This window comes from Fulverythrobacter fulvus, assembly GCF_037154085.1.
Taxonomy (GTDB): domain Bacteria; phylum Pseudomonadota; class Alphaproteobacteria; order Sphingomonadales; family Sphingomonadaceae; genus Andeanibacterium; species Andeanibacterium fulvum.
The window spans coordinates 461374-518108 of record NZ_JBANRM010000001.1 but is presented as its reverse complement, the minus strand read 5'-3'; the positions used below and the strand labels follow the sequence as shown (position 1 = coordinate 518108).

The following is a 56735-nucleotide window of genomic DNA, read 5'->3' as shown; positions in this document are numbered from 1 at the left end:
GCGAGGATGCCGTCTCGCTCGCCACGGGCGACGGTGCGAACGATATCCCCATGTTGGAAGCTGCGACTTATGGCGTGGCCTATCGCGCCAAGCCCAAGGCTCGCGCGGCCGCGAATGGCTGGATCGACCGGGGCGACCTTACCGCGATCCTCAACCTGCTGGGCATTCCGGAAAGCGAGTGGGTAAGCTAAACCCGCCCGTATGGGTGAACAAAGACTAAGCGGATGGCGGAGAATTCCTCATCCGCGATACATGCTCTTCCTGTTGCTGCTTGCGCTCGCCGCGGGTCCCTTCTTTGCCACATTGCGTGCGGGTGAGGCAGTAGCGGCGACTTTCGACGTCGCGGTTTTCGGCTTCGTCCTCACCTGCATTCCGCTGTGGCATGACGGCGCACCGCGTCAGATCAGATTGCAGGCCCAGCGCGACGATGCCGGGCAGGGACTGCTCCTGCTGCTTACCTCGCTCGTCACGGCCGCGGTGTTCACCGCGTTGGCGACGCTGAAGCTTGAATCCGACCATCTGGGGGCTGGCGGCGTCATACTGGTCGTGCTCACGCTGGTGGCAAGCTGGAGCTTCGCCAATTTGATCTACGCCTTCCATTATGCGCGTCTCTATTACTCGCAGGCCGGGGGCGGCGATCACAAGGGGCTTGACTTCCCGGGGGACGCCGAGCCGGCCTTTGCGGATTTCGTGAACTTCGCCTTTGTCATCGGAATGACCTGTCAGACCGCCGATATCGCCATCCGCTCCAGTCGCATGCGCAAGATCGCCACCTTTCACGGCCTGTTCGCCTTTGCGTTCAATCTGGGCATTCTGGCGCTATGCGTGAACGTCCTGGCGTCTCTGGGCGGCGGCGGATATTGACATCAATGTAAGTAGTGCTCATTCTTGTGGAATGAACGCTGCGGTACATTCGCCTGAATTCGACTCTGAATTCGATGACGCCGGGCCTTTCCGCGCGGAGGCGTTCGCTGCGCCTGCCGAGCTTCCGCTGTTCGATCCGCGCCGCCCGAAAGTGCGCTATCGCCCGCTCAAGGCGTGGCACCATTTCCGCAGGCTGGTGAAGAACAAGGAAGATACGTCCGAGGTCTTTCGTATTTTCGAAGCCTTGCCCTGGAAAGGCATGCCGGCTGCCGCACGGAAGTTTCTCGGCAGCGGGCAGGGCAGGGCAGTGATGGCTGTCGAACCCTCGCTAGTCGATCTGCTGGACGATCACGCAGCCTTGCGCCGAATGCCCAAGGGCAGTCTTGCGCATGCCTATTGCGACTTCATGGAAAGCGAAGGGCTGTCCGCGCAGGGGCTGGTCGATGAATTCGATCGCTTCATGGCCGACCGGCCGGATTATCGCGACCGGTTCACTCTCTATCTCAACCGTGTGCGTGACACGCATGACCTGCTGCATGTCCTCACAGGCTACGGCCGGGACGCGCTGGGCGAGCAGTGCGTGCTGGCCTTTTCCTATAGCCAGCAGCCCGCGCCCGCCCATCTGCTGATCGCCTATGCCGGTGCGCGTGAAATCGCGAAGCGGGCGCCTCAGGCACCGGTCTATCGCGCGGTGCGAGAAGCGCAAAGACTGGGCAAAGCCTGTCCGCGCGTGGCTGAGCTCTCAGTGCGGGACTGGCTGCCTGTGCAATTGGAAGAAGCGCGCGCTATGCTGAACATCACGCCGCCGCATTACTACCGCGAGTGCCATCGCATCTGGCGAAACGAAGGGATCGACCCCTATCAGGTGCTTAAGCCGCAGGCCGCCTGAATAGCTGCCCGCGGCTTTGCGCCGGAATGGCTGTCAGCCTTCCATCCAGTCCTTGAAGAAGCTCTCGTTGGCTGTGCGCAGCGCGTCGAGCGCAACGCCCGCCACGCCGGTGCCGCCCACGGTGCCGAGCCGCTGGGCGCCGGGGATTTCCACACCGGCAGGCGCGGTCACGACATAACGGCCCTGATCCTCGCCAAAGGCCTTGGCGGCATCGAGTTCCACATCAAGCTGGGCGCCAAAGCCTCCCGCCAGCGCCATTTCCGCGATCGCGACCAGCAGGCCGCCATCCGAAATGTCGTGGACGGCGGTAACGGCCTGAGCCTTGACCAGCGCGCGCACTTCCTCGCCATGCTTGCGCTCGGCAGCGAGATCGACCGGCGGGGGAGCGCCGGCTTCGCGGCCGTGCATCTCGCGCAGCCACAGCGACTGGCCGAGATGACCGGTCTCGCCGCCGATCAGCCAGATCGCGTCGCCTTCCTTCTTGAAGGCGATCGTGGCCATTTTCGAATAATCGTCCAGCAGGCCGACGCCGCCAATGGCCGGGGTCGGCAGGATGGCGCTGCCACCGCCAGTGGCCTTGGATTCGTTGTAAAGCGAGACGTTGCCGCTCACGATCGGGAAGTCGAGCGCGCGGCAGGCATCGCCCATGCCTTCGAGGCAGCCGGTGAACTGCGCCATGATTTCCGGGCGTTCCGGGTTAGCGAAATTGAGGCAGTTGGTGACGGCCAGCGGAGTACCGCCCACCGCGCTGATATTGCGATAGGCTTCGGCAATCGCCTGCTTGCCGCCTTCATAAGGATCGGCATAGCAATAGCGCGGCGTGCAATCGGTGCTGATCGCCAGTGCCTTCTTGGTGCCGTGCACGCGCACAACTGCCGCGTCGCCGCCCGAAAGCTGCAAGGTATCGCCGCCGACCTGGCTGTCATATTGCTGCCAGATCCATGCGCGCGAGGCGAGATCGGCGCTGCCCATCAGCTTGAGGAGGTCCGCGCCCAGATCGGTCGAAGCAGGCAGATCGCCCACTTCGCCGCGCTTGGCCCAGGCCTGATATTCTTCGCGGCTGAGGGAGGGGCGGTCATATTCCGGAGCATCGTCGGCCAGCGGGCCGAGCGGGATGTCGCACACCACTTCGCCGTTGAATTCCAGCACCATGTGGCCGGTATCGGTCACTTCGCCGATCACGGCGAAATCGAGTTCCCACTTGCGGAAGATGGCTTCGGCCATGGGTTCCTTGCCGGGCTTCAAGACCATGAGCATGCGCTCCTGGCTTTCGCTCAGCATCATTTCATAAGGCGTCATGCCCTCTTCACGGCAAGGCACCTTGTTCATGTTCAGCCGGATACCCGCGCCACCCTTGCTCGCCATTTCCACCGAGGAGGAAGTGAGGCCGGCAGCCCCCATGTCCTGAATGGCGACGATGGCGTCGGTCGCCATCAGTTCAAGGCAGGCCTCGATCAGCAGCTTTTCGGTGAAGGGATCGCCGACCTGCACGGTGGGGCGCTTCTCTTCCGAATTCTCCCCGAAATCGGCGCTCGCCATGGTCGCGCCATGGATGCCGTCGCGCCCGGTCTTCGAGCCGACATAGACGATGGGGTTACCAAGGCCGGTGGCAGCGGAATAGAAGATCTTGTCCGTATCGGCCACGCCCACCGTCATCGCATTGACGAGGATATTGCCATCATAGGCCGGGTGGAAATTGGTTTCGCCGCCAACAGTGGGCACGCCCACGCAATTGCCGTAGCCGCCGATCCCCGCAACCACGCCGGAGACGAGGTGCTTCATCTTGGGATGATCGGGGCGGCCGAAGCGCAGCGCATTCATGTTCGCCACCGGGCGGGCGCCCATGGTGAACACGTCGCGCAGAATGCCGCCAACGCCCGTGGCTGCGCCCTGATAGGGTTCGATATAGCTGGGGTGGTTGTGGCTCTCCATCTTGAAGATGGCGGCCTGGCCCTTGCCGTCCGGCCCTTCGCCGATATCGATCACGCCGGCATTCTCGCCGGGGCCGCAGATCACCCACGGGGCCTGCGTCGGCAGCTTCTTCAGGTGAAGGCGCGAGGATTTATAGGAGCAATGCTCCGACCACATGACCGAGAAGATGCCAAGCTCCACCAGATTGGGCTCGCGGCCCAGCCGGTCGAGGATGATGGCATATTCGTCTTTGCTCAGGCCGTGTTCGGCCACGATTTCGGGAGTGATCTGGGACATGGAGCCGCCCTTAGCGCCGCCCATCGCGCTGCGCCAGCCCTTCAAGCCACTTGGCGCGCTTGACCGTGCGGCTTGTCCCCGTCATTGCTCGGCCAACATGGCGGAAAGCTCAGACACTATCGCGGGAATGACCTTCGAAGACGCGCTGCGCGCGCTGGAAGAGGTCGTGAGGAAGCTCGAAAGCGGCGAAGTGCCGCTCGACGAATCGATCACGCTCTATGAGCGGGGGGAGGCGTTGCGGATGCATTGCCAGGCCCGGCTCGATGCGGCGCAGGCCCGGATCGAGAAGATCGTAGCCGGGCCGGACGGCATGCCATCGGGCACCGTGCCGCTCGATCCCGACGGGGGCGCCTGAGCCATGGCGATTACCGGCGTGTCGGACAGCGTGCTCGCGCGCGGGCTTGAGCGGATCGCTATCGATATCGACAGGGCGTTCGATGAATTGCTGCCGTTGCCTGAAGACGCGCGGCGGCGTCTGGTGGAAGCGATGCGCTACGCCACGATCGGGGGTGGCAAGCGCCTGCGCCCGCTGCTGGTGGCGGCAACCGCTGACCTTTACGGAGTGGACCGGGCACAGGCCGTGCGAGCCGGGGCCGCGATAGAGGCGATCCATGTCTATTCGCTGATCCACGACGATCTGCCCTGCATGGACAATGACGATCTGCGCCATGGCAAGCCGACTGTCCACAAGGCGTTCGACGATGCGACAGCAGTGCTGGCCGGAGATTCGCTCCACGCGCTCGCTTTCGAAATTCTGTCCGATCCGCGCATGAGCGGCGATCCCTTCATGCGGGCCGAACTGGTGGTCACGCTCGCGCGGGCCAGCGGACATGACGGGATGGCAGGCGGCCAGATGATGGACATGGCGGCCGAGACAGAGACGTTCGACCTCCACACGATTACCCGGCTGCAGCAGCTCAAGACCGGCGCCCTTCTGGGGGCGGCCGTGGAAATGGGCGCGATTCTCGGCCGGGTGCCGCATGAGGGCAGGGCGCATCTACGCAACTATGCACGCGATATCGGCCTTGCCTTCCAGATTGTGGACGATCTGCTCGACCACGAAGGAGATCCTGAAAAGGCCGGCAAGGCGCTACGCAAGGACGACGCACAGGGCAAGCAGACCTTCGTCTCGCTGCTCGGCCCGGAACGTGCGCGCGATCAGGCCCATGCGCTGGTCGATCAGGCCATCGGTCACCTCGCCGCGCACGGCAAGGAAGCGGATCTGCTGCGCGCCATCGCGCGGTTCATTGTCGAGAGGGACCGTTGAATGGCCCAGCGCATAGGCATCTATCCGGGTACGTTTGACCCGATCACGCTGGGTCATACCGATATCATCCGGCGCGGGGCCAAGCTGGTCGACCGGCTGATTATCGGCGTAACTACCAATCTGGCGAAAGACCCGATGTTCTCACCCGATGAGCGCATGGCGATGGTCCGGCGTGAGGTCGAGGCACTGGGGCTGGGCAATGTCGAGGTGGTGGGTTTCAATGCACTGCTGATGAAATTCGCGGAAAGTCAGAATGCTGCCGTCATCATTCGCGGCCTGCGCGCCGTGGCGGACTTTGAATATGAGTTCCAGATGGCCGGCATGAACCAGCAGCTCAATCCGAATATCGAGACGCTGTTCCTGATGGCCGATGTCAGCCTGCAACCCATCGCTTCGCGCCTCGTGAAGGAAATCGCCCTGTTTGGCGGCGATATTTCGCGCTTCGTCAGCCCGGCAGTTTGTGCCGAGGTTGTCGCCCGCGTGGAGGAACTGGGCCGGAGGGGTGACTTTTGACCCAATTGAGTGCAGGCACCATCGTTCATTGAACCGACAGTCCTTCGCCGCTACACCGCGCGGGAAGAGAGTGCTCCGAGAGAACAGTAAGCTTCCATGATCAAACGCCTGACTGCCGCGGCGCTCGCCATCGCCCTTGCCGGTACGCCATCCTTCGTTGCGGCTGAAGAAGCTGCCGCCGAGGCCGCACCGGCTCCGCGCCTGTTTATGCCGGTGAACTACAACCCGCAGGAAGATCTGGAGAATATTCTCTATCTCGACCTGTCGAACGGCAAGCGCGTCACTATCCGCCTGATGCCCAGCTGGGCGCCCGAACATATCGAGCGGATCAAGACGCTGACCCGTCAGGGCTTTTATGACGGGATCATCTTCCACCGCGTGATCGATGGCTTCATGGCGCAGACGGGCGATCCGACCGGCACAGGCCAGGGCGGGTCGGAACTGCCGGACCTGAAGCAGGAATTCAATCCGATGCCGCATGTGCGCGGCACCGTTTCCATGGCGCGTGCGCAGGGCGAGGACAGCGCCAACAGCCAGTTCTTCATCGTATTCTATCCGCGCCTGGGTCTGGACCGGAAATACACCAATTTCGGCCGCGTGATCGGCGGTATGGATGCAGTGGATGCGATCCAGCGTGGCGAGCCGCCCGCGAATCCCACCCGGATCGTGCAGGCTTCCATCGGGTCGGACAATAAGGCCCCGCCCGTTATCGCTCCGCCCGCGCAGGAGGTGATGATCACGGCCGATATGCTGAATGCGGCCTCGTCTGCTGCGTCGGACTCGCCAGAGGGCCAGTAAGGCGCTTCCAACCCGGCAAGACAGGCTCTAGACGCGCGCCATGCGTGTTGACCTGTTCGATTTCGAGCTTCCGCCCGAACTGATTGCCTTGCGTCCGGCGCGGCCGCGCGATTCCGCGCGTCTGCTGTTGGCGAAGGGCGACGCCCCGCTGGAGGATCGGATCGTCTCCGATCTGCCGGGCCTGCTGCGCGCGGGCGACGTGCTGGTGTTCAACGATACGCGCGTCATTCCCGCCCAGCTCGAAGGGCGGCGCGGCGAGGCGAAGATTGGCGCGACGCTGCACAAGCGCCTGGACCTGCGGCGATGGCAGGCCTTCATCCGCAACGCCAAGCGGCTGATACAGGGCGATGTGATCGAATTCGCCAACGGCGTGACCGCGCTGGCGGAAGAGCGGCACGATGATGGCAGCTGGACCCTGCATTTCACAGGCGAGGAACCGGTGGAGGTCCTTCTCGAACGGGCCGGCCAGATGCCGCTGCCCCCCTATATCGCCGGCAAGCGCCCCACGGATGAGGCGGACCGGCAGGATTACCAGACGATGTTCGCCGAAAAGGACGGTGCGGTCGCCGCGCCAACGGCGGCTTTGCACTTCACACCCGGCCTGATCGCCGCACTCGACGAAAAGGGTGTGAAGCGCGAGACACTGACCCTCCATGTCGGCGCGGGCACTTTCCTGCCAGTGAAGGCCGACGATACGGACGAGCATCGCATGCATGCCGAATGGGGCAGGATCGATGCGGAAACCGCCGACCGTCTCAACGCCGCGCGCGCAGCGGGCGGGCGGATCATCGCCGTCGGCACCACGTCGCTGCGCGTGCTGGAAAGCGCTGCGGGGGATAACGATGTCATCCGTCCGTTCGAAGGCGATACGGCGATCTTCATCACGCCGGGCTATCGCTTCAAGGCGATCGACGGGCTGATGACCAATTTCCACCTGCCGAAATCGACCCTGTTCATGCTGGTCAGCGCGCTGATGGGGCTCGAGAAGATGCAGGCGGTCTATGCTCACGCGATTGCACATGGCTATCGCTTCTACAGCTATGGGGATTCCAGCCTGTTGCTGCCGAAAGGCTAGGGCAGCGACGCCTCAGGCAACGCGGCGGGTGACGGGCACCTCGGGTTTCGCTTCGTGTTCGCGCAGGTCGAGCGGAGTGCTCCCGGCAGAGCCCTGGCCATGCCTGCGCAGCATTTCGGTCGCCTTGCCGCGGCTGATCGGGCGGGAAAAGATGTAACCCTGTGCATCGGCACAGCCCATTTCGGTAAGCAGGTCGATCTGCTCGGGCGTTTCGACCCCTTCGGCAACCGCCGCAATTCCCAGGTCGCGGGCAATCTGGAGGATGCCCCTGACGATGGCCGAACTGGGATGGCCGGGCGAGAGCTTGCGCACGAAGGACTGGTCGACCTTGAGAATGTCGATCGGCACGGTCAGCAGATGCGTCAATGCGGCAAAGCCAGTGCCGAAATCGTCCAGGGCAACCTTGATCCCGCGCATCCTCAGATCGCGAATGCCCGAGGCGACCACCTGGTCGCGCTGACCGAGATAGGCGTCTTCCGTAACTTCGATCGTCAGGTGATCGAAGGGAATGCCATGCTCGCCGAAGGATCTGTCGATCTTCTCATGGAGATTGCCGAAATAGAAATCGGCCGAGGTCACGTTCACCCCGACATGGCGGACGGGCAGGGCAAGGTCGAGCCAGGTGCGGATATCCTGTGCCACCAGCGTGAGCACACGCGTGGTCAGTTCCGCCGAAACGCGGGCATCGGCGAAGGCTTCCTGAAAGAGCGAGGCAGGCAGCACGCGGCCCGATGCGTTTTTCATGCAGCTCAGTGCCTCGAAACCCACGATCTCCCGTGTGGCAAGGCTGACGATGGGCTGATAGCGCACGTCGATCCGGTTATCGCCCAGCGCGTTGATAACATCGCGCACCGCGTCGCGGCGATAGGCCATGCGCGTGCCGATCCCCGGCCAGTAGCGCACGAAGCCGCCGCGCATGGTGTCCTTGGCGTGGTAGAGCGCGAAGTCAGCATTGCGCCGTACCGTGCCGGGCATCACGTCAGTGGGCGCGAGTACGGCCCCGCCGATCGTGGCGCGCGGCAGGAAAGTGTGGTTGTCGTGCTGGACGGGGGCGGAAATGGCCGTCAGCAGCGTCTCGGCCGTCCGGTAGAGGTCCTGCAGGAAATGCTGCCCCTGGATGATGACAGTGAATTCATCGCCGCCGGTGCGGAACACCTTGTCCGGCACCATGGCCTCGGCAATGCGCTGCCCCGCCGCACGCAGCAGGGCATCGCCCACATCGTGGCCGAAGGTGTCGTTGGTGACCTTGAGATTGTCGATATCGACGATGAATAGCCCCCAGGAGCCGGGCAGTTCGCAGCGCAACTGAGTCAGCGCCTCGTCGAAGGCGGCACGGTTTGGCAGGCCGGTTAGCCCATCGATAGTTGCCCTGCGCTCGCGGTCGAGGATGCGCTGCTGGCGGGCAAGCGCGAGGCCGCACAGTTCGGCGCAGATTTCCATCACGTGTTGTTCGGCCCGGTTGGGCGTGTGCTTGTCCTCAAAATAGACCGCCAAGGCGCCGATGGCCTTACCGGCTTCATCCCGCACAGGCATGGAACTGCAGGCGTGCAGGCCGATCGGCAGGGCGAGCTGCCTGAAGCTTGCCCATTTGGGGTCGGTCTCGATATCGTGCACGCAGGTGAAGCGGTTATGATACATCGCGCTGCCGCAGGAGCCCACGTCAGGGCCGATCAGCAAACCGTCGAGTGCGTTGATATAGGCATCGGGGATGTTGGGGCCGGAAAGCGGATGGATCATGCCCGCCGGGTCGACCGAAACGATGGAGCAGCGGCCTGATACGAAGAAGTCCTCGGCACCGGTGCAGAGCCGATCCAGTATCTCCTTGAGCGGGCTGCCTTTGGCAATCTGCTCGAGAATAGTGTTCCTGAACTTTAGCAAGCACCGATCCCAAGCAGCACCCTTCAGTCGGGCGTGCATAATAATTCTACAGACAATTAAAATTTGCATTAACGGCCAGTCAGTCAATGCAAATTTCGGCTCAGCGGGCGCGCGTTTCACCGTAATTCGAATGGTTATTGCGGATGGCCGTCTGCCCGGCATCGGGTGGAGGTTGCGACTGCGTTGCATTCTTTCCGCCGGGTGCTTGCAATGCGGGCGCAAGACGCCAATCTCCCGCGGGTGACTGATACGATTCTCGACATTCAGGGCCTTTCAAAGACCTATAAGGGTGGGCTCAAGGCGCTGGACGGCGTCGATCTTCAGATCCGCAGGGGCGAGATTTTCGCGCTTCTGGGGCCCAACGGCGCGGGCAAGACCACACTGATCGGCTCGGTCTGCGGGCTCGTGCGGCCCACCGGCGGCACCATTACTGCTTTTGGCACCGATCTGTTGCGCAACTGGCGTGCGGCCCGGGCGCGTATCGGGCTGGTGCCGCAGGAACTGGCGACCGACATGTTCGAGAAGGTCAGCCGCTCGGTTGCCTTTTCGCGCGGGCTGTTCGGCATGGCGCCCAATCCGGACCGGATCGAGGAAGTGCTGCGCTCGCTCAGCCTGTGGGACAAGCGCGATGCGCAGATCCGCGCGCTGTCGGGCGGGATGAAGCGCCGGGTGCTGATCGCCAAGGCGCTCGCCCACGATCCCGACCTGCTGTTTCTCGACGAGCCCACGGCCGGCGTCGATGTCGAACTGCGCCGCGACATGTGGAAACAGATCGGCGCCCTGCGCGAACGGGGCACGACCATCATCCTCACCACCCACTATATCGAGGAGGCCGAGGAAATGGCTGACCGGGTGGGCGTCATCAACAAGGGGCGCATCCTGCTGGTGGAGGACAAGTCCACCCTGATGGCACGCATGGGCCGTACCGAAGCGGTATTCAGCCTGGACGAGCCGCTGGCGGAGATTCCCTCGGCACTGGTCGGTTTCCCGCTGCACCTTTCCGAAGATCGCAAGGCAGTGATCTATCGTGGGGGTGACGGCACCGGGGAAGGCAAGCGCGAAGTGGCCGACCTTACCCGTGCGCTGGTGGCGCAGGGGATCGTCTATACTGCGCTCGATATCCATGAATCCTCGCTGGAGGACATTTTCGTCGATCTGGTGGATCGCAAGCCGGAAGGGATTGCATAATGAGCGCGCATCAGGGCAGCGCCCCCATCCTCAACTGGCGCGGGGCCTGGGCGATCTTCAACAATGAATTGATGCGCGCCTTCCGCACCTGGATTGGCTCGATCTTTTCGCCCGTGCTGACAACTTCGCTCTATTTCATCGTCTTCGGCGCCGCGATCGGATCGCAGATCAACGAGGTGAACGGGGTATCCTATGGCGCGTTCATCGTGCCGGGCCTGCTGATGCTCACACTGTTGAGCGAGAGCACCAACAACGCCAGCTTCGGCATCTACATGCCGCGTTTCACCGGTGCGATCTACGAACTGCTGTCCGCGCCGGTCGGCTTCGTCGAAACGCTGATCGGCTTCGTCGGCGCTGCGGCAGTCAAGTCGCTCATCCTGGCGACGATCATCCTCGTCACTGCGACAGTGTTTGTGGATTACCAGATCGCCCATCCGGTCTTCGCGCTGGGCTATATCCTGCTGATTTCCGCTTCCTTCTCGCTCTTCGGGTTCATCCTTGGCATCTGGGCGGACGGGTGGGAGCGGCTGCAGATCGTGCCGGTACTGTTCCTCACCCCGCTGACCTTCCTGGGCGGGACCTTCTATTCGATCGATATGCTCGGCGAGCCGTGGCGCACCATCGCTCTGGTCAATCCGATCGTCTATCTGGTGAACGGCCTGCGCTGGACCTTTACGGGCCAGTCGGATGTGGGAATCTGGCTCTCGTTGAGCATGACGATGGCGTTCCTCGCAATTTGCATAGGAACCATCGCAATCATCTATCGCACCGGGTGGCGCCTGCGAGATTGACCGGTTATGTCTCTAATATCGTGAGACATCCGGCCCGAATCCTTTGCGTGCTTGCGGCACCCTGCGCCATGATGGCTGCCCCCGCCATGGCGGAATTGCCGCAGCCGGTGCGCGAGATGGTGGAGGCTGCCATTGCCACGGGCGATCCGGCCAAGGTGAAGACCGTGGTGGAGATCGCCAAGGCGACCAATCCTGGCGACACGGCCCAGCTCGAGGCCATGGAGGCTTCCTTTGCCGCTAAGCAACAGGAACTGGCCAAGGCCTCCGCGGCCAAGGAAGAGGCTAGGCTTCGCTCGGCCGGATTGCTTCAGAACTGGTCGGGCAGCGGGGAAGTGGGGGCATCCTTTGCTTCGGGCAACAGCGATAATGCCGGTGCGTCCCTTGGTGTCGAACTCAAGCGCAAGGGGATCGACTGGAGCCATCGGCTGCGCGCGACGTTGGATTACCAACGCTCCAATGGAGCCACTACGCGGGAACGGTATTTCCTCTCTTATGAGCCGCGCTACCAGATCGACGATGGCCTGTTCGCCTATGGCCTCGCCCAATATGAGCAGGACCGGTTCCAGGGCTTTGCGGGCCGTTACGCCGCATCCGGCGGGCTCGGCTACACCGTGCTGAATGGGAACGGCATTACCCTTGCCACCAAGCTCGGCCCGGCCTTCCGCCGTACCGACTATCTCGACGGCAGTGGCGAAAGCCGCCTGGCCGTGCTGGCGGGTATGAATTTCGACTGGAAGATTACTGACCGGCTGAAGTTGACGCAGGATACCAATATGGTGGCGGAGACGGGCAGCGAAGCGACGGTGATTGTCGATTCAGCCAATACCAGCGTCAATCTCGTCACCGGGCTCGAGGCGAAGATCAGCAGGCGCCTTTCGACGCGCCTGTCTTTCGATCTCGATTATAACAGCAATCCGCCACAGGATTCCGTCAGCACGGACACGCTTTCGCGCTTCACACTGCTCTACGGTTTCTGACTCCTACCGGCAGGGAAATCACTTTCCTACACGTATAAGGATGGTGTTTATCCTGCGCGATGAAACGCCCCGCCTTCGCCTCGTCTCCTACATCTGAAGCTTGCGCCCCTTCGGTCGGCCGCGACGTGCCGGGCTTGCACGAAAACCCGAAACGGAAGGTGACACTTCGGCCAGCGCGCGGCTCCGAAAAGCGGCGCGAATTCGCGCCTCGCAAGCATGACACGCCATACACGAAACAGGGCATTTTCCTGCCCGAAAGGGTGACACATCGGCCCCGCCATTGCGGGCCCGGACCATCCACGCGGCCTCACCCTCTCGACTCCGGGCGAGGGCGGCGGCAAGGGGGATCGATGACCCGTTTTTCTTTCACTATCGATGCGATCGACGGCAAGGCGCGCACCGGCCGGATCGACATGCTGCGCGGCGAAATCCGCACCCCGGCCTTCATGCCAGTGGGCACGGCTGCCACCGTCAAGGCCATGAAGCCAGAGGATGTGCGCAAGACCGGCGCGGATATCATCCTGGGCAATACCTATCACCTGATGCTGCGCCCCTCCGCCGAGCGCGTTGCCAAGCTGGGCGGGCTGCACAAGTTCATGAACTGGCATCGCCCGATCCTGACCGACAGTGGCGGCTATCAGGTGATGAGCCTTTCGGACCTGCGCAAGATCACCGAGGAAGGCGTTAGCTTTCGTAGCCATCTTGACGGTTCGAAGCACATGCTCACTCCCGAACGCTCGATGGAGATCCAGCGCCTGCTCGGGTCCGACATCGTGATGGCCTTCGACGAATGCCCTCGGGCCGATCAGCCCCGCGACGTGATCGCCCGCAGCATGGAAATGTCGATGCGCTGGGCGAAGCGCAGCCGGGATGGGTTCGACAGCGGCGAGGAACACGCTGCCCGATCGGCCTTGTTCGGCATCCAGCAGGGCGCGCTGGACGAGGGCCTGCGCCGCCACAGTGCCGAGGCATTGGCGGAGATCGGCTTCGACGGTTATGCCATCGGCGGCCTTGCAGTGGGCGAAGGGCAGGAGGCGATGTTCGCCACGCTCGATTTCGCACCGGGCCAGCTTCCGGCAGACCGTCCGCGCTATCTCATGGGTGTCGGCAAGCCTGACGATCTGGTCGGTGCGGTGGAGCGCGGCGTGGATATGTTCGATTGCGTGTTGCCCACCCGCTCCGGCCGCAACGGGCAGGCCTTCACCTGGACCGGCCCGCTCAACCTGCGCAACGCCAAATATGCCGAGGATACCGGTCCGCTGGACGAGCGTTGCACTTGCCCCACTTGCGCCACCTATAGCCGCGCCTATCTCCACCACCTGATCAAGGCAGGCGAGATTCTGGGCGCCATGCTGATGACGGAGCACAACCTCTCTTTCTACCAGCAGTTGATGCAGGCGATGCGCGATGCGATCGGGCAGGGGCGCTTTGCAGCCTTCGCCGCCGATTTCCGGCGCGACTACCTGCGCTGAGCAGTTCTGGACGAAGCACTCGCCGGTTGCGGGCGGATGCGCTAAGGGCGCGGCATGGCGGAACGATTTGAGCGGCACAAGCAACCCTGGACCTCGGAAGAGATCCAGAAACTGCACACTCTGGCCAAGAAGGGCATGGCGCTGAAGGCCATCGCCAAGGCGCTGACCCGCAGCGAGGAATCGGTGAAGGCCCGCGCCAAGGCCGATGGACTGAACATCGCGAAAAAGCACTGATGCTGCGCCTTTCCGGACTGACCCTGCCGCTCGATCACGAGCCTGAGGCTCTGCCTGCGGCCATCTGCGATCGCCTTGGTGTCGCGCGCGAGGATTTGCGCGAATTCACTATCTTTCGCCGCGGCAACGATGCGCGGCGGCGTAACGCCATCCTGCTGGTCTACACCGTCGATGTGGCCCTCGCGGACGAGGGCGAGGTGCTGGAACGCCTGGCAGGCGACAAGGATGTCCGCCCGACGCCGGACATGACCTATCGCCCGCCCGTCACTGCCCCGGAAGGCTGGTCGGGCAAGAGGCCTGTCGTCATCGGCGCCGGGCCTTGCGGGCTGTTTGCGGGCCTGATCCTCGCGCAGATGGGGTTCCGCCCGATCATCCTCGACCGCGGCAAAGTTGTGCGCCAGCGGACCAAGGACACATGGGGCCTGTGGCGGCGTTCAGAATTCAACCCGGATTCCAACGTCCAGTTCGGGGAAGGGGGCGCTGGCACCTTCTCGGATGGCAAGCTCTATTGCCGGGTCAAGGACCCGCGCTTTCTCGGCCGCAAGGTGCTGGAGGAATTCGTCCGCGCCGGCGCGCCTGACGACATTTTGTGGGAAGCGCACCCGCATATCGGCACCTTCCGCCTTGTCACCATGGTGGAGAGCATCCGTCGCACCATCGAGGAACTGGGCGGCGAATATCGCTGGCAGACGCGGGTGGACGATATTGAGCTGGATCGCCTGCCTGACGGGCGCAGGCAGTTGCGGGGCCTGTATCTCCAGGACGGCAGCTTCCTTGAGGCTGACCATGTCGTCTTTGCCATTGGCCACAGCGCTCGGCCGACCTTCGAGATGCTCCACCGCCAGGGCGTTCATATGGAGGCCAAGCCCTTCTCGATCGGCGTCCGGATCGAACATCCGCAGAGCTGGATCGACCGGGCACGTTACGGCAATTGCGCAGGCCATCCCGATCTTGGCGCAGCGGCTTACAGCCTGGTGCATCATTGTTCCAATGGCCGCTCGGTCTACAGCTTCTGCATGTGCCCCGGAGGCCGCGTCGTTGCCGCCACGTCGGAGGAAGGGCGCGTGGTGACCAATGGCATGAGCCAATATTCACGCGCCGAATTCAATGCCAATTCCGGCCTTGTCGTCGGCATCGACCCGGAACGCGATTATCCGGGTGGGCCATTGGCGGGGATCGAGTTCCAGCGCCAATGGGAATCGCTGGCTTTCGTAGCAGGTGGTTCGACCTACGCCGCCCCGGGGCAGAAGGTGGGGGATTTCCTCGCCGGACGGCCTTCGACCGAGCTCGGACAAGTGCAGCCCTCCTACAAGCCGGGCGTGACCATGACCGACCTGTCCCAATGTCTGCCGGCCTTTGCCATCGAGGCAATGCGCGAGGCACTGCCGGTCTTTGGCCGCCAGATTGCCCGCTATGACGATCCGGACGTGGTGATGACCGGTGTGGAAACACGCACGTCTTCCCCCTTGCGGATAACACGCGGCAAGGATTTTCAGAGCCTCAACACCGAGCGTCTGTTCCCGGCGGGCGAGGGGGCAGGCTATGCCGGAGGTATTCTCTCCGCCGCGATCGACGGGATCAAGGTGGCAGAGGCAGTGGCACGCAGCATCGTCGCACGTTGACGCCAGCCGCGGATGTACGCGGGGCTTACCGACTGTTTTCGTTGCGATATACGCATTTCAGCGGCCTTTCCAAACAGGATCGCTGCTGGCATCCTGACAGTGCGATTGCTGGGGGGACTGCATGCGAAATCGCTTTTTCGGCTTTATGGCCGTGGCTGCCGTGGTGACTTGTGCGCCGGTGGGGGCTGAAACACTGGAGGAAACGGCCGCCGCATTCGGTGCGGTGCCCTCTGTCCTCAATCTCAGCTTGTCGCCTGGCGGCAACAAGCTCGCTTACATTTCTTCGGGTGGCCATAGCACCGAGACGGTCAATGTCGTGGACTTTGCCGCCGGCGGACGCCCGGTTCAGATACTCAATCACGCGGATGCGGATTCCGAGATTTCGTGGTGTCTTTGGGCAACGGATGACCGGCTCGTCTGCCGGGCCAATTTCACCACGACTTTCGAGGGGGTACTATTCACATATTCCCGTCTGTTCGCCTTGGGCGATGACGGCAAGAACGTGATCCAGTTGACCAGCGCAGACAGTTCCAAGGCTCTGGGTATCCAGCAGGATGGTGGGGACGTGATCGCGCTTGAACTGGCAGGAAAGCCTGGCCGTATCCTGATGACGCGCGACTGGGTGAGCGAATTTTCGACCGGGACGCGGCTCAGCAATACGGAAGATGGACTGGGTGTCGAGGAGGTGGACATCTACACCGGCAAGCGTAGCAAGGTGGAAGCCCCCGATGCCGCGATCGTCGACTATACTGCCGACGAGACCGGCAAGGTTCGTCTCAAGGTCCGCCAACCGCTGGATCAGGATGGCTATCGGCGTAGCGAACGCGAATATTTCTACCGAGGAGGCGATGCCGGCAAATGGCAGTCCTTCAAGCGCGCGGGCGATTTCTACCCGGTCGCCGTCGATGCGACGGGGAACCGCGCTTATGGCTTTGTAAATCAGGACGGGTTCGATGCACTCGCCGCCGTGACGCTGGATGGTACTGCCACCTCCGAAGTGTTGCTGGCGCGAGCTGATGCCGATGTTGATGAATTGATCCGGATCGGCCGCCGCCAGCGGGTTGTCGGCGCGGCCTATGCCACCGAAAAGCGCCAGATTGCCTATCTCGATCCGGAATTGAAGAAACTGGCCGCAGATTTTCAGCGCGCCCTTCCAGGTAAGCCGCTGATCAATATCGTGGACGCGAGTGCTGACGAGAGCAAACTGGTGCTCGTTGCATCCAGCGATACCGACCCCGGGATGACCTATTTCTACGATAAGAATAGCCGTGAGCTGGGCGAATTGCTGCCCCTGAGGCGGGAACTTGCTGGTCGTCAGATGGGGGAAATGAAGCCGGTGAATTTCACGGCTGCGGATGGCACGACTATCCCCGGCTATCTTACCTTGCCGCCGGGATCGGGCGGCAAGAACCTGGCGTCGATAGTCCTGCCTCATGGCGGACCAAATGCACGCGACGAATGGGGTTTCGACTGGCTGGTCCAGTTCTTCGTCGCGCGCGGCTATGCTGTGCTCCAGCCCAATTTCCGCGGCTCTGCAGGCTATGGCGACGCCTGGTTCGGTCGGAACGGCTTTCAATCCTGGCGCACCGCAATCGGCGATGTGAACGATGCGGGGCGGTGGCTGGTGAGCCAGGGTATCGCCGATCCGGCAAGGCTGGGTATCGTCGGGTGGTCCTATGGCGGTTATGCAGCACTCCAGTCACAGGTGCTGGACAATACACTCTACAAGGCAGTGGTCGCGATCGCGCCTGTCACGGACCTCGAATTGCTGCGTGAAGAAAGCCGCAATTACACGAGCTTCCACCTCGTCAGCCGCTTCCTGGGAGATGGACCGCACATATCGGAAGGCAGCCCGGCCCGAAATGCCGCGGCATTCGCCTCGCCGGTGCTGATGTTCCACGGCACGCTGGATCAGAATACCGGGGTTACCCAGTCGCGTCGGATGAAGGATCGGCTTGAGGAAAAGGGCAAATGGGTCAAATTGGTCGAATATGACGGGCGCGATCATTTCATGGACGATGCCTGGTCTCGAACCAACATGCTGGTCGATATAGGCAAGTTCCTGACCGACACGCTCGGGCAGTAGCTAAGGTCGCAATCGTGGAAATGCCGTGGCGGGCTTATAGTGCGAGACGCAGTATCGGCTGCAGGGCAGGGTCGATAACTACGGCTATCCTAGTGATAAATACCTAGAGTAAAGTTGGCTGTTCTTCTGGCCACAGCGATCCGGTTAGAACTCCTTGCAAATGAGGGGGTTCTGACATGGTTTTGTATCGGTTTGCGCCGCTATGCGCGGCACTGTTCATCGCGACATCGCTTGCCGAGGCGCCGTTACAGGCGGAAGAACGCGATCTTGCGGCGAGTTTCGGCTCGCGCGGCACTGTCCTGAATATCAGCCTTTCGCCAGGCGGCAGCCGGGTAGCTTATGTCGCACCTGCTGGCCCTTATGAGGAGATGATCTACGTTCTCGATCTTGCGGGCGAGGGCGTGCCGCGCCCAATCGCGCTGGACAGTAATCACAATGGCTTCCTGACCAATTGCGACTGGGCGAGCGAAGATTATCTGATCTGCAACTTCCGCGGGACCACCGATTTCGGCGGGATGAAGCTTGGCTTCACCCGGATGCTCGTAGTTGCCACAGATGGCAGCGGAGTCCGCGTCCTGTCGGAACGCGATGGAGGGCGGACCTTCAGTTTCAACCAGTTCGGCGGCGCGGTGCTGTCTCTGGACGTGCCGGGTAAGCCCAATTCGATCATGCTCGAGCGGGCGTTCAACGAAAAATACCGCACCGGGACCCGGATCGGCAGCAGCGCAAGCGGGGTGGGAATCGAACTGGTCGATCTCAAGACACTGAAGCGAAGCATGGTCATGCAGCCTCGCGAGGTGTCGGCCGGTTATGTCACCGACGAGAACGGCGAAGTCCGCATCATGGCCACGATGAGCAACGACACGCAGGGCTACATGCGGGACAAGATCAATTTCGCCTACACTACGCCGGGCGGGAAGAGCTTCACCTCGCTGGAACCCGATATGAAGTTCGATGAATATCGGGTTCTCGGAGTAGACAGTGCGAAGAATGTGGCTTTTGCTCTGGCTGAGAAAGATGGGTTCGACGCGCTCTATACCGTCACTTTGGACGATACGGGCAAGACTGAATTGCTGCTTTCGCAAGAACAGAACGACGTGGACGGGCTCGTCCGGCTGGGACGCAAGGGACGCGTTGTCGGCGCCACCTTCGCAACCGAGCGCAGGCACTTCCAGTTCTTCGATCCAGCGCTGGCAAAGCTGTCGTCCTCACTCACCAAGGCTTTGCCCGGCTCGCCTCTGGTCGAGATCATCGATGCCAGCAGCGATGAACAGCGCCTGCTGATCCTTGCACATAGCGATATCAATCCGGGCATCGTTTATATTCTGGATCGCAAGACCGGCGAACTGACCGAAGTCGTGCCCATGCGCGGAAAGCTTGAAGGCATGACGCTGGCGAATGTTCGGGCTGTGTCCTACCCCGCGCGGGACGGTACATCGGTGCCCGGCTATCTCACCTTGCCTCCCGGTTCGGACGGTAAAGGGCTGCCGGCAATCGTCATGCCGCATGGCGGGCCAGGTTCTCGCGATGAATGGGGCTTCGACTGGTTGGCGCAATATTACGCCCAACTCGGCTTTGCCGTCTTGCAGCCCAATTTTCGCGGATCGACGGGCTATGGCAAGGCGTGGGAGATGGATAACGGCTTCCAGTCGTGGGAGATTGCGATCGCCGATGTTGCGGATGCCGGAAAATGGCTGGTTTCCGAAGGCACAGCCGATGGCGACAGGTTGGCAGTGGTCGGCTGGTCTTACGGCGGCTACGCGGCCTTACAATCCGCTGCGACCGAGCCAGGCCTGTTCAAGGCGGTGTTGGCGATCGCTCCGGTGACTGATCTGGGGCAGTTGCGGGACGATGCGCGCAACTACACCAGCTATCCGCTGGTATCGGAATTTCTCGGCCAGGGTTCCCACATCGAAAAGGGCTCTCCGGCCAGGAACGCCAGGAATATCGGCGTTCCTGTGATGTTGGCGCATGGCACTGCGGATGAAAGCGTATCCCTGCGACACACCACGATAATGAGCGATGCCCTGGCGGCGGCAAATAATCCGGCCAAGGTTCTCATTTTCGACGAACTGGACCACGGCCTGAGAGACGATGGCGCCCGCACGACCTTGTTGCGCGAAAGCGGGACGTTCCTGCGCAACAGTCTCAAATTGAACTGATCGCTTAGCGCCCAAACGAAAAGGGCGGCCCAGCAGGACCGCCCTTTCGCTACGCAATCCTTGAAAGGATCAGCGCGAGTAGAATTCGACCACCAGGTTCGGTTCCATGGTGACGGGGTAAGGCACCTCGTCCAGGCTCGGAACGCGGGTGAAGGTCACCTTGTCGGTGCCGTCGACCGAAACGTAGTCGGGGATTTCACGCTCGGGCAGGCCCTGAGCTTCAATCACCAGCGCCATTTCCTTGGCCTTGCTGCCCAGGCTGATCACGTCGCCAACCGTCACGCGGCGCGAGGCGATGTTGCACTTCACGCCGTTCACGCGGATGTGGCCGTGGCTCACCAGCTGACGTGCGGCGAAGATGGTGGGAGCGAACTTGGCGCGATAGACGACCATGTCCAGGCGCTGTTCGAGCAGACCGATCAGGTTCTGACCGGTATCGCCCTTCATGCGCGACGCTTCCTGATAGGTGCGCTTGAACTGCTTTTCGGTGACGTCGCCGTAATAGCCCTTCAGCTTCTGCTTTGCGCGCAGCTGCAGGCCGAAGTCGGACATCTTGCCCTTGCGGCGCTGGCCATGCTGGCCCGGGCCATAGGAACGGCGGTTCACGGGGCTATTCGGGCGGCCCCAGATGTTTTCGCCCATGCGGCGGTCAAGCTTATGCTTGGCGCTCTTGCGCTTCGACATATGTCATCTCCAATTTGCGGACAGGCCCAATGCCTGCCTTCGAACCCGGCTCGCACCGATAGACCTTATGTCCATCGCGGCCGCCGCTTCACCGGGGTGCGGGGCCAATCGAAAAGCCGCCGGAAAACCAGCGGCCTCGAAGTGAGCGGCGCCAATGGCCGCTTGCAAAGGAATTGTCAATGCCAGTGGCGGTTCGGATCAGCCACCGCCCATCTTCGAGGGATCGAATGAGGAGTTGGCGCCCCCGGCGGCATTGCGGCCCATTTCGTCCAGCCCCTTCTTTGTGCTGGCAGCCAGTTCGTCCCACTGCGTCTGCGTCATGCAGGTCCGCCGCACTTTTGTGCGCGAGCCGGTGACCTTTTCGCTCTTACAGATCATCTTTTCTTTCTTTGGCGCTTCCTGGCCCCCATTTTCGGTAGCGGAAACACCAGTTGCTGCAGTCAGAACCAGCAGTGCGAGCATGCAGCTCTTCTTCATGACCCTCTCCAAATCGAACAATACTTGAAACGAGGGGTAGCGGATTCAATCGCCGGGTCAAAGCCGCTCGCGTATTAAATTGTATCGTCCGGGCATGCTACAACTCTCTCGGCAGAGCGCCTCTTGCCCGGTGTGGGGCTAAAAACAGGGCGAGGTCCGATTGGGATCTTCAAATCGACAAACGCTTGAGCCGGAGGCACTGCGACCCATTTCGTCGAGACCTTTCTTCGTATTGGCAGCGAGTTGCTCCCATTGATCCTTGGTCATGCAGATGCGATTGACCTTTGTTCGGGAGCCGGTGACCTTCTGGCTCTTGCAGATCATCTTCTCTTTTTTGGGCTGGTTCTGACCGTCCCGTTCGGCGGCGGCAGGGGAACCCGCACCCGCGATAAGGGCCAAGGCGAAGGCAGCGCTCAATATTCCCTTTGGCATCTTCTCCTCCCGTTCTTCGCCGGAATTCAATCGAAAGGTAACAGAGGGGTGCCGCGATCAAAAACACGGAATAGCCCGGAACGGACCGGGGAATGTGACAGATGCCGTTTCAGGGCAAATCCGTGGGCTGGATGTGTCACCCTTTCTGGCAGGAAAAGGCATTGTTTCGTTTTGTGTGTGCCATCCCTGTCCAGGGCGGTTTAGCGCCGTTTTTCCGGATTGAGCGCGCGTCCGAGTGTCACCTTCCGTTTCGGGTTTTCGTGCAGGGTTGTGTGGTGATGCAGGCATGGAAAGGATGGATTTCCAATGCTTGGCGGGAGAGGAAGGCGATCTCGTCCATAGGCAGCATAAACGCCATTTGTGGGCGTGTAGGAAAGTGTTTTCCTCTGCCGGTCGGAACCCGATCGCAGGCGTTCTCCAGTTCCGTTCGTCTGGAGACTGTCGAAGGATGGGCAGATGGGGAGATCGGGGAAGGATATCCGGCAAAGACCCCGCCCAAATCACTCATTCCGCAGCCACTAGTTACCCGTGCCGCCTAGCTGTTCCGGTCGGAGGTGATCTTCTTCGGTTGCCGCGATAGTGCGGAGAGAACGCCGCGCAGGGTACGGATTTCCAGATGGTTCCACGCCGGCTTGGTGAGCACGTTGCGCAAGGTCAGACGCGTGGCTTCGGCGCGGCTTTCGGGGAAGAAGTAATTCTTGGGTTCGAGCAGTTCCACAAAATGCCCGATCAGCCCTTCCAGTTCTTCCTGCGGGGCCGGGGGGAGATGTTCTTCCTGCGTCGGGACGGCAAGATCACGGTGCTTCGACCACTCATAGGCGCACAGAATCACAGCCTGAGCGAGATTGAGCGAGGCGAATTCGGGGTTGATCGGCACGGTGACAATGGCGCGAGCGATTGCAACATCTTCCGTTTCCAGCCCCGAACGCTCAGGCCCGAACAGATAGGCGCTGCGCCCCTGCTGGGTTGCGATCTCGCGGGCGGCCTCTTCCGGAGAGAGGACAGGCTTGGTCACCCCGCGCTTGCGCACTGTGGTGGCATAGACATGCGCGCAATCCGCCACGGCCGCCGCGACGCTATCGAACACCTTCGCCCCTTCCAGCACCATATCGGCACCGGATGCGGCCGGGCCGGCGGCAGGATTGGGCCAGCCGTCGCGCGGCGTGACGAGACGCATTTCGGCGAGCCCGAAATTGAGCATCGCGCGGGCCGCCTTGCCGATATTCTCGCCCAGTTGCGGGCGCACGAGCACGATGACTGGCGGTTCAGCCACCATCGGCGTCCTGGCTCCCGATATCGCGCACGCTGCTGGCGAATTCCTCGAAATCGCGGGCTTCGGAGAAGTCGCGATAGACCGAGGCAAAGCGGATATAGGCCACGGAATCGAGCTGACGCAGCCCGTCCATCACCATTTCGCCAATACGGGAGGAAGCAATTTCACCCTCCCCCATCGTTTCGATCTGCCGCTGAATGCCGGAAACGAGCTGGTCGAGCCGTTCCTGGGCAACACCGCGCTTGCGGCAGGCGAGCGCCACCGAGCGTTCGATCTTGCTGCGATCGAACGCTTCGCGTTCATCGTCGCTCTTCACGACGGTGATATCGCGCAGCTGCACACGTTCGAAAGTGGTGAACCGCGCGCCGCAGCTTTCGCATTGGCGGCGACGGCGGATCGCGGTGTTGTCCTCGGTGGGCCGCGAATCCTTTACCTGACTGTCGTCATGCGCGCAGAAGGGGCAGCGCATCGCCTATGTCCCTCAGCGACCCGGATAGACCGGGAACGCCTCGCACAGTTCCGTCACGCGGCGGCGAACGCTTTCTTCGACCTGGGCGTCGCCATCTTCACCATTTTTGCGCATGCCATCGATGACTTCGGCGATAAGTTGGCCGACCGTGCGGAACTCGTCCGGGCCGAAGCCGCGGGTCGTGCCGGCCGGGGTGCCAAGGCGGACGCCGGAGGTGACGAAGGGCGAGCGCTGGTCGAACGGAATGGCGTTCTTGTTACAGGTCAGCCAGGCGCGATCGAGGCCCTTTTCGGCGGCCTTGCCGGTCACGTCCTTGCGAGTGAGGTCGACCAGCATCAGGTGGTTGTCGGTCCCGCCCGAGACGATGTCGACGCCCTGTTCCTGCAGGCTGGAGGCCAGCGCCTTGGCATTTTCCACGATGCGCGCGGCATAGGCCTTGAATTCGGGGCGCAGGGCTTCCTGGAAAGCGACGGCCTTGGCCGCGATCACATGCACCAGCGGACCGCCCTGCATGCCGGGGAACACCGCCATGTTGAACTTCTTGGCCAGATCCTCGTCATTGGTGAGGATCACGCCCGAACGCGGGCCGCGTAGGCTCTTGTGCGTGGTGGTGGTCACCACATGGGCATGCGGGAAGGGCGAGGGGTGCGCGCCGCCGGCGACGAGGCCGGAGAAGTGCGACATGTCCACCAGCAGGTAAGCGCCCACTTCGTCCGCGATCTCGCGGAAACGGGCGAAGTCCCAGTGGCGCGGATAGGCAGTGGCACCGGCGATGATCAGCTTCGGCTTATGCTCGCGCGCCAGCCTGGCGATCTCGTCCATGTCGAGCAACTGGTCTTCCTGCCGCACGCCATAGGGCACCACGTTGAACCACTTGCCGCTCATATTCACGGGCGAACCGTGCGTGAGGTGGCCGCCCGCCGAAAGGCTGAGGCCCATGAAAGTGTCGCCCGGCTCCAGCAGGGCCAGGAACACCGCCTGGTTCATCTGGCTGCCGCTATTGGGCTGAACATTGGCGAATTCGCAGCCGAAAAGCTTCTTCGCGCGTTCGATCGCCAGGTTCTCGACGATGTCGGCATATTCGCAGCCGCCGTAATAGCGCTTGCCCGGATAGCCTTCGGCATATTTGTTGGTGAAGACCGAACCGGTCGCCTCGAGCACGGCGGGCGACGCGATATTCTCGCTCGCGATCAGCTCGATCTTGTGGCGCTGGCGGCCCAGCTCCTTCTGGATGGCGGCAAAAACCTCGGGGTCCGACTGTTCCAGCGTGTCATGCCAGAAGTGCTGCAAAGCCTCGGAAGTGGCTGCGGGGGCGCTGCTCATGTAGTTCAGTCCTGCGGAGGGTTGGTAAGCTTGTCGACGCGGGGGCCATGGCGCCCACCGGCGAAATCGGTGCCGAGGAATGCTTCGATGCATGCCTTGGCCATGTCGGGTCCCGTCAGCCGCGCACCCATCGCAATCGCATTGGCATCGTTATGCTCGCGGGCGAGGGCAGCGGAAAGCGGCTCGGATACGAGCGCGCAGCGCAGCTTCGGATGGCGGTTCACCGCAATGGAAATGCCGATACCGGAACCGCACAGGGCAATGCCCCGTTCGGATGCGCCGGAGGCGACGGCTTCCGCCAGCTTGTAGCCGTAATCGGGGTAATCCACCCGGTCGGCCAGTTCGGGGCCGAGGTCATTCACCTCATGGCCCTGTTCGCGCAGCCAGTCTGCAAGCTCTGCCTTGAGCTCCACTGCTGCATGATCGGAGGCAATGGCTATCTTCATGGCGCGCACATAGGGACTAGATCGCCAAGGTGCCACCGCAAAAGCGCTTTGTTCCCCAGTGGAACGCCTTTACTCCGCGCGAAAACGGAGGAACGGATGACCGAAGAGGATTATCACCGCTATATCGAGGCCTTCAACGCGCGCGATTACGACGTGCTGGAGACCTTCTTCGCCGACGATTTCGCGCTGGAGAATGCGGGCTTCCGGGTGCAGGGCAAGCCGGCGTTCCGGGCATTCTATGCCTTCTTCCACGAATTCTGCCGCGAGGAAGTGATCTTCAAGGAGTTCTTTCCGGGCAGGAACGGCTTCGTGTCGAACGTGGTGATCCGCTTCACCGGCATAAAGGACCTTTCTGCCGAGGTGCTGGCGGAAAAGAATTATTCCGGAATGAGCGTGGTGCCTGCAGGCGTCTCGGTCGATGTGGAATTCTACATCCACTATATTCTGAACGCGGCGGGGAAGATCCAGTTCATCAAGGGAGCGGTATGGGTGCCGGAGGCTCCCGCCCAAGGATAAGGTCGACCGCCTTCTCGCCGATCATGATGCAGGCGAGATTGGGATTGCCGCGGGGCAGGGCGGGCATCACCGAGGCATCGGCGATCCGCAGACCGTCCACCCCGCGCACTCGCAGGGCAGCGTCTGCCACTGCCCCGTCATCGGCGCCCATGCGGCAGGAACAGGCCGGATGGGCCCGATGAGTGGCGGTGGCGCGGACGAATTCTTCCAGTTCTGCCCTGGTCTGGCGCCGGGAACCCGGCAGGTTCTCGCGCGCGATCAGCCGGGCGAGCGGCGCCTGTTCATAGATGTTGCGGGTCAGCCGGATCGACTGGATCATGCCTTCCATGTCGCCGGGTTCGGCAAACATGTTGAGGAAGATGCGCGGCGGATCGCGCGGATCGGCGCTGCGCAGTCTGACCCAGCCGCGCGACTTGAGCGGCAGGTAACCGGTGCGGACCGAAAGGCGCGAGACCGGCTTGGCCTGCACGCCCGGCATCCACAGGCGCGCATCGCCGCTCAGCGGCAGGCACATCATCTGCACGTCGGGCCGGTCGGCGCCGGGCTGAAGGCGAGTGAAGATATTGGCCAATGTCCCGGTCCAGCCGAACGGGCCCTTTCCACCGGCATACCATTGCGCGGCGGCGATGGCCGCCCGGTCCAGCCGGAGATAGGGGGTCAGGCCCGCATCGCCTTTCAGGTCCCATTCGTTGATGACCACCGGATGGTCGGCCAGGCCCTGTCCCACGGTGGGCAGGTCATGGACCGGGTCTATGCCCAGGCCGCGCAGTTCGTCTGCGGCGCCGATGCCGGACAGCATCAATATCTGCGGAGAGCCATAGGCCCCGGCCGACAGGACGATCTCGCTTGCCGCCTCGGCGGTTTCCTGCCGTCCGCCGCTGACATATTCCACCGCGACAGCCCGTCCGCCGCGCAGGACAATGCGCGTTACCAGAGCGCCAGTGGCGATAGTGAGGTTGGGCCGCCCCATTGCCGGGCGCAGATAGGCGCGGGCAGTGCTCGCCCGGCGTCCGCCCGCCACGGTGGATTCCATGTGGCTGATGCCATCCTGCTCCGCACCGTTGGGATCGTCGCACCAGGCAATGCCGGCCGCTTCGGCGGCGGCGCGATGCTCCTCCCACAGCAGGTCCGGCCCTTCCATCCGGCTGATCCCGACCGGGCCGGAGCCACCATGCCACGCGGTTTCCCCGCGCCAATGGCTCTCCAGCTTGCGGAAATAGGGCAGAACTTCGGAAAAGCTCCACCCGGCAAGGCCCTGTGCGGCCCAGTCGTCATAATCGCGGCGATTGCCGCGCACCGCGATCATGGCGTTGATGGATGAAGTGCCGCCCAGCGTCCGCCCGCGCGGTATGCCCAGGCGGCGGCCGCCCAGTGCGGGTTCCGGCTCGGATTCGAACTGCCAGGTGCCGATCCTGCCGAGCGCGACGCGGGGAAAGGCCAGGGGCATAAGTTGCAGCGGATGCCGGTTAGCCCCGCCAGCCTCCAGCAGCAGCACGGAAATCGCCGGATCTTCGCTCAGTCGCGCTGCAATGACCGCGCCCGAAGACCCCGCCCCGATGACGATGTAGTCAAAACCTCTCCCCATCCGGGCATCCTGCCTGCGGGATGGGCGGCAGACAAGAAAAACCCCGCCGAAGCGGGGCCTTTCCTCTTACTGATCCAGGAAGCTGCGCATCTTCCTCGAACGGCTCGGGTGCTTGAGCTTCCTCAGCGCCTTTGCCTCGATCTGGCGGATACGTTCGCGGGTAACCGAGAACTGCTGGCCGACTTCTTCCAGCGTGTGATCGGTGTTCATGCCGATGCCGAAACGCATGCGCAGCACGCGTTCCTCACGCGGGGTAAGGCTGGCCAGCACGCGAGTGACCGTTTCCTTGAGGTTGGACTGGATCGCGGCATCCACCGGGATGATCGCGTTCTTGTCCTCGATGAAATCGCCGAGGTGCGAATCTTCCTCGTCGCCGATCGGCGTTTCGAGGCTGATCGGCTCCTTGGCGATCTTCATCACCTTGCGGACCTTTTCGAGCGGCATGGAAAGACGCTCGGCCATTTCCTCCGGCGTCGGCTCGCGGCCCTGCTCGTGCAGGAACTGGCGGCTCGTGCGCACCAGCTTGTTGATCGTCTCGATCATGTGGACCGGGATACGGATCGTGCGGGCCTGATCCGCAATCGAACGCGTGATCGCCTGACGAATCCACCAGGTCGCATAGGTGCTGAACTTGTAGCCGCGGCGATACTCGAACTTGTCCACCGCCTTCATCAGGCCGATGTTCCCCTCCTGGATCAGGTCGAGGAACTGAAGGCCGCGATTGGTGTATTTCTTGGCGATGGAGATCACGAGGCGGAGATTGGCTTCCACCATTTCCTTCTTCGCGATGCGCGCCTCGCGTTCGCCCTTCTGCACCATGTTCACGATGCGGCGGAATTCATTGAGGCTCATGCCGGTGGCGGCCGCAATATCCGAGATTTCGGCGCGGATACGCTCGACTGCTTCGGCTTCCTTCTCCGCGAAGGCGGCCCACTTCTTGTCTTTCTTCGCCATGGCGGCGAGCCAGGCTTCGTCCAGCTCGTTGCCGACATAGGCTTCGAGGAAGTCGCCGCGCTTCACCTTGTGGCGTTCCGCAAGGCGGAGCATCTGGCCACCCAGCGCGGTGAGGCGCCGGTTGAAGGCATAGAGATTGTCGACCAGATATTCGATCTTGGTCGCGTGGAACTGCACGCTTTCGACCTCGGCAGTGAGGTCTTCGCGCAGCTGTTCGTACTTCTTTTCCTTCGCGGCGGGGAAATCCTCGCCCCGGCCGAGCGCGTCGACGCGCTCCGCCTGGAGCTTCTCGAACTTCTTGAACAGGTCCGCGATGCGGGCGAAGCGTTCCAGCGCCTCGGGCTTCAGCGCGGCTTCCATCTGGGCGAGGGAGAGAGTGTTGTCTTCCTCGTCCTCTTCCTCGCGGCGGCGCGAACGGCCTTCGCCGTCTTCACCTTCCTCGTCGGAATCGGCTTCTTCCTCTTCCTCGACCTCGTCGTCTTCCTTGTAGGAAGGACCGGCGGTTTCCTCGCTGATCTCGCCGCTGTCGTCGCCTTCTTCCTCCATGCGCTCGACCGGCGGCTCCTTGGAGAGCATCGCGTCGAGATCGAGAATCTCGCGCAGCTGCATCTCGCCATTATTGAGCGCTTCGGACCACTGGATGATGGCGTGGAACGTGATCGGGCTTTCGCACAGGCCCAGGATCATGGTGTCGCGGCCGGCCTCGATGCGCTTGGCGATGGCGATTTCGCCTTCGCGGCTGAGCAGTTCCACCGCGCCCATTTCGCGCAGATACATGCGCACCGGGTCGTCGGTGCGTTCGGTCGTGCCGGTTTTGCGCGGGGCTTCGGGAACGTTGCGGCCTTCGTCGACTTCGTCGGACGAGTTGATCTCGTCGACGTTGTTGTCTTCTTCCTGGCCTTCCGCGTCTTCGTCGCTTTCGACGATGTTGACGCCCATTTCCGAGATCGCGGACATCACGTCCTCGATCTGCTCGGACGACAATTCGTCCTGCGGCAGAGCTTCGTTCAGCTCGTCGTAAGTGATGTAGCCGCGGCGCTTCGCCTTCGCGATGAGCTTCTTGATCGAAGCTTCGTTGAGGTCGATCAGCGGGGCATCATCGTCTTTTTTGTCGGACATATGTGTCGCTTCTAGTCCTGTTGCCTGCTCTCCCGTGCCTCTTCCTGAGGTCCGGCGGGAGCGGTTTCCGTTACCGTTTGTGCGGCGCGTTTGCTGGCCATTTGCCCGAGTCGCCGCTCGAATTCCAGCTTTCGTTTGAGCAAGCGTTGTTGCTCCTCGAAAGCCTCCTGCTCGAAGGTCTGTTCGAAGCGTCGAGTTGCGTCAGCGAGCGCGGCCTCGAGTGCCGGCCTTTCGACCAGCAAAGACACCGCTTCGGCCAGGTCTTCGCGCGCGCCTTGCGGATCGGACCCTTCCATCAGGAAGGAAAAGCGAGTTTTATCCGGCGGCGGAGCGAAGTCTCCAGCCGCCGATATGGGCATTTGGCCGCCTATTTCAAGCGTGTCGGCAATATCGAGCAAACTATCGAGGGCTGCGGCGAAGCGCATGTCGTCCGGCGTGAGCCTGCCGAGCGCTTCCGCATGGCGCGCAATCTCGGCCGGATGCCGGGCCAGCCCGGCGATCACGGCTTGGGCCAGCCGGTCGCGCGCGCCGCCTGAAACGAAGGATTGCAGCTGCGTGCGGGCTGCGTCGGACAGGGCCGGGCGGGCCGGCTTGCCCGGAAATTGCCCGCGCCCGCTTCCTCTGCCAGCGCCGCCGCCGGCACGCTGCGGCGTGAATTCGCGCTTCGGAAAGGCGAAGGCATAGAAACGGTCGAGCAATTCGCGCCGGTAGAGGGACTTGATCTCCTTGTCGGCGATCAGTTCGACATGCTCGATCAGGCGCGCGCGCAGCCCGGCCTTGTCTTCCGGCGTGCGCAGCGGGCGGGCATCGCGCTCATGCTCCCAGATCGTGTCGAGCAGGGTCTGCGGATTGGCGAGCAGCTTCTCCATTGCCGCGGCGCCCTGCTGCTTGATCAGATCGTCAGGGTCCAGCCCGGCAGGCAGGTGCACGATGCTGAGCGAATGACCGGGGTGGAGCAGGGGCAGGGCCCGCGCAATGGCGCGCATCGCGGCGCGCTGGCCTGCCGCGTCACCGTCGAAGCACAGGATCGGCACCTCCGCGAGCCGCCAGAGCAGGGCGATCTGCTGTTCGGTCAACGCGGTGCCCATCGGCGCGACCGCATCGGCAATGCCCGCAGCCGCCAGGGCGATCACGTCCATATAGCCTTCCACCACCACGATCCGGTGCGACTGGCGCGAGGCTGGCCCCGCGCGGTGGAGGTTATAGAGCGTGCGTCCCTTGTCGAAGAGCGGGGTATCCGGCGAATTCAGATATTTGGGCGCATCTGTTTTTGCCGCCTCGAGGATACGGCCGCCAAAGCCGATCACCCGCCCGCGTGTATCCTCGATCGGCAAGGTAAGGCGTCCACGAAAGCGGTCATAGGGTTCCTTGCCCTCGACCGCGATGCGCATGCCGGACTCGATCAGCGTGGCTTCCGGGAACCTGTCTCCCATCGCAGCCTTCAACGCCTGGCGCCCTTCCGGGGCATAGCCGAAGCCGAAGCGCTCGATAGTGTGGGCATCAAAACCGCGACTCTTCAGATATTCGCGCGCTTTCGCGCCTTCCGGTGCCAAGAGATTGTTCTTGAACCATTCCTGTGCCGCTGCAGTGACGTCATGCAACCCGGCGCGTTGTTCCGCCTGACGGGCCATGCGCGGATCGGGGGCGGGCACTTCCATCCCGGCTTCTGACGCCAGTTCCTTCACTGCATCCATGAAGGATAGGCCGCGCTGGTCGGTCATCCAGCGAATGGCGTCGCCATGGGCCCCGCAGCCGAAGCAGTGATAGAAGCCCTTCTCGTCATTGACGGTGAAGCTGGGCGATTTCTCATTGTGGAAGGGGCAGCACGCCTTCCACTCCCGCCCGGCCCGTTGCAGCTTGGTGGTGCGCGAAATCACGCCCGAAAGCGTGATGCGTTGCCGCAATTCGTCAAGCCATTGGGGACTGAGCATGATCCCGCGAGTGTGCCCCTGCGCCCCGCGCGAGTCGAGGGCAGGGGCGCTTAATTCGGGGGATCAGCCGAAGCTGGCCTTCACCAGGCCGCTGGCCTTGGACATGTCGATCTCGGTGCCGTGACGCTCCTTGAGCGTGGCCATGACCTTGCCCATGTCCTTGATGCTTTCTGCACCGAGTTCGGCCTTGATCGCGGCAATTGCGGCCTTCGTATCCTCTTCCGACATCTGGGCGGGGAGGAATTCCTCGATCACTGCCAGCTCGCTCTTTTCCTGATCCGCCAGCTCGGTCCGGCCGCCCTGTTCGTAGAGCGTGATCGATTCGCGGCGCTGCTTGGCCATTTTCTGCAGCACATCGATAACCAGCACGTCGTCATTTTCCGGCGCAGTGCCGGTGCGCAGTTCGATATCGCGGTCCTTGATCTTGGCCAGGATCAGGCGAACGGCGGCAAGGCGAGGCTTGTCGCCAGCCTTCATCGCGGAAACCTGAGCGGATTTGATCGTGTCGCGGAGCATTTTGTATTACTTTCCTGTGGATGTTTCGCGCCCCAGATGGGGGAGTGTCGCATGGAATGCAACATTCGCACATGCAGCAGGTTGACGCGGCGGGAATGCAGGTCTAGCCGCCGAGCCTTAGCGACATCGCCGTCAACAACTTACAACGGAGCGCCCCATGGCCGACCCCGCACCTTCTGCTGCGCAACCTAAAGGCGCAACCGGAGTCCTCGTTCTTGCGGACGGCACTGTCCTGTGGGGCAAGGGCTTCGGCGCCACTGGCAGCGCGGTGGGCGAAGTGTGCTTCAACACTGCGATGACCGGCTATCAGGAAGTGATGACCGATCCCTCCTATGCCGGGCAGATCGTGACCTTCACTTTCCCGCATATCGGCAATGTCGGCGCGAATGACGAAGACGTCGAATCGCATGTCCAGGGCGCGGTGGGCTGCATCGTGCGCGAGGATGTGACCGAGCCTTCCAATTTCCGTTCCACCGGCAAGTTCGGGGACTGGCTGGCCGCGCAGGGCAAGATCGGCCTTGCCGGTATCGATACTCGCGCGCTGACCCGCCGCATCCGCTTGCAGGGCGCGCCCAATGCCGTGATCGCACATGAGCCTTCGGGCAAGTTCGACATTCCCGCGCTGCTCAAGCAGGCGCAGGAATGGCCGGGCCTTGAAGGGATGGATCTGGCCAAGGTGGTGAGCCGCCAGGGCGAGGAAGAATGGAAGGGCGGCGCATGGTCGCTCGGTTCGGGCTATGCTGCCGAACCCGATGGCAGCCGCCCGCATGTCGTGGCGCTGGATTTCGGCGCGAAGGACAACATCTTCCGCAATCTGGTCAAGGCCGGCGCCCATGTGACGGTGCTGCCCGCGCAGACCTCGCTGGACGAAGTTCTGGCCCACAAGCCCGCCGGTGTGTTCCTGTCCAACGGCCCGGGCGATCCGGCGGCGACCGGCACCTATGCCGTGCCAGTGATCAAGGGCTTGCTGGAGCGTGATGTGCCGATCTTCGGCATCTGCCTCGGCCACCAGATGCTCGGCCTCGCGGCCGGAGCGAAGACCTCCAAGATGCATCAGGGCCATCGCGGCGCGAACCATCCGGTAAAGCGCCTGGCGGATGATGTGGTGGAAATCACCAGCATGAATCACGGCTTCGCAGTCGACAATACGAGCCTGCCGGAGAGCGTGGAGGAAACCCACGTCTCGCTGTTCGACGGCTCCAATTGCGGCATCGCGATCAAGGGCAAGAAGGCGTTCGGCGTGCAATACCACCCGGAAGCCTCGCCCGGCCCGCAGGACAGTTTCTATCTCTTCGAGAAGTTCGTGGGGATGCTGGGGTGAGCTATTCCGAGTTCATCGACGAGCTTGTTGTCGCGCTTTATCATCACAGCGAGTTGAATGGTATTCGGCATTATAGAATTCAAGAAATTCTGAATATTTATAAAATTCCAGTGAAGGCCTTTTGGGCTGATGTTCTCATGACGGATAGGGAATTCGCGGATCGAGTCGATATTTCGGCAGAGTTAGGTCCGCCGCTTCAGAAGCCAGTAAAGATAGCTGCGGCAGGTGTTCGTTGGATCGAAGAAAATGTGGGTGAGAACGTCGCTTCGTTTCTGGAGCAGCATGGGTTGCAGAATCCCGACACGCGATCCGAAGTCGTGAATATTCAGGCTTCTGTCGAAGCAGAAGTTGTACCGGCTGCAGATCGTGTCGTTCCTCTGAATCACAATTCGGCCGAGCACAAAGAAATCGCTGAAAAGTTGCGTGCGTTATCTGAGGAACTGCGCGGCGCAAACGATTTACAGGTAACGTCTGAAGAACGAGAGAGATTAGTTGTTTCCCTATCCGCGGCTGAAAGCCTCTGGGATGCTACTGAACTAAAAGTCATTCAAGTGAAAGTCGGCATCATTTTGGCAGTTGAGGATGCAGGCAAGGCTCTGGAAAAGGTCGGTAAAGCAGTTGGTTGGACACTGCTCGTTGATCTGCTCAAGGCATATTTGAAGAACAAGACCGGGATTGATATTTAATGCCAAAACGCACAGACATCTCCTCGATCCTCGTCATCGGCGCCGGCCCGATCATTATCGGTCAGGCCTGCGAGTTCGACTATTCCGGCACTCAGGCAATCAAGGCGCTGAAGGAGGAGGGCTACCGCGTAGTCCTCGTCAACTCCAACCCCGCCACGATCATGACCGATCCGGAAATGGCCGACGCCACATATGTGGAGCCGATCACGCCGGAAATCGTCGCCAAGATCATCGAGAAGGAACGCCCTGACGCGCTGCTGCCCACCATGGGCGGGCAGACTGCGCTCAACTGCGCGCTGGCCCTGTTCAATGACGGCACGCTGGAGAAGTTCGGCGTCACCATGATCGGCGCCAATGCCGATGCGATCGACAAGGCGGAAGACCGCCAGCGCTTCCGCGAGGCGATGGACAAGATCGGCCTTGAAAGCGCGCGTTCGGGCGTGGCGCACACGGTGGAAGAAGCCTTCAAGGTCCTTGAAACCACCGGCCTGCCTTCGATCATCCGCCCCAGCTTCACGCTGGGCGGCACGGGCGGCGGCGTGGCCTATAACAAGGCCGAGTTCGAGAAGATCGTCCGTTCGGGCCTCGATGCCTCTCCCACCACCGAAGTGCTGATCGAGGAATCGCTGCTCGGCTGGAAGGAGTATGAGATGGAAGTCGTGCGCGACAGGCACGACAACGCCATCATCATCTGCTCGATCGAAAACGTTGATCCGATGGGCGTCCATACGGGCGATTCCATCACTGTCGCGCCGGCACTGACGCTGACCGACAAGGAATATCAGATCATGCGCACCGCCAGCATCGACGTGCTGCGCGAGATCGGTGTGGAAACGGGCGGTTCCAACGTCCAGTTCGCGGTTAATCCGGCCGATGGCCGCCTGATCGTGATCGAAATGAATCCGCGCGTGTCGCGCTCTTCGGCGCTGGCCTCCAAGGCCACCGGTTTCCCCATCGCGCGCGTCGCGGCGAAGCTGGCCGTGGGCTATACGCTCGACGAGATCATGAACGAGATCACCGGGGCCACTCCGGCGAGCTTCGAGCCGACGATCGACTATGTCGTCACCAAGATTCCGCGCTTCGCCTTCGAAAAGTTCAAGGGTGCCGAGCCGCTGCTCTCCACCGCGATGAAGTCCGTGGGCGAAGTGATGGCCATCGGCCGCAACTTCAAGGAAAGCATGCAGAAGGCCCTGCGCGGCCTCGAAACCGGGCTGGACGGCTTCAACCGCGTGCTGGAACTGGAAGGCGCCGGGCGTGACGAGATCACCGCCGCGCTTTCCCGCCAGACGCCGGACCGCATCCTCAAGATCGCGCAAGCCTTCCGCGAAGGCTTCACCGTGGAGGAAATCAACGCGATCACGCATTTCGATCCGTGGTTCCTGCGGCATATCGAAGAGATCATTGCCGAGGAAAAGAAGATCGGCACCGATGGCCTGCCGGGCGATGCCGCAGGCCTGCGGCGCCTGAAGGCGATGGGCTTCTCGGACAAGCGCCTCGCCACTCTGGCAGTGCGTTCGGTGCATGTCGCGGGCGGGCTGGGCGAGACCCAGGCCAAGCGTTCCGGCCTGTTGCATGACGCATTGCGCGCCATGGCCGGTGCCACCAGCGAGGAGGAAGTGCGCGAGCTGCGCCACAAGCTGGGCGTCCTGCCGGTGTTCAAGCGCATCGACAGCTGCGCGGCCGAGTTCGAGGCAGTCACGCCCTATATGTACTCGACCTATGAGGCGCCGACCTTCGGCACGCCCGAGGACGAGGCCATGCCTTCCGACCGCAAGAAGGTTGTGATCCTGGGCGGCGGCCCGAACCGGATCGGGCAGGGCATCGAGTTCGACTATTGCTGCTGCCACGCCTGTTTCGCTCTGGCGGAGGACGGGTTCGAGACCATCATGGTCAATTGCAACCCGGAAACGGTTTCGACCGACTATGACACCTCCGATCGCCTCTATTTCGAGCCGCTGACGGCTGAAGACGTGCTGGAAATCCTGCGGGTCGAGCAGTCCAACGGTACGCTGGTGGGTGTGATCGTGCAGTTCGGCGGGCAGACGCCGCTCAAGCTGGCGCAGGCGCTGGAAGATGCGGGCATTCCGATCCTTGGCACTTCGCCCGACGCGATCGACCTTGCCGAAGACCGCGAGCGTTTTGCCGCCCTCGTCAACAAGCTGGGCCTCAAGCAGCCGGCCAATGGCATCGCCCGCAGCCGGGACGAGGCCGTGGCCGTGGCCAATCGCATCGGTTACCCCGTGCTGATCCGTCCGTCCTATGTGCTGGGCGGCCGCGCGATGGAAATCGTCGACAGCGAAGCGCAGCTCGATGACTATATCGCCACGGCGGTGAACGTCTCTGGCGACAGCCCGGTGTTGATCGACCAGTATCTGCGCGATGCCATCGAATGCGACGTCGATGCACTGTGCGATGGCGAAAAGGTCGTCGTTGCCGGCGTGATGCAGCACATCGAAGAGGCGGGCGTCCATTCAGGCGACAGTGCTTGCACGCTGCCGCCTTACAGCCTGCCGGCCGAGATCATCACCGACATGGAACACCAGGCGGAAGCTCTGGCCATGGCGCTGGGCGTGAAGGGCCTGATGAACATCCAGTTCGCCGTGCAGGATGGCGTGGTCTATCTGATCGAGGTGAACCCGCGCGCCAGCCGCACAGTGCCCTTCGTCGCCAAGGCCATCGGCCAGCCGGTCGCCAAGATGGCGGCGCGGGTGATGGCCGGAACGAAGCTTTCGGATCTGCCGGCCATCAAGCGCGATGTGCCCTATATGGCCGTCAAGGAAGCCGTATTCCCCTTCGCTCGCTTCCCCGGGACCGATCCGGTGCTCAGCCCGGAAATGAAGTCCACCGGTGAAGTCGTGGGAATCGATACGGATTTCCCGATTGCCTTTGCCAAGTCGCAGATGGGTGCGGGCATGAAGCTGCCCCAGGGCGGCACGGTGTTCGTCTCGGTCAAGAATACGGACAAGCCGGTGATCGTACCGGCCGTGAAGCTGCTGATCGAGCAGGGTTTCCGCATCGTCGCCACGGGCGGAACCCAGCAATATCTTGTCGAGCAGGGGCTGCCGGTCGAGCGGGTGAAGAAGGTCGCGGAAGGGCAGCGCAATATCGTCGACATGATTGTCGATGGCGAAATCGCGCTGATCTTCAACACCACCGAAGGGTGGCAGAGCCTGAAGGACTCCCAGTCGATCCGTGCGTCCGCATTGGAAATGAAGCTGCCATATTACACGACGGCCGCTGCATCCGATGCTGTTGCCCGTGCCATTGCGGCACTCAAATCCAGCCAGCTTGAAGTGCGCTCGCTTCAAGACTATTACAGTTCGTGAACGCGCGTCCCCCAAACAATCGAGCGCCGTAGAAACCCGTCTCCTCGCAAAAGCGCGCGGGGACGGAAGGAAGGCTTTAACGGTTGATCCGGGGGACGAGACGATAACGGCTCAGGGGTTGTTGAATGGAAAAAGTCCCCATGCTGGCGGAAGGCTACGAAATGCTGACCGCCGAACTCAATTTGCTGCGGGCCGAACGGCCGAAGATCGTGGATGCGATCGAAGAGGCTCGCGAACACGGCGATCTGTCCGAAAATGCCGAATATCATGCGGCAAAGGAACGTCAGGGCCAGGTCGAAGCCCAGATCGCCGATATTGAAGACAAGGTCAGCCGCGCACAGATCATCGATCCGGCGACGCTTTCGGGCGACCGCATCATTTTCGGCGCGACCGTCACTCTCCTCGACGAGGACGACAAGCCGAGCCGCTACCAGATTGTGGGCCAGACCGAAGCCGACGTGAAGAAGGGCCGGATTTCCTACAATTCGCCCCTCGGCAAGGCACTGATCGGCCGCAAGGTAGGCGAAGAGGTGGAAGTTACGGTTCCTTCGGGCGACCGCTTCTATCTGGTCGACAAGATCGAGTTCATCTGAGCCTGCGGGCGGCCGGCCGAAGGGCGTAATCAGGCCGCCAGCAGCTTTTCCATTGCGTAATTGTGGATCGCCACGCCGTCGACTTCGAAGTCCCGGCGATGTGAAACCGCGTATCCTGCTCGCTCGAACACCGGCCGGGCGACTTCGCTTGCCTCGGTAAAGAGGCGGCTCACACCCAGTTGGCGTCCGATCCGTTCGGCATGGGCCAGCAAGGCGGAGGCATGGCCGCGGCCGGCATGGGCAGGGTGGCAATAGAGGCGGTCCAGATGCCCGTCCGGCTCCAGCAGCGCATAGGCTGCGGGCGTGCCATCCGCTTCATCGGTGGAAACGAATATCATGGCACCGCCTGCCACCCGCTCCTGATATCGGGACGCTTCGGGCACGCGGCCTTGCCACGCGGTCAATTGTTCGGCGGTGTAGGACCGGCAGCCGAGCCCGGCGATGGAAGCCATGCACAATTCGCGCAAAGCTGCTTCATCGCCGGGCCGGAAATCCCGGATCACTTGGGCCCGGATCACTTGGGGTCGAGCGAGGGCTCCAGCAGGCGGTGGAGATGGACGATCACGTACTTCATTTCCGCATCGTCCACCGTGCGCTGGGCCCAGCCGCGCCAGGCTTCTTCGGCGGCGGCGTAATTGTCGTAAAAGCCTACGACGTGGATATCTTTGAGATCCTGGAATTCACACGTCATCGGATCGGTCACACGCCCGCCCATGACGAGGTGCAATAGCTGCTTGGCCATCAGTTCGCCCTGTTGAATATGCAATGAGTTTCAACTCCCGCATAGAGAGCTTTGCGGGGCACTGGCAAGCCTTGGCAGGCAGAGTTCTGCCTATTCCGTGACGGAAATCTCCGGTTCGGCCTTTGCCGCGGGTTTTTCGGGCGCGAGCTTGCGCTTGAGCTTGGCTGCCCCGTCGGCAATCGCGCCGCCGATCTGGCCAAGCCTTTCGCGAGCCGGCTCGCCGCGACCGTCTGCGGCGTCCATCGCCTGCCGTCCGTAAAGGATGCCCAATTCCGCAATGCCAGCGATCATGCTCACGGCATTCTTGCTGAGCTTGCGAGTGGGAGAGCGCGGGATCAGCGTGCTGAGCGCGACGCCGATGGCAAGGCCGCCCGCAATCAGCATCAGGGGATGTTCGCGCGCAACGGAGGTCAGCCGGTCGCGCGCGGCGGCGGCTCCATTCGCAAGCGCGCCTCGCTCTGCCTGACGGGCCTTTCCGGCCTCGATCCGCTGGCGCAACTCCATTCTCTTGGCATCACTCATGATCATCATCCTCGCCGGAGTTCGTTGCCCCGTATTCCCCTGTCTTTTCATCGCGCTTCCCCGTCATCCGGGCAAGGCCCGAAAGGATCGGCTTGCGCGCCAGCCACAGCCCTGCAGCAGTGGCCGCTGCTGCCAGTCCGGCAATTACCGTGGTGCCGTGCCGGTCGGCGAATTCGATTGCCGCATCGCTGGCCTCGTCCGCACGGGCGCCGATCCGATCTGCGATGCGCTGGCCCAGTGCAGCCGGCGTTGCCTCCGTCCGTGCATGGGCGAGTTCGGCATAGAATACCTCGCGCGCCGCATCGCGCAGCGCCCGATCTTCCTGCAACTGGGCCTCAAGCTTGCGGCTCATGCGTCCCCATTCCCGAATGCCCGCATCATTGCCTTTGCCTTGGAACTGGCAATCCGGATCAGCACGAACGCCACGACGAGCAGCGCCGCGAATACGATAGCCGTCGCACCGATGGCGCCAACCAGCGGCGTAAGCGCCAGGATCGCGCCGAAGACCAGGGCGAAGATTGCGAGCACCACAAGCAAGGCGGCAATCCCGCCCGTGATCGCGATGCCCTTTGCCTGCTGACCGACATAGGCCGCCCGCGTCTTCTGGTAGGCGATTTCCGCCTCCGCGTAGGTGCGGCCGTCTTCGAGCAGCGAAGTCAGTTCATCGACGAGCGTGGGCTCGCCAAGCTCCTCCTGCCGGCCGTCTTCCGGAAACGCATTTCCAGGGTTCGGCTCGGCAGTGGGATCGTCTGGCGCATGGGCAGTCATGGGGCGGGGTGAACCGTCCATGTGGCCCCCTGTCAACGGATTACTTGGAGCTGGAGAACAGGCGCGCGACCAGGAAGCCCGCGACTGCTGCGATCCCGACTGCAAGGCCGGGGCTCTTGCGGACGAATTCGCGCGCATCTTCTCCCAGCTCGTCGAGATCCTTGGCGTCGATCTTGTCCGCCGTTTCCTTCATCTTGCGCGAGGCAGTGCGGGCGTAATCGCCGTATTTGCTGCCGAAACGGTCATCGATGGTAGAGGCGTTATCCTCCACCAGCTTGCCGAGGCCGGCAATCGCATCGCTGGTGCGGGCCTTGCCTTCCACGGCCAGTTCGCCGGCCTTTGCCTTGGCCTGTTCGCCATAGGCCTTGGCTTCTTCCACCCAGTCGCCGGACTTCGCGGTCGCACGGTCCCGTGCTTCGGCGGTGAGTGCTGCAGCGCCTGCCTTGGCTTCTTCCAGCGCGCGGGTGAACTTCTGCTTGGCTTCAGCCGTATGGCCTGCGGGCGCTTTCGCCTTGGCTGCGGGCTTGGCCTTGGCCGTCTTTGCGGGAGTTTTCGCGGGGGTCTGTGCCATTGGATTGCGTCCTTTCACCCTTCGGGATTGGGGCTATCATAGTGGAACGGTTTAGCACCGCCCATTCTTAAATAGGAAACGTGGCTTGCCTGCCAATGCCCCACTGACTAGGAGGCCCGCATTTCCATTATTGCACCGCGTCATAGCAGTCGGAGCCTTAATTCACCATGACCGCAATCATCGATATCCATGGCCGCGAAATCCTCGATAGCCGGGGCAACCCCACCGTTGAGGTCGATGTTCTGCTGGAAGATGGCAGCTTTGGGCGTGCCGCAGTGCCTTCGGGCGCGTCGACCGGTGCTCACGAAGCGGTGGAACTGCGCGACGGCGACAAGAGCCGCTACCTGGGCAAGGGCGTCCTCCAGGCCGTGGATGCGGTGAACGGTGAGATTTCCGAGGTGCTTCTGGGGCTCGACGCCGAGGATCAGCGCGAGATCGACCTCGCGATGATCGCGCTGGACGATACCGAGAACAAGAGCCGTCTGGGTGCCAACGCCATCCTCGGAACCAGTCTCGCAGTGGCAAAGGCCGCGGCCAGCGCACGCGGCCTGCCGCTCTATTCCTATGTCGGCGGCGTTTCCGCCCATGTCCTGCCGGTGCCGATGATGAACATCATCAATGGTGGCGAGCATGCGGACAATCCGATCGACTTCCAGGAATTCATGATCATGCCGGTGGGCGCCGACAGCATCGCCGAGGCGGTTCGCTGGGGTGCGGAAATCTTCCACACGCTGAAGAAGGGCCTTTCGGAAAAGGGCCTTTCCACTGCGGTTGGCGATGAAGGCGGTTTCGCGCCGAACCTTGCCAGCACGCGTGCCGCGTTGGATTTCGTGATGGAATCCATCGCCAAGGCGGGTTTCAAGCCGGGCGAGGAAGTGGCGCTGGCGCTCGATTGCGCATCGACCGAATTCTTCAAGTCCGGCAAGTATGAGATCAGCGGCGAAGGCCTGTCCCTCTCGCCTTCCGAAATGGCCGATTATCTCGCCGATCTGTGTGCCGCCTATCCGATCCGCTCGATCGAGGACGGCATGGCCGAGGACGATTTCGAAGGCTGGAAGGCGCTGACCGACAAGATCGGCGGCAAGGTGCAGCTGGTGGGTGACGATTTGTTCGTGACCAACCCGAAGCGCCTGGTCATGGGTATCGAGAAGGGCCTCGCCAATTCGCTGCTGGTGAAGGTGAACCAGATCGGTAGCCTCACCGAAACGCTGGAGGCGGTCTCCATCGCCAATCGCGCCGGCTACACTGCCGTGATGAGCCATCGTTCGGGCGAAACCGAGGATTCGACCATCGCGGATCTGGCCGTCGCCACCAACTGTGGGCAGATCAAGACCGGCAGCCTTGCCCGGTCGGACAGGCTCGCGAAGTACAACCAGCTGATCCGCATCGAGGAAGAGCTGGGCGACAGCGCGCACTATGCCGGGGCAGGCTGCTTCGGCCGCCTCTCGGCCTGAGGCGCGCCCGCTTCGTTCGACTAACCGTATCCCGCTCTCGACGAGCGGGATATTTTTCGGTCAAACTTCGTCCTATCAGGTTGCGCATGAAACCATGATGCGCGCCGCAAGGGATCGTGCGCGCCGCCGGACGAAGGGACTGACATGACGAAGAGCCTGATCGCCGCATTGCTGCTGGGCACCGCCGTAATCGTTGCCGGGCCTGTGGCGTGCTCCACCGGCACCGAGACGGTCGCCAGCGGCACTGAACTGGGCATCGAAAAGAGCTGGATGGATCCTTCGGTCAAGCCGGGGGACGATTTCTATGCCTTTGCCAACGGGGCGTGGAACAAGGCGACCGAAATCCCGGCTGACCGTTCCAATATCGGCGGCTTCGTGATCGCCTTCAACGAGACGGAAAAACAGCTCGGCGCGCTGATCAAGGACATCGTCGGGTCCGATGCGTCGGATGACACGGCGGAAGGGCGCATTCGCAACCTCTACAAATCCTACATGGACACGGCGGCCATCGAAAAGGCGGGACTGGCCCCGATCAAGCCCGATCTGGACCGCTTTGCCGCGATTGCCGACAGGAAGGCGCTTTCCGCCGTGATCGGCAGCCAGTTGCGGGCCGATGTCGATCCGCTGAACGCGACCGATTTCAACACCGAGAACCTGTTCGGCATCTTCGTGACCCAGGCGCTCTCGGGCGGGGAAGTGGTGCCCTATATCCTTCAGGGCGGGCTGGGTTTGCCGGAACGGGAATATTACCTCTCCTCCGATCCCGAGATGGCGAAGCTGCGCGGGGCCTATCGCCAATATATCGAAGAGGTTTTCGCCGCCGCCGGAGACAAGGATGCCAAGGCCAAGGCTCGCCGGGTGTTCGATCTGGAGATGAAGATCGCCAGGGCCCATGTGAGCCGGGACGAGAGCGAGAACTTCACCAAGTCCGCCACTTTGTGGACTCGGGCCGAGCTGGAGAAGAACGCGCCCGGTATTGATTGGGCGGCGCTGCTCGATGCTGCGCAGCTCGGGAAGCAGGGCAAGTTTGCCGCCTATCATCCGGGCGCCATCGCCGGGCTTTCCAAACTGGTCGCCAACGAGCCGCTGGACGCGTGGAAAGACTGGCTGGCCTTCCACCAGATCAGCACCAACGCCGATGTGCTTCCGGCGAAGTTCGATCAGCTGCGTTTCGCATTCTACGGCACGACCCTGTCGGGCACGCCTGAGCAGCGTGCGCGCGACAAGCGTGCGCTGGCCGTGGTGAGCGATCTGCTGGGTGACGATCTGGGCCAGCTCTATGTGGCGAAATATTTCCCCGCCTCCGCCAAGGCCCAGATCGAGGGGATCGTGGGCAATATCAAGCAGGCCTTCGGCGTAAGGGTACAGGCAATCGACTGGCTCGACCCAGCGACCAAGGCCGAGGCGTTGAAGAAGGTAGAGACGATCCAGGTCGGGGTGGGCTATCCCGAGAACTGGCGCGATTTCTCGAAAGTGAAGATCGCCGCGGCCAGTCCCTATGCAGATGTGCAGGCGGCGCAGAAGGCTGAATATGCCCATCAGCTGGCCAAGATCGGCAAGCCGCTGGACAAGTCCGAATGGTGGATGACCCCGCAGACAGTGAATGCGGTGAACCTGCCCGTGCAGAATGCGCTCAACTTCCCGGCGGCGATCCTGCAGCGCCCCTTCTTCGATCCCAAGGCAGACCCGGCCTATAATTACGGCGCGATCGGTGCGGTGATCGGGCACGAGATCAGCCACAGCTTCGACAATAATGGCGCGGAATTCGATTCCACCGGCGCGCTGCGCAACTGGTGGACCGATGCGGACCGGAAGAAGTTCGAGGAAGCCGGCATGAAGCTCGCCGCGCAATATGACGGTTACGAACCGTTCCCCGGCCTGCATGTGAACGGCAAGCTGACGCTGGGCGAGAATATCGCGGACGTCGCCGGCCTCGCCGCTGCTTATGACGCCTATCGGGCGTCTCTGGGCGGAAAAGAGGCTCCTGTCATCGACGGCTTCACTGGCGACCAGCGCTTCTTCATCGCCTATGCCCAGGCATGGGCAACCAAGATGCGCGACGCGGCCTTGCGTCAGCGGATCGCCACCGATGGCCATGCGCCGGGGATGTATCGGGCGCTTACCGTGCGCAACCTCGATGCTTGGTACACCGCGTTCGACGTGAAGCCGGGCGACAAGCTCTACCTCGCGCCCGAACAGCGCGTGCGAATCTGGTAACTGGCCCGAACAGCGGGCACGTCACTTGATGAGAGTGACGTGTCCCGTCGTCTGCCTGATTTTGCCTCCTCCAGCGGCGACCTTCACGGAACTGCCCTGTGCGGTGCAGGCGCCGAAGGAAAAGCTGCTGAGATCGTAGATCGTCCCATCGGATTTCACGATGTGTCCGCTGCGCAGATGGTCGGTCTTGCCACACAGGCTGCGTGCCGCATTGGATGATGCGGGCAGCGTCAGCGAGAGTGGACCAACTTCATCAAGACGCGCGGCCTGAGCAAAATCGAGGGCGCCGTCTCCATCGACATCTCCGGCCGCAACCCGATCCGGGCGGTCCTTGCAGTCGGTGTCGTCGCAATCCCCACCACCGGCAAGTGCGCGTCCGGTGCTCGCCTTGGTGGGCGATTCCCGCAGCTTGCCGCTGGCCATTCCGGATTGGGCATCGCGTGGTGCGGATACCCGTCCGCTCGACATGGAGGTTGAGGTGGTGGGATTGCTATGGCCGAAAGACCAGCTTTCGAGTGGGGCGGCGGTGGAACTTTCTCCGTCGACCCCGTCTATGACCAGTAGATAGTCCGAAGCGGCGAGTGCAGGCGTTGCGAATACCAGTCCAAGGGCTGAACCCAATACCATTGAAGCAAGGCGTGTCATGGCATTTCTCCCGTACTTATACCTAGGGAGATGCGCCTATTTTTATGAATGGTCGATGGCGTGTCGGAGCAAGGTCTGAATTCAAGCCATTAAGTGCCGAAGCTCATCGAGCCGCAGCCGAATTCTGGCGGCGACTCGATGAGAGTTGCTCAGCTTCCCGCTGCGTTCAGGCGTGCAATCTGTTCTTCGGTGAGTTCCAGCGTGACTGCTTCGAGCAAGGCATCGAGCTGTTCGGGTGTGCGCGCGCTGGCGATGGGGGCGGCAATGCCGGGCTGGGCATTGATCCAGGCTAGTGCGATTGCCGCGTGGCTCGCCCCGGTCTCTGTTGCGATCACGTCCATCACGCCAAGGATCGGCAGGCCCTGCTCGAAGAAGCGGTCCATTCCATATCCGCGGGCGGATTGGCCGAAATCGTCACGAGAGCGATATTTGCCGGTCAGGAAGCCGGATGCGAGCCCGAAATAGGGCAGGGCGGCAATCCCGCGTGCCACGCACAGGTCCTGCACGGGACCTTCGTAATCGCTGCGGCGGACGAGATTATATTCGTTCTGCAATGCGCTGTAAGGCGTCTGCCCGGCAGATTCCGCCGTATCGATTGCCGCGATCAGGCGATCCGCCGTGAAATTGGAGGCGCCCAGTTCGCGAACCTTGCCTGCCTTCACCAATGCATCGAAGCCGCCAGTCACTTCATCGAGGGGCACCGTCTCGTCGTCGCGATGGGCGTAATAGAGGTCGACATAGTCGCTGCGCAGCCGCTCCAGCGATTTTTCCAGTTCCGCTGCCACCTTTTCGGGCGCGAGGTCGCCGGGGTTGCAGTGCATGCCGGTCTTGGTGGCGATCAGCATGTCGGAGCGCACTCCGCGTACGTCCAGCCACTTGCCGATTACCGCCTCGCTCTCGCCGCCGACATGGCCGGGCGCCCAGTCGGAATAGCCCTGTGCCGTATCGACCATGCGACCGCCGGCCGCATAGAACTTGTCGAGCACAGCAAAGCTCGCATCCTCATCGGCGGTCCAGCCGAATACGTTTCCGCCCAGGCACAGGCGGATGCCGCCGATTGCAGGATGTGAGGTCATGCATATTTCTCCCTGATCGCCAGCAGGGCCATGGCTGCCGTCGCCGCTTCACCGCCCTTGTCCTTCTGGGCGGGATCGGCGCGAACCAATGCCTGCGCTTCGTTCTCTACGGTAAGGATACCGTTGCCGATCGCAAGCCCATCCATGGTCAGGGCCATGATCCCGCGCGCGCTTTCTCCTGCGACGATCTCGAAGTGATAGGTCTCGCCCCGGATGACCACGCCGATGCCGACATAGCCGTCATAGCGGCCACTCTCGCTCGCGAGGGCGATGGCCCCGGGCACTTCCAGCGCGCCAGGCACTGTCAGCACGTCCACGCTGTGGCCTGCATTTTCCAACGCGGCGCGGGCGCCGGCGACGAGCATATCGTTGAGGTGGTCATAGAAGCGCGCTTCGACGATCAGGAAATTGGCCATCATGCGGCTCCTTCGAGTTCAATGGGACGTTCGCCGACGATCGAGAGGTCATACCCCTCAAGGCCGACAAGGGAATGCTGGGTATTGGTCAGCAGGATCATGTCGCGGACGCCGAGTTCCGCAAGAATCTGGGCGCCGACCCCGTAATCGCGCTGCTCTTGCGCCATATCGTCATTGCTGTCGCGCTGGCTGGCCGGTGTTTCGCGATTCCTGATCGAACGACTGGCGAAGTCAGGGCTGGGCCGGTTGATCAGCACTACCACGCCCGCACCTTCAGTGCCGATGGCCTTCATCGCGCCTTCCAGCAATCCGTGCCTGCCGCAGCTATCGGCAAAGACATCGTCGAAGATGGAAAGGGCATGCATCCGCACCAGTGTGGGCTTTGCCGGATCGATATGGCCTTTCACCAGTGCCATAGTCTCGGCCCGGGTCGCCTTGTTGTAGAAACTGACGGCACGCCATTCACCGCCCCAATGGCTGGTGAAGCGCGTTTCGGCGGTCTTCTCCACCAGATGGTCGTGCTTGCGGCGATAGGCGATCAGGTCCCGGATCGTGCCCATCTTGAGGTTGTGGAGGCGTGCGAAGCGGATCAGGTCGTCCATTCGCGCCATGGTGCCGTCCTCATTCATGATCTCGCAGATCACACCCGAGGGATTGAGGCCGGCAAGGCGGGAAATGTCGACCGAGGCTTCGGTATGGCCCGCGCGCACCAGCACGCCGCCATCCTTGGCTACCAGCGGGAAGACGTGGCCGGGCGTGACGATGTCTTCCTGGCTCTTGGAGGCATCGATGGCCACGGAAACGGTCCGGGCGCGATCACCGGCGCTGATCCCGGTGGTGACGCCCACGCGCGCTTCTATCGAAGTGGTGAAGGCGGTTTCATGGCGAGTGCGGTTGTTGCGGCTCATCAGCTCCAGCCCCAGTTGATCCACGCGCGCCTTGGTCAGGGCGAGGCAGATCAGGCCGCGGCCATGCGTGGCCATGAAGTTGATTGCATCGGGAGTGGCCATCTGGCCGGGAATGATAAGATCGCCCTCATTTTCGCGATCCTCGTCATCCACCAGAATATACATGCGGCCGTTGCGGGCTTCATCGATGATCTGCTCGATGGGGACCAGCACGGGCGCATCGTCATTGGCGTTGAGGAAGCGTTCAAGCTTGGCGAGCGTGTCCGCGGTAGGGTTCCAGCCGGGATCGGTGCAATCGCGCAATGTATTGGCGTGGAGGCCTGCTGCGCGGGCCAGCCCGGCGCGCGACATGCGCCCTTCAGCGACGATCTCGCGAACGCGAGTGATGGTCTGGTTGCTCATGCGAGCCACCTAATCACATCATAATGTGATTGCAAGTGAGTCGACACACATTCTGTTGGCGATTGCTCCGTGACGTATTAGGACGCATGACCGGCTGCGAATAATGGAGATTCCATGGGTCAGGACGAAATTCTAGGCGCCTTTCGCAGCGCGATGCGGCACGTCGCCGCCACCGTCTATGCCGTGACGACCGGCCATGATGGCGAAAGGTTCGGGATTCTCGCGACGGCGGTTAGTTCGCTCAGCTTCGATCCTCCATCGCTTCTGGTCTGCATCAACCGCGCATCGACCCTTCATGAGCCGCTGGGCTTTGCCGACCGTTTTTGCGTCAATGTGCTCGGCGTCGGCAATCGCGACGTGGCGGATTGCTTCATGCGAGTCGGTGCCGGTGAAGAGCGCTTTTCCGTGGGCGACTGGGTGGAAGAGCAGGGCATGCCCGTGCTCGCTTCCGCCCAATCGAGCTTGCTGTGCAAGCTGGCCCATCGCCACACATTCGGCACGCACACGATCTTCATCGGCGAGCTGATTGCCGCGCGACACCGTGAAAATGCTAAGCCGCTGACATATTACGACGGAAGGTATATCGACATCACCGAAGCGCCCGATCAGCAACTATAGGGGCGCAACGGAGAGTAAATCGCAAATGCTGAAATTCCGGACCATAGCGGCGGCCGCGCTGGCCGTGCTGGTGCCTGCGGCGGCTCAGGCACACCATTCTTTCGCGGCCTTCTTTGACCCGGTGAAAGTCATCACCATCAAAGGCACGGTTACCGAATTCCGCTTTACCAATCCGCACGGCACCATCGCGCTGGATGTTAAGGGCGCGGACGGAAAGGTGGTGCATTGGCGCGCCGAAACCAATGCGCCTGTCGTGCTGGTGCGTCGCGGTTGGAGCCGGGACGTCATCAAGGCCGGCGATACGATCTCGATCGAGGGCTGGGTGTCCCGCGACGGCAAGCCCTATCTCCGGCTCAAGCAGGCTTTCGATGCCAAGGGCAAGCTGATCGGCAATGCGCCCTTCGGCCAGGGCGATAGCTGATGCGCCGCCTTTCCGCTACACTCCTGCCGATTGTCGTACTGCTGGGATCGCCTGCACAGGCCGAGAGCCATCCGGATTTTGGCGGCTTCTGGAACCTCGATTTTGGCAAGCCTTCTGCGGAGGCGCAGGCCATGGTCGGCAAATTGCCGCCCAATACCGTCGTGATCGAGGATACGGGCGTCGTCGAGTTTCCCGAGAACGAATATGGCGGGCTGAAGCTCAGGCCCGATGCGCTGGCCAAGGCCGAGGCTTGGAAGCCCACAGACGAGATGAAGCTGTCTCGTGTGTGCCTGGCGCCATCGGTCGTCTATTCGATCCAGGGGCCATTCCCCTTCGAGATCTATCAGTCAGACGCGATGATCGTGTTCAAATACGAATATTTCGATCAGGTCCGGATCGTCTTCATGGATGGCCGCAGCCATCCCCCGGCCGACGCTCCGCATTCCAAGATGGGTCATTCGGTTGGCCATTGGGAGGGCGACGAACTGGTGATCGACACGACTCATATCGCGCCGTCGACCATCACCAATAACGGGCTCGACCATTCGGAAAACATCCATATGGTCGAACGCTATCGCAAGCTCGACGATGGAACGCTGCTGGCAATTCAGTGGTTCGAGGATCCGGAAGTGCTCGACAATAATGGTGCCCGGATCATCCAGTGGAAGAGCTATCCCGGCCAGCACGTCTATCCGTATGACTGCGATCCCAGCATTGCCGTGGAATATCAGCAGCTCGACGGGAAGCCGGACGAGGGCGGGGAGTAGGGATAGAGTGCAGGGCGGGCGCGATGATTGCGCGCCCGCCAATATTCCCGATCAGAAGCCGTAGAGCACGCCGCCCACCACCTGATGGCGGGTGGCGTCTATTCCGGTGTTGTATCCGGCCACTTCGATGTTGTTGTATTCGGAATAGCGATATTCGCCGCGCAGCATGAGATTGCGCGTTATCCGGAAGTCGGCGCCTGCACCCAGCAGGAAGCCGCTGACATCCACGCTGTCGGACACGGAATCCACTCCATCCTCATAGATGCCCTTGATCTTGGCGCTGACATAGCCGCCCTTCAGATAGACCTTGGAATTATCGGCCAGCCGCATCCCGATGCGTGCGCCGATATAGATCTGGCGGTCGGCCAGCAGGCTGAGCTTATCCCCCGGTGAAAGTACGTCTGTGGCAGCGTCGCCTGTGTCGGAATCGGCATATTCCGCTTCCACGCCGCCGAAGAATGAATTGTTGAACTGATAATCGGCCCCGCCGACGAAGCCGTACATCACGCCGTCATCGTCGATACTGACGACACCGTCATCCAGCTTCACCGTATCGTAGCCGATGATTGGGCCGGCAAAGGCCTCGACGCTCTTGCCTGTGTCCTGCGCGTGGGCCGGCAGGGCCGCCATGCCGGCGATGCAGGCCGCGAGAGCTGCCAATTTCCTCATGTCCCGTCTCCTTGTTCCAGAGGATCGAGAATGGCGAATAATTCGCGCGCATTAGAATTTGCTGAGGCAGGCCCTATGGGATTGGCCGTATAGGCACACATCCGCAACGGTCAGTTGCAGAGCGCTGGGTAGGGCCATTCTGTTTGGAAAGGTTTGGTGGACGCACTAGGGCTCGAACCTAGGACCCGCTGATTAAGAGCCATGATCAGAGGGTCCTAGCGCGTCCGCATGGGTCCAAGAATGGCGGAAATCTGCGATTCATAGTCCGCATTGTTCTTGAAATGTTCGCCAGTATCCACTACAAAAAGCTACCTAAGGTAGCAGGTACATATGGCGAACAAAGTAGGTTTGACGGATGCGAAGATCGCAGGGCTGAAGGCGCCGACTGCGGGTCAGGTTGAGCTCGCCGATGGTATCGTACCCGGCCTTAGGCTCCGCATGGGTGCCAGTGGTATCAAGACGTACATTCTGCGCAAGCGGGTTCAGGGCAAATGGTTGAATGTGACAATCGGACGCCATGGGCCAAGCTTTACACTGGCCCATGCCCGAAAGAAGGCGCGCGATCTGCTTGTCGATGTCGAGCAGGGCAAGAGCATCGCCAGAAAGGCGGGGGCAAAGAGAAAGGGATCAAAAGGGGTCGGGACAGTCGCGGAACTCTACGAGACGTACCTTGCTCAGCAGATCGAGGGCAAAAAGCGGAGCGCGAGGGAGTTCGATCGAGTGTTCCGAAAATACATCGAGCCCGAGATTGGAGACCGGCTGGCGGACTCCATTACCCGAAGTGACGTGAGCCGCTTCGTTGAGAAAATTGCGTTCGAGCGGGGCAAGGAAACCCTGACGATGGCGCGCATCGTGTATCGCCATCTTTCGACCTTCTACACGTGGGCGCTCACCAGACTTGAGCATATGCCAGCCAACCCCTGCCGGGATGCGTGGCGCCCGAAGCGGAATGAGCCTCGCGACCGTGTACTCAGCGACCGTGAGCTTGCTGCGCTGTGGCAATCTGCGGTCGAGGATGGCTATCCGTTCGGCCATCTCGTGCAGATGCTTATTCTTACGGCTCAACGCAGAGGTGAAGTGCTTGATGCGGCGTGCGATGAGTTCGACTTCAAGGCGAAAGTCTGGACAGTTCCGGGCGACCGAGCGAAAAACGGCAAAGCGAATGTGGTGCCGCTATCCGCCCAGGCCCTGGCAGTCATCACCGAGATATTCATGGCGGCTGGCATCGACCCTGACGAGGCCCACAAGCAATCCCAGATCCTGTTGGCATCGAAGGTCACCAATACGAACAGCGTCAGCGGACTATCGAAGGCCTGGAAGCGCATCAGGGCAAGCGTGGACGAAAAGCTCGGCTATGAGGCCGGTCACTTCACAATGCATGATATTCGACGGACGGTGGCAACTGGTCTCCAGCGTCTTGGCATACCCTTGGTGGTTTCTGAGGCGGTGCTCAATCACCAGTCAGGATCAGCTATGGCTGGCGTCGCTGGCGTCTATCACCGTCACCAGTATACCAACGAGAAACGGGAGGCGTTGGCGCTGTGGGGTAAGGAGGTAATGCAGATTGCAGCCAAGTATCCAGTCGAAGTCAAAGTCGGCTAATCTCACAGGGGTTCGCAACCGCAACAAATCCGCCCAGCTAGAAACCGCAGGATGATGGGCCGTGCTATGGCCATCGTGGGTCGATCTTTAGAAACGCCATTGTCGAAGGACCTCTTGGACATATCCGGGCGTCTCGCCATTCCGGGGAATGCCGCCTGCGCGTTCCACTGCGCCGGGACCCGCATTGTAGGCAGCCACCGCGAGGTGAACCACGCCGAACCTGTCGAGCATCTGCCGCAGATACCGCGCCGCGCCGAAGATGTTGGCCATAGGATCGAAGCGATTGAAGACCCCGAGTTCTTTTGCCGTGGCTGGCATCAGCTGTCCAAGACCTGCTGCGCCTGCAGGGCTGACGGCGAAGGGGTTATATCGAGATTCTGTCCATACGAGCGCATCGAGCAGGCCCGCGGGCAATGAGTACTTCGCTTCCGCCGCATAGATGTGGGGAAGGTAGCTTGCTCGCCTGAAGTCGGAGGGGCCAGGTTTGGCCTTGGGTTCGTATCTGTATGGCAGGTTCACCCGGCCATTTTGTGGTACAATGAGACCCGATGCCGGGCCGGCCTGACGGGATGACCACAGCCCATGCTCGACCAGCTGGAAGCCGTTCGATGTTTCAGCAATCCGGATGCCTTCGGAGTGACTCGCGGGGGCTTCGATTGTGGCTGGCGCGGACAAATCCTGGGCTCTGGCGGAGGTAGCAGAGGTGATCGCGAAGCCTGCGACCAAGATAGCTTTCATTGTCATTTCTCGATCCTTCTATAGCCGAATCGAGTGAGAACATATATAGAACAAGTGGCGTAGGAAATTGGTTTGGCGCGAGTGCAGAGTGGAGGCTGCACAGGGAGGGCACCTCAACCGGAGAAGGTCGATGCCCCCGTTAGATAAACCTCATCAACTCGAACGCCGCGCCCGCGCGATCGTCGAAAGCCTTCAGGGTACATGGAGTCGGGGCAAAGGCATGTGCTGCTGCCCGGCGCATGATGACCGAACTCCCTCTTTGAGCGTGACACTGGGAAGAAAGGCGATCCTGTTTCATTGCTTCGCGGGATGCTCGAACGAGGAGGTCATAGCAGCACTGGACCGCCAGGGTGTTCGCAGCCGTGACCTGTTCGATGGCTCTAGTGCCGTGGTCGCTGATCGACAGGAAAATAGGGCCTTCGATTCCAACGCGCGGCGTTTGTGGCAATCGGCGACGGCGATCTCCGACAGCCCTGCCGAAGGATACCTCGCGCAGCGCGGGATCCTGCGTGCCTCTGATCAGCTCCGTTACCTCGAGCGCACGCCGCTCGGACCACGTGGGGCGGTCCAGTTCCTCCCTGCAATGTTGGCGAACGTCACGACTAACATCGGCACAATAGCGGTGCACAGGACGTTTATCGATACTGCGAGCGGCAAGTTGGCGGGTTTCGAGCGTCCCAAGCGTGCGCTGGGAAGCCTCAGCTGTGGTGCTGTCAGACTTGCCCCGCCAGCCGCGGGCCGGTTGGGCCTTGCCGAAGGTATCGAAAGCGCCCTGTCAGCCATGCAGCTGTTTGGGATTCCTTGCTGGGCAACGCTCGGGAACGAGCGGTTCGGCCTCGTCGCGATTCCCGAGAGTGTGCGCGAGCTCCACTTGTTCATCGACAATGATCCGGGAGGCGAGCTCGCGGATCAGCGCGCACGAAAGGCCTATTCTGCATCAGGCCGTGTGATCCACTCGCGAGCACCAGCGTCGACCGGTCTCGACTGGAACGATGAACTCAAGGCAAGGCTCGCTCGGCAAACCTGATCAGCGAGCCAGAGGGGAGGGGGCCTTCGGCTGATTGAGGCCTGCGAGGCGCAGGACCTCGTCAGGAGGTTTCCCATGTCCAACACTTCCCTCGCCTTCGCATTCGATCCACCATCTCCGCCGCTTGTCGTGACGGCAGCCAAAGCAATGGCGTTGCAATTGGCAGCAGGCAGCGCGCTTTCGCGCGGCGACATCAACCGCATCATGATGGACCACTTCGGCGGAACCGATGCACTCGGGGCATGGTCAGTCCGTGATGCTCACGCTGCGCTCGAGCTGGCGCAGGTTCAACATCTGCAAGCATCAGATCAAGTCCAGCCCACGAGCCCGATCGACGAGGCGGAACAGTTCTTCTGCGGTCTCGATGCCCGAGTTCCGACCCAAACCAATCGCAGCGACGAGCAGATCGAATGGCAGCAGTTTGCAACGCCGCCGCGGTTGGCCTGGCTTGCCGCACGGGCCTGCGGACTGATGCTCAACGAGCTCGTGCTCGAGCCCTCGGCCGGAACGGGGATGCTTGCGGTCTGGGCCGCCAAAGCCGGAGCCCGCCTAGTCCTGAACGAAATTTCACCGCTGCGCCGCGACTGCCTGACTGCGGTATTCCCGGATGCCCGCGTGACTGGACATGATGCCGAGCTGATCGACGAATTGCTCGATCCGGCCATCAGCCCCAGCGTCGTGCTGATGAACCCGCCCTATTCTCACGGGATCGAGCGGGGCCACGATGGCCGCACTGGGGCGAGGCATCTGCGATCGGCCTGGAACCGTCTGGCGTCCGGGGGGCGGCTTGTCGCGATCATGCCTGAATGGTTCGACTGCGTGCGGTTTTTGGCCGGGGCGAAAGGGCCAGTTTCGCTGAGGCTCAATGCCGCCGTCGAACGCGCGTTCGTCAGGCAGGGCACCGGCATTACCACGCGGCTGTTGGTCTTCGACAAGGTGGAAGACTCCAATGAGCCTGTCGCCATCCGCACAAACGACTTTCGCCAGCTGGTCGATATTGTCGATGCCTTGCCGGATCGCGCCATCTTGGATGCCGTTCCCGAGCAATCGAGCCTCCCGGCTCGTGCGCCGTTTCGCCTGGTGGCGGTGCCGCGCAGGCCGCTGCCGACACCAGCCAGGATCACGCCCCCAGCCTCCGCCATCGGGTCGCTCACCTATCAGTCGCTCGAAACCCCTGCGCGGCTTGCCCCTCAGGTTGGCCACTATCTGCCCTACCGCCCGAGCAGGATCGTCATCGATGGCGCGGCCGAGCATCCGACGCCCCTCGTTGAGTCAGTCGCAATGGGGTCGATCGCTGCACCCAAGCCGGACGCGGTGCCGCAGCTGCCTGGCGGACTTATCGCCAAAGGGTTGCTATCGAATGCCCAGGCAGAGACCCTGATCTACGCCGCCAGCGCTCACGGCCGCGATCTTCCCGGCCGGTTCGAGCCCGAGGAGAAGGGCTGTTCGCTCAAGGCTTCGGCGGAAGGACATACCTACCGGCAGGGCTATTTCCTTGGGGATGGCACCGGCGCTGGTAAAGGCCGCCAGGTCGCAAGCGTCATTCTCGATCGCTGGGTGCACGGCGAACGCCGCCATATCTGGATTTCGAAGAACGAGGCGTTGCTCGAAGATGCCCGGCGCGACTGGGCTGCGCTTGGCGGCCTCCCGATCGACATCCAACCTCTGGCGTCCTGGAAACTCGGCACCTCCATCGCGATGCGCGAGGGGATCCTCTTCGTGACCTATCCGACCTTGCGTTCGGGTCGAAACGACGCAACGCGCCTTGACCAGATCCTCGCTTGGGCCGGTGAGGATTTCGACGGCGTGATCGTGTTCGACGAAGCGCACGCCATGGCCAACGCTGCCGGCGGTGAAGGATCGCGCGGCAAGGTCAAGGGATCGGAGCAAGGCATTGCCGGGGTGCGTCTGCAGAACCTCCTGCCCCGGGCGCGCGTGCTGTACGCCTCGGCAACCGGTGCGTCCGACGTCAACAACCTGGCCTATGCGACGCGCCTCGGGCTCTGGGGTCCGGAGACCGCCTTCGCCAATCGCGAGGCTTTCGTTGCCGACATTCGCGACGGCGGCATCGCCGCGATGGAATTGGTTGCGCGGGACCTCAAGTCGCTCGGACTCTACACAGCCCGGGCCCTTTCATTCGCCGGTGTCGAATATGAGATCCTCGAGCATTGCCTGACCGAGGATCAGATCGCGATCTACGATGCCTACGCCGAAGCCTGGGCGATCATTCACACCAACCTGCGCGACGCGCTGGAGGCGACGCGGATCGTCGACTGCGAAACCGGAGGGACGCTCAACTCTGGTGCTAAGTCGGCAGCGCTGTCGATTTTCGAAGGAACCAAGCAGCGCTTCTTCGCGCAGCTGCTTCTGTCGATGAAGCTCCCCAGCTTGCTGCCCGCGATCGATACGGCGATCGCCGATGGGCATGCCGTTGTCGTGCAACTCGTCTCGACGGCAGAGGCCATGCTCGACCGGCGACTGGCCGACCTGTCTGACGAGGAGCGCGAAGCTCTCGAGATCGACCTCTCCCCGCGGGAATACGTGATCGACTACCTCGCAAAGAGCTTTCCAGTCCGCTTGATGGCGGTGTTCACCGACGAAAACGGCAATCCTCGCTCCGAGCCGATGAGCGACGAGCAAGGCGCACCGGTGCTTTGCCGCTCAGCGCTCGCTGCGCGCGACCGGATGATCGAGCAGCTCTGCGCCTTGCCGCCGATTGCCACCGCGCTTGATGCCATCATCGAACGCTTCGGCGTTGACCAAGTGGCAGAAGTCACCGGTCGCACACGTCGGCTCATCGTCGGCCGTGATGGTCGTCAGAAACTCCAATCCCGCTCGCCGCGCGCCAATGTCGCTGAAACCCAGGCATTCATGGACGGTGCCAAGCATATCCTGGTGTTCTCCGATGCCGGGGGAACCGGGCGCAGCTACCATGCCGATCTGGCCGCGAAGAACCAGGCTCGCCGCGTCCACTTCCTGCTCGAGCCGGGCTGGCGGGCTGACGCCGCAATCCAGGGGCTCGGACGGACCAATCGCACCAATCAGGCATCGGCCCCGCTGTTCAGGCCCGTGACGACAGATGTGCGCGGCGAGCGTCGCTTCATCTCGACGATCGCGCGGCGTCTGGACAGCCTTGGTGCTCTGACGCGTGGGCAGCGCCAGACCGGCGGGCAAAATCTGTTCGATCCGGCCGACAATCTCGAAAGCATCTACGCCAAGGAGGCGCTCCATCGCTGGTTCGGCCTGTTGTTCACCGGCAAGCTCGAAGCGGTCAGTCTCGGGCGCTTCCAGCAGCTGACAGGCCTTCGGATCGAAGGGCCCGACGGGTCGATGATCGATGACCTGCCGTCGATCCAGCGGTGGCTCAATCGCATCCTGGCGCTTCCCATTGCCCTGCAGAACGCGATCTTCGATGAGTTCATGGGACTGGTCGAAGCGCGCATCGATGCCGCCCGGCAGGCTGGCACGCTTGATCTCGGCCTAGAGACCATCGCGGT

Annotated in this window: 54 protein-coding genes (2 of these 54 only partly in view); 29 read left to right on the top strand and 25 right to left on the bottom strand. The window is 62.1% G+C overall.

Translation table 11 applies throughout. The features are described from left to right. The 3 genes from serB to WFP36_RS02400 all read left to right on the top strand — a co-directional run. A protein-coding gene (gene serB, locus WFP36_RS02410) for a phosphoserine phosphatase SerB (RefSeq protein WP_336977522.1) crosses the window boundary here: on the top strand, window positions 1-191 show its final stretch. Its footprint begins 691 nt before the window's first position; only the last 191 of its 882 coding nucleotides appear in the window; the start codon falls outside the window, past its left edge; its stop codon occupies window positions 189-191. A gap of 61 nt (window positions 192-252) precedes the next feature. Continuing rightward, window positions 253-864, top strand: coding sequence for a DUF1345 domain-containing protein (locus tag WFP36_RS02405; RefSeq protein WP_336977520.1), 612 nt, complete (start codon window positions 253-255; stop codon window positions 862-864). A 31-nt stretch (window positions 865-895) separates the two neighbouring features. Then, window positions 896-1753, top strand: a complete 858-nt coding sequence (locus tag WFP36_RS02400) for a Coq4 family protein (RefSeq protein ID WP_336977518.1) — start codon at window positions 896-898, stop codon at window positions 1751-1753. A gap of 33 nt (window positions 1754-1786) precedes the next feature. Here WFP36_RS02400 and purL read toward each other — a convergent pair whose 3' ends face one another. Beyond that, window positions 1787-3961, bottom strand: a complete 2175-nt coding sequence (purL, locus tag WFP36_RS02395; RefSeq protein WP_336977517.1) for a phosphoribosylformylglycinamidine synthase subunit PurL — start codon at window positions 3959-3961, stop codon at window positions 1787-1789. 97 nt (window positions 3962-4058) lie between these two features. On the opposite strand from purL, the gene WFP36_RS02390 reads away from it, so the two are divergent. The 5 genes from WFP36_RS02390 to queA all read left to right on the top strand — a co-directional run bounded on the left by WFP36_RS02390 (window position 4059) and on the right by queA (window position 7614). Next, window positions 4059-4316 (top strand): exodeoxyribonuclease VII small subunit, encoded by a 258-nt coding sequence (locus WFP36_RS02390; RefSeq protein WP_336977515.1) that lies wholly within the window; start codon window positions 4059-4061, stop codon window positions 4314-4316. A 3-nt stretch (window positions 4317-4319) separates the two neighbouring features. Then, on the top strand, window positions 4320-5228 hold the full coding sequence (locus WFP36_RS02385; RefSeq protein ID WP_336977513.1) for a polyprenyl synthetase family protein: 909 nt from the start codon (window positions 4320-4322) through the stop codon (window positions 5226-5228). After that, window positions 5229-5741, top strand: a complete 513-nt coding sequence (coaD, locus tag WFP36_RS02380; protein WP_336977512.1) for a pantetheine-phosphate adenylyltransferase — start codon at window positions 5229-5231, stop codon at window positions 5739-5741. It begins immediately after the preceding gene. Window positions 5742-5837: 96 nt separating this feature from the next. Continuing rightward, window positions 5838-6539 (top strand): peptidylprolyl isomerase, encoded by a 702-nt coding sequence (locus tag WFP36_RS02375; protein ID WP_336977511.1) that lies wholly within the window; start codon window positions 5838-5840, stop codon window positions 6537-6539. A gap of 40 nt (window positions 6540-6579) precedes the next feature. Beyond that, window positions 6580-7614, top strand: coding sequence for a tRNA preQ1(34) S-adenosylmethionine ribosyltransferase-isomerase QueA (gene queA / locus WFP36_RS02370; RefSeq protein WP_336977510.1), 1035 nt, complete (start codon window positions 6580-6582; stop codon window positions 7612-7614). A 12-nt stretch (window positions 7615-7626) separates the two neighbouring features. Here queA and WFP36_RS02365 read toward each other — a convergent pair whose 3' ends face one another. Beyond that, window positions 7627-9492, bottom strand: a complete 1866-nt coding sequence (locus tag WFP36_RS02365; protein WP_336977509.1) for a bifunctional diguanylate cyclase/phosphodiesterase — start codon at window positions 9490-9492, stop codon at window positions 7627-7629. A 240-nt stretch (window positions 9493-9732) separates the two neighbouring features. Here WFP36_RS02365 and WFP36_RS02360 point away from each other — a divergent pair, with 240 nt between their 5' ends. The 8 genes from WFP36_RS02360 to WFP36_RS02325 all read left to right on the top strand — a co-directional run bounded on the left by WFP36_RS02360 (window position 9733) and on the right by WFP36_RS02325 (window position 20024). After that, window positions 9733-10680, top strand: a complete 948-nt coding sequence (locus WFP36_RS02360) for an ABC transporter ATP-binding protein (RefSeq protein ID WP_336977508.1) — start codon at window positions 9733-9735, stop codon at window positions 10678-10680. Beyond that, window positions 10680-11471, top strand: coding sequence for an ABC transporter permease (locus tag WFP36_RS02355; protein ID WP_336977507.1), 792 nt, complete (start codon window positions 10680-10682; stop codon window positions 11469-11471). The genes WFP36_RS02360 and WFP36_RS02355 overlap by 1 nt, the downstream gene beginning before the upstream one ends. Window positions 11472-11539: 68 nt before the next feature. Next, the gene (locus tag WFP36_RS02350; protein WP_336977506.1) at window positions 11540-12448 is read left to right on the top strand and encodes a DUF481 domain-containing protein; all 909 of its coding nucleotides are present in this window, start codon (window positions 11540-11542) and stop codon (window positions 12446-12448) included. Window positions 12449-12798: 350 nt separating this feature from the next. Beyond that, window positions 12799-13920 (top strand): tRNA guanosine(34) transglycosylase Tgt, encoded by a 1122-nt coding sequence (tgt, locus tag WFP36_RS02345; RefSeq protein ID WP_336977504.1) that lies wholly within the window; start codon window positions 12799-12801, stop codon window positions 13918-13920. Window positions 13921-13974: 54 nt separating this feature from the next. Then, window positions 13975-14154: a hypothetical protein gene (locus WFP36_RS02340; protein ID WP_336977503.1), complete on the top strand. Its 180-nt coding sequence runs from the start codon at window positions 13975-13977 to the stop codon at window positions 14152-14154. Then, the gene (locus WFP36_RS02335) at window positions 14154-15776 is read left to right on the top strand and encodes an NAD(P)/FAD-dependent oxidoreductase (protein ID WP_336977502.1); all 1623 of its coding nucleotides are present in this window, start codon (window positions 14154-14156) and stop codon (window positions 15774-15776) included. The genes WFP36_RS02340 and WFP36_RS02335 overlap by 1 nt, the downstream gene beginning before the upstream one ends. 121 nt (window positions 15777-15897) lie before the next feature. Continuing rightward, on the top strand, window positions 15898-17862 hold the full coding sequence (locus tag WFP36_RS02330; protein WP_336977500.1) for an alpha/beta hydrolase family protein: 1965 nt from the start codon (window positions 15898-15900) through the stop codon (window positions 17860-17862). Between the two features lie 176 nt (window positions 17863-18038). Next, on the top strand, window positions 18039-20024 hold the full coding sequence (locus WFP36_RS02325) for an alpha/beta hydrolase family protein (RefSeq protein ID WP_336977499.1): 1986 nt from the start codon (window positions 18039-18041) through the stop codon (window positions 20022-20024). A gap of 69 nt (window positions 20025-20093) precedes the next feature. Here WFP36_RS02325 and rpsD read toward each other — a convergent pair whose 3' ends face one another. The 7 genes from rpsD to rpiB all read right to left on the bottom strand — a co-directional run bounded on the left by rpsD (window position 20094) and on the right by rpiB (window position 25128). Next, the gene (rpsD, locus tag WFP36_RS02320; RefSeq protein ID WP_336977497.1) at window positions 20094-20708 is read right to left on the bottom strand and encodes a 30S ribosomal protein S4; all 615 of its coding nucleotides are present in this window, start codon (window positions 20706-20708) and stop codon (window positions 20094-20096) included. Window positions 20709-20906: 198 nt separating this feature from the next. Further along, window positions 20907-21185 carry a hypothetical protein gene (locus WFP36_RS02315; protein WP_336977496.1) on the bottom strand — a complete coding sequence of 93 codons (279 nt, stop codon included), beginning with the start codon at window positions 21183-21185 and terminating at the stop codon, window positions 20907-20909. Between the two features lie 138 nt (window positions 21186-21323). Continuing rightward, entirely contained in the window at window positions 21324-21617 is a 294-nt protein-coding gene (locus tag WFP36_RS02310) for a hypothetical protein (protein ID WP_336977495.1), read from the bottom strand. Between the two features lie 535 nt (window positions 21618-22152). Further along, window positions 22153-22893: an RNA methyltransferase gene (locus tag WFP36_RS02305; RefSeq protein ID WP_419716607.1), complete on the bottom strand. Its 741-nt coding sequence runs from the start codon at window positions 22891-22893 to the stop codon at window positions 22153-22155. Beyond that, entirely contained in the window at window positions 22883-23359 is a 477-nt protein-coding gene (gene nrdR, locus WFP36_RS02300; protein ID WP_336977491.1) for a transcriptional regulator NrdR, read from the bottom strand. Before nrdR ends, WFP36_RS02305 begins: the two co-directional genes overlap by 11 nt. Window positions 23360-23371: 12 nt before the next feature. Next, window positions 23372-24682 carry a serine hydroxymethyltransferase gene (gene glyA / locus WFP36_RS02295; protein ID WP_336977489.1) on the bottom strand — a complete coding sequence of 437 codons (1311 nt, stop codon included), beginning with the start codon at window positions 24680-24682 and terminating at the stop codon, window positions 23372-23374. A gap of 5 nt (window positions 24683-24687) precedes the next feature. After that, entirely contained in the window at window positions 24688-25128 is a 441-nt protein-coding gene (rpiB, locus tag WFP36_RS02290; protein ID WP_336977487.1) for a ribose 5-phosphate isomerase B, read from the bottom strand. Window positions 25129-25224: 96 nt separating this feature from the next. Here rpiB and WFP36_RS02285 point away from each other — a divergent pair, with 96 nt between their 5' ends. Next, window positions 25225-25644, top strand: a complete 420-nt coding sequence (locus tag WFP36_RS02285; RefSeq protein ID WP_336977485.1) for a nuclear transport factor 2 family protein — start codon at window positions 25225-25227, stop codon at window positions 25642-25644. Here WFP36_RS02285 and WFP36_RS02280 read toward each other — a convergent pair. The 4 genes from WFP36_RS02280 to WFP36_RS02265 all read right to left on the bottom strand — a co-directional run bounded on the left by WFP36_RS02280 (window position 25601) and on the right by WFP36_RS02265 (window position 31749). Next, window positions 25601-27229, bottom strand: a complete 1629-nt coding sequence (locus WFP36_RS02280) for a GMC family oxidoreductase (RefSeq protein WP_336977483.1) — start codon at window positions 27227-27229, stop codon at window positions 25601-25603. The genes WFP36_RS02285 and WFP36_RS02280 overlap by 44 nt on opposite strands. A 66-nt stretch (window positions 27230-27295) precedes the next feature. Continuing rightward, the gene (gene rpoD / locus WFP36_RS02275) at window positions 27296-29302 is read right to left on the bottom strand and encodes an RNA polymerase sigma factor RpoD (protein ID WP_336977481.1); all 2007 of its coding nucleotides are present in this window, start codon (window positions 29300-29302) and stop codon (window positions 27296-27298) included. Window positions 29303-29313: 11 nt separating this feature from the next. Beyond that, the gene (gene dnaG / locus WFP36_RS02270) at window positions 29314-31233 is read right to left on the bottom strand and encodes a DNA primase (protein ID WP_336977479.1); all 1920 of its coding nucleotides are present in this window, start codon (window positions 31231-31233) and stop codon (window positions 29314-29316) included. Window positions 31234-31296: 63 nt separating this feature from the next. After that, window positions 31297-31749: a GatB/YqeY domain-containing protein gene (locus WFP36_RS02265; RefSeq protein ID WP_336977477.1), complete on the bottom strand. Its 453-nt coding sequence runs from the start codon at window positions 31747-31749 to the stop codon at window positions 31297-31299. Window positions 31750-31906: 157 nt separating this feature from the next. Here WFP36_RS02265 and carA point away from each other — a divergent pair, with 157 nt between their 5' ends. The 4 genes from carA to greA all read left to right on the top strand — a co-directional run bounded on the left by carA (window position 31907) and on the right by greA (window position 37675). After that, window positions 31907-33070 (top strand): glutamine-hydrolyzing carbamoyl-phosphate synthase small subunit, encoded by a 1164-nt coding sequence (gene carA / locus WFP36_RS02260; protein WP_336977475.1) that lies wholly within the window; start codon window positions 31907-31909, stop codon window positions 33068-33070. Next, entirely contained in the window at window positions 33067-33756 is a 690-nt protein-coding gene (locus tag WFP36_RS02255) for a hypothetical protein (protein WP_336977473.1), read from the top strand. The genes carA and WFP36_RS02255 overlap by 4 nt, the downstream gene beginning before the upstream one ends. Beyond that, entirely contained in the window at window positions 33756-37082 is a 3327-nt protein-coding gene (gene carB, locus WFP36_RS02250) for a carbamoyl-phosphate synthase large subunit (RefSeq protein WP_336977471.1), read from the top strand. Before WFP36_RS02255 ends, carB begins: the two co-directional genes overlap by 1 nt. Before the next feature lie 125 nt (window positions 37083-37207). Next, window positions 37208-37675 carry a transcription elongation factor GreA gene (gene greA / locus WFP36_RS02245; RefSeq protein ID WP_336977469.1) on the top strand — a complete coding sequence of 156 codons (468 nt, stop codon included), beginning with the start codon at window positions 37208-37210 and terminating at the stop codon, window positions 37673-37675. Between the two features lie 29 nt (window positions 37676-37704). On the opposite strand, the gene WFP36_RS02240 is transcribed toward greA, so the two are convergent. From WFP36_RS02240 to WFP36_RS02215, 6 genes are all read right to left on the bottom strand, one after another. Beyond that, entirely contained in the window at window positions 37705-38193 is a 489-nt protein-coding gene (locus WFP36_RS02240) for a GNAT family N-acetyltransferase (protein ID WP_336977468.1), read from the bottom strand. Next, a complete protein-coding gene (locus tag WFP36_RS02235; protein ID WP_336977466.1) occupies window positions 38190-38417 on the bottom strand; it encodes a DUF4170 domain-containing protein in 228 nt (75 codons plus the stop codon). The genes WFP36_RS02240 and WFP36_RS02235 overlap by 4 nt, the downstream gene beginning before the upstream one ends. A gap of 90 nt (window positions 38418-38507) precedes the next feature. Then, entirely contained in the window at window positions 38508-38939 is a 432-nt protein-coding gene (locus tag WFP36_RS02230; protein ID WP_336977464.1) for a hypothetical protein, read from the bottom strand. Then, window positions 38932-39291, bottom strand: a complete 360-nt coding sequence (locus tag WFP36_RS02225; protein WP_336977462.1) for a hypothetical protein — start codon at window positions 39289-39291, stop codon at window positions 38932-38934. The genes WFP36_RS02230 and WFP36_RS02225 overlap by 8 nt, the downstream gene beginning before the upstream one ends. Further along, window positions 39288-39707: a phage holin family protein gene (locus WFP36_RS02220; RefSeq protein WP_336977460.1), complete on the bottom strand. Its 420-nt coding sequence runs from the start codon at window positions 39705-39707 to the stop codon at window positions 39288-39290. Before WFP36_RS02220 ends, WFP36_RS02225 begins: the two co-directional genes overlap by 4 nt. Window positions 39708-39747: 40 nt before the next feature. After that, window positions 39748-40278, bottom strand: coding sequence for a hypothetical protein (locus WFP36_RS02215; RefSeq protein ID WP_336977458.1), 531 nt, complete (start codon window positions 40276-40278; stop codon window positions 39748-39750). A 167-nt stretch (window positions 40279-40445) separates the two neighbouring features. On the opposite strand from WFP36_RS02215, the gene eno reads away from it, so the two are divergent. Then, complete coding sequence (gene eno, locus WFP36_RS02210) at window positions 40446-41732, top strand: phosphopyruvate hydratase (RefSeq protein ID WP_336977456.1); 1287 nt, start codon at window positions 40446-40448, stop codon at window positions 41730-41732. A gap of 144 nt (window positions 41733-41876) precedes the next feature. Beyond that, window positions 41877-43949 (top strand): M13 family metallopeptidase, encoded by a 2073-nt coding sequence (locus WFP36_RS02205; RefSeq protein ID WP_336977455.1) that lies wholly within the window; start codon window positions 41877-41879, stop codon window positions 43947-43949. A gap of 21 nt (window positions 43950-43970) precedes the next feature. Here the strand turns inward: WFP36_RS02205 and WFP36_RS02200 are convergent, their stop codons facing one another. From WFP36_RS02200 to ribB, 4 genes are all read right to left on the bottom strand, one after another. Further along, window positions 43971-44594: a hypothetical protein gene (locus WFP36_RS02200; RefSeq protein WP_336977453.1), complete on the bottom strand. Its 624-nt coding sequence runs from the start codon at window positions 44592-44594 to the stop codon at window positions 43971-43973. 149 nt (window positions 44595-44743) lie between these two features. Next, on the bottom strand, window positions 44744-45670 hold the full coding sequence (locus WFP36_RS02195; RefSeq protein WP_336977451.1) for an aldo/keto reductase: 927 nt from the start codon (window positions 45668-45670) through the stop codon (window positions 44744-44746). Continuing rightward, entirely contained in the window at window positions 45667-46086 is a 420-nt protein-coding gene (gene ribH, locus WFP36_RS02190) for a 6,7-dimethyl-8-ribityllumazine synthase (protein ID WP_336977449.1), read from the bottom strand. The genes WFP36_RS02195 and ribH overlap by 4 nt, the downstream gene beginning before the upstream one ends. Beyond that, window positions 46086-47396: a 3,4-dihydroxy-2-butanone-4-phosphate synthase gene (gene ribB, locus WFP36_RS02185; RefSeq protein WP_336977447.1), complete on the bottom strand. Its 1311-nt coding sequence runs from the start codon at window positions 47394-47396 to the stop codon at window positions 46086-46088. Before ribB ends, ribH begins: the two co-directional genes overlap by 1 nt. 114 nt (window positions 47397-47510) lie before the next feature. Here ribB and WFP36_RS02180 point away from each other — a divergent pair, with 114 nt between their 5' ends. Genes WFP36_RS02180 through WFP36_RS02170 form a run of 3 tightly spaced genes read left to right on the top strand, consistent with a single transcriptional unit; the run spans window position 47511 to window position 49202 of the window. After that, window positions 47511-48014, top strand: a complete 504-nt coding sequence (locus WFP36_RS02180) for a flavin reductase family protein (RefSeq protein ID WP_336977445.1) — start codon at window positions 47511-47513, stop codon at window positions 48012-48014. 25 nt (window positions 48015-48039) lie between these two features. Further along, a complete protein-coding gene (locus WFP36_RS02175; RefSeq protein WP_336977443.1) occupies window positions 48040-48435 on the top strand; it encodes a DUF6152 family protein in 396 nt (131 codons plus the stop codon). Continuing rightward, a complete protein-coding gene (locus WFP36_RS02170) occupies window positions 48435-49202 on the top strand; it encodes a hypothetical protein (RefSeq protein WP_336977442.1) in 768 nt (255 codons plus the stop codon). The genes WFP36_RS02175 and WFP36_RS02170 overlap by 1 nt, the downstream gene beginning before the upstream one ends. Window positions 49203-49253: 51 nt before the next feature. Here WFP36_RS02170 and WFP36_RS02165 read toward each other — a convergent pair whose 3' ends face one another. Then, the gene (locus WFP36_RS02165) at window positions 49254-49871 is read right to left on the bottom strand and encodes an outer membrane protein (RefSeq protein WP_336977441.1); all 618 of its coding nucleotides are present in this window, start codon (window positions 49869-49871) and stop codon (window positions 49254-49256) included. Between the two features lie 330 nt (window positions 49872-50201). On the opposite strand from WFP36_RS02165, the gene WFP36_RS02160 reads away from it, so the two are divergent. After that, a complete protein-coding gene (locus WFP36_RS02160) occupies window positions 50202-51473 on the top strand; it encodes a tyrosine-type recombinase/integrase (RefSeq protein ID WP_336977440.1) in 1272 nt (423 codons plus the stop codon). Window positions 51474-51560: 87 nt separating this feature from the next. Here the strand turns inward: WFP36_RS02160 and WFP36_RS02155 are convergent, their stop codons facing one another. Further along, on the bottom strand, window positions 51561-52217 hold the full coding sequence (locus WFP36_RS02155) for a lytic transglycosylase domain-containing protein (protein ID WP_101794850.1): 657 nt from the start codon (window positions 52215-52217) through the stop codon (window positions 51561-51563). Window positions 52218-52341: 124 nt separating this feature from the next. Between WFP36_RS02155 and WFP36_RS02150 the strand changes: the two genes are divergently transcribed. Continuing rightward, complete coding sequence (locus WFP36_RS02150) at window positions 52342-53238, top strand: DUF7146 domain-containing protein (protein ID WP_336977438.1); 897 nt, start codon at window positions 52342-52344, stop codon at window positions 53236-53238. Window positions 53239-53313: 75 nt separating this feature from the next. After that, window positions 53314-56735: the 5' portion of a bifunctional class I SAM-dependent methyltransferase/DEAD/DEAH box helicase gene (locus WFP36_RS02145; protein WP_336977436.1), read on the top strand. 820 nt of this gene lie beyond the right edge of the window; 3422 of the gene's 4242 nt are visible here — the first part of the coding sequence; its start codon is at window positions 53314-53316; the stop codon falls past the right edge of the window.

Coding starts and splice junctions, on each gene's coding strand:
- WFP36_RS02325 (WP_336977499.1), top strand. CDS start 18,039: ATGGTTTTGTATCGGTTTGCGCCGCTATGCGCGGCACTGTTCATCGCG.
- ribB (WP_336977447.1), bottom strand. CDS start 47,396: ATGAGCAACCAGACCATCACTCGCGTTCGCGAGATCGTCGCTGAAGGG.
- WFP36_RS02280 (WP_336977483.1), bottom strand. CDS start 27,229: ATGGGGAGAGGTTTTGACTACATCGTCATCGGGGCGGGGTCTTCGGGC.
- WFP36_RS02350 (WP_336977506.1), top strand. CDS start 11,540: ATGATGGCTGCCCCCGCCATGGCGGAATTGCCGCAGCCGGTGCGCGAG.
- WFP36_RS02150 (WP_336977438.1), top strand. CDS start 52,342: ATGCCCCCGTTAGATAAACCTCATCAACTCGAACGCCGCGCCCGCGCG.
- WFP36_RS02175 (WP_336977443.1), top strand. CDS start 48,040: ATGCTGAAATTCCGGACCATAGCGGCGGCCGCGCTGGCCGTGCTGGTG.
- WFP36_RS02180 (WP_336977445.1), top strand. CDS start 47,511: ATGGGTCAGGACGAAATTCTAGGCGCCTTTCGCAGCGCGATGCGGCAC.
- rpsD (WP_336977497.1), bottom strand. CDS start 20,708: ATGTCGAAGCGCAAGAGCGCCAAGCATAAGCTTGACCGCCGCATGGGC.
- WFP36_RS02170 (WP_336977442.1), top strand. CDS start 48,435: ATGCGCCGCCTTTCCGCTACACTCCTGCCGATTGTCGTACTGCTGGGA.
- queA (WP_336977510.1), top strand. CDS start 6,580: ATGCGTGTTGACCTGTTCGATTTCGAGCTTCCGCCCGAACTGATTGCC.
- WFP36_RS02335 (WP_336977502.1), top strand. CDS start 14,154: ATGCTGCGCCTTTCCGGACTGACCCTGCCGCTCGATCACGAGCCTGAG.
- WFP36_RS02160 (WP_336977440.1), top strand. CDS start 50,202: ATGGCGAACAAAGTAGGTTTGACGGATGCGAAGATCGCAGGGCTGAAG.
- WFP36_RS02310 (WP_336977495.1), bottom strand. CDS start 21,617: ATGCCAAAGGGAATATTGAGCGCTGCCTTCGCCTTGGCCCTTATCGCG.
- WFP36_RS02390 (WP_336977515.1), top strand. CDS start 4,059: ATGGCGGAAAGCTCAGACACTATCGCGGGAATGACCTTCGAAGACGCG.
- WFP36_RS02340 (WP_336977503.1), top strand. CDS start 13,975: ATGGCGGAACGATTTGAGCGGCACAAGCAACCCTGGACCTCGGAAGAG.
- coaD (WP_336977512.1), top strand. CDS start 5,229: ATGGCCCAGCGCATAGGCATCTATCCGGGTACGTTTGACCCGATCACG.
- WFP36_RS02315 (WP_336977496.1), bottom strand. CDS start 21,185: ATGAAGAAGAGCTGCATGCTCGCACTGCTGGTTCTGACTGCAGCAACT.
- WFP36_RS02375 (WP_336977511.1), top strand. CDS start 5,838: ATGATCAAACGCCTGACTGCCGCGGCGCTCGCCATCGCCCTTGCCGGT.
- WFP36_RS02195 (WP_336977451.1), bottom strand. CDS start 45,670: ATGACCTCACATCCTGCAATCGGCGGCATCCGCCTGTGCCTGGGCGGA.
- WFP36_RS02405 (WP_336977520.1), top strand. CDS start 253: ATGCTCTTCCTGTTGCTGCTTGCGCTCGCCGCGGGTCCCTTCTTTGCC.
- WFP36_RS02155 (WP_101794850.1), bottom strand. CDS start 52,217: ATGACAATGAAAGCTATCTTGGTCGCAGGCTTCGCGATCACCTCTGCT.
- nrdR (WP_336977491.1), bottom strand. CDS start 23,359: ATGCGCTGCCCCTTCTGCGCGCATGACGACAGTCAGGTAAAGGATTCG.
- rpiB (WP_336977487.1), bottom strand. CDS start 25,128: ATGAAGATAGCCATTGCCTCCGATCATGCAGCAGTGGAGCTCAAGGCA.
- WFP36_RS02265 (WP_336977477.1), bottom strand. CDS start 31,749: ATGCTCCGCGACACGATCAAATCCGCTCAGGTTTCCGCGATGAAGGCT.
- WFP36_RS02165 (WP_336977441.1), bottom strand. CDS start 49,871: ATGAGGAAATTGGCAGCTCTCGCGGCCTGCATCGCCGGCATGGCGGCC.
- rpoD (WP_336977481.1), bottom strand. CDS start 29,302: ATGTCCGACAAAAAAGACGATGATGCCCCGCTGATCGACCTCAACGAA.
- greA (WP_336977469.1), top strand. CDS start 37,208: ATGGAAAAAGTCCCCATGCTGGCGGAAGGCTACGAAATGCTGACCGCC.
- WFP36_RS02220 (WP_336977460.1), bottom strand. CDS start 39,707: ATGACTGCCCATGCGCCAGACGATCCCACTGCCGAGCCGAACCCTGGA.
- dnaG (WP_336977479.1), bottom strand. CDS start 31,233: ATGCTCAGTCCCCAATGGCTTGACGAATTGCGGCAACGCATCACGCTT.
- WFP36_RS02385 (WP_336977513.1), top strand. CDS start 4,320: ATGGCGATTACCGGCGTGTCGGACAGCGTGCTCGCGCGCGGGCTTGAG.
- purL (WP_336977517.1), bottom strand. CDS start 3,961: ATGTCCCAGATCACTCCCGAAATCGTGGCCGAACACGGCCTGAGCAAA.
- WFP36_RS02215 (WP_336977458.1), bottom strand. CDS start 40,278: ATGGCACAGACCCCCGCGAAAACTCCCGCAAAGACGGCCAAGGCCAAG.
- WFP36_RS02285 (WP_336977485.1), top strand. CDS start 25,225: ATGACCGAAGAGGATTATCACCGCTATATCGAGGCCTTCAACGCGCGC.
- carA (WP_336977475.1), top strand. CDS start 31,907: ATGGCCGACCCCGCACCTTCTGCTGCGCAACCTAAAGGCGCAACCGGA.
- WFP36_RS02205 (WP_336977455.1), top strand. CDS start 41,877: ATGACGAAGAGCCTGATCGCCGCATTGCTGCTGGGCACCGCCGTAATC.
- WFP36_RS02400 (WP_336977518.1), top strand. CDS start 896: ATGAACGCTGCGGTACATTCGCCTGAATTCGACTCTGAATTCGATGAC.
- WFP36_RS02235 (WP_336977466.1), bottom strand. CDS start 38,417: ATGGCCAAGCAGCTATTGCACCTCGTCATGGGCGGGCGTGTGACCGAT.
- tgt (WP_336977504.1), top strand. CDS start 12,799: ATGACCCGTTTTTCTTTCACTATCGATGCGATCGACGGCAAGGCGCGC.
- WFP36_RS02230 (WP_336977464.1), bottom strand. CDS start 38,939: ATGAGTGATGCCAAGAGAATGGAGTTGCGCCAGCGGATCGAGGCCGGA.
- carB (WP_336977471.1), top strand. CDS start 33,756: ATGCCAAAACGCACAGACATCTCCTCGATCCTCGTCATCGGCGCCGGC.
- WFP36_RS02225 (WP_336977462.1), bottom strand. CDS start 39,291: ATGAGCCGCAAGCTTGAGGCCCAGTTGCAGGAAGATCGGGCGCTGCGC.
- glyA (WP_336977489.1), bottom strand. CDS start 24,682: ATGAGCAGCGCCCCCGCAGCCACTTCCGAGGCTTTGCAGCACTTCTGG.
- WFP36_RS02330 (WP_336977500.1), top strand. CDS start 15,898: ATGCGAAATCGCTTTTTCGGCTTTATGGCCGTGGCTGCCGTGGTGACT.
- WFP36_RS02355 (WP_336977507.1), top strand. CDS start 10,680: ATGAGCGCGCATCAGGGCAGCGCCCCCATCCTCAACTGGCGCGGGGCC.
- WFP36_RS02200 (WP_336977453.1), bottom strand. CDS start 44,594: ATGACACGCCTTGCTTCAATGGTATTGGGTTCAGCCCTTGGACTGGTA.
- eno (WP_336977456.1), top strand. CDS start 40,446: ATGACCGCAATCATCGATATCCATGGCCGCGAAATCCTCGATAGCCGG.
- WFP36_RS02305 (WP_419716607.1), bottom strand. CDS start 22,893: ATGGTGGCTGAACCGCCAGTCATCGTGCTCGTGCGCCCGCAACTGGGC.
- ribH (WP_336977449.1), bottom strand. CDS start 46,086: ATGGCCAATTTCCTGATCGTCGAAGCGCGCTTCTATGACCACCTCAAC.